At 46.4% G+C, this 56175-nt stretch carries 61 protein-coding genes (2 of these 61 running past the window's edge); 20 read left to right on the top strand and 41 right to left on the bottom strand.

All coding sequences use genetic code 11. The features are described from left to right. On the top strand, positions 1-1350 hold the 3' portion of the coding sequence (gene glnA, locus AC9UGD_RS00885) for a type I glutamate--ammonia ligase (RefSeq protein WP_509568260.1). The gene continues 84 nt to the left of window position 1, outside the view; the window shows 1350 of its 1434 coding nt (coding positions 85-1434); its start codon lies off the left edge, out of view; the stop codon is at positions 1348-1350. Positions 1351-1399: 49 nt separating this feature from the next. On the opposite strand, the gene nhaA is transcribed toward glnA, so the two are convergent. From nhaA to AC9UGD_RS00860, 5 genes are read right to left on the bottom strand one after another with little or no spacing between them, the layout of a single operon-like run. Continuing rightward, positions 1400-2590 carry a Na+/H+ antiporter NhaA gene (gene nhaA, locus AC9UGD_RS00880; RefSeq protein ID WP_509568259.1) on the bottom strand — a complete coding sequence of 397 codons (1191 nt, stop codon included), beginning with the start codon at positions 2588-2590 and terminating at the stop codon, positions 1400-1402. Between the two features lie 9 nt (positions 2591-2599). Next, positions 2600-4027, bottom strand: a complete 1428-nt coding sequence (locus AC9UGD_RS00875; RefSeq protein WP_509568257.1) for a purine-cytosine permease family protein — start codon at positions 4025-4027, stop codon at positions 2600-2602. Positions 4028-4029: 2 nt separating this feature from the next. Next, positions 4030-4539 (bottom strand): copper resistance CopC family protein, encoded by a 510-nt coding sequence (locus tag AC9UGD_RS00870; RefSeq protein ID WP_509568255.1) that lies wholly within the window; start codon positions 4537-4539, stop codon positions 4030-4032. A gap of 9 nt (positions 4540-4548) precedes the next feature. Next, the gene (locus tag AC9UGD_RS00865; protein WP_509568254.1) at positions 4549-5379 is read right to left on the bottom strand and encodes an SDR family oxidoreductase; all 831 of its coding nucleotides are present in this window, start codon (positions 5377-5379) and stop codon (positions 4549-4551) included. Continuing rightward, a complete protein-coding gene (locus AC9UGD_RS00860; RefSeq protein ID WP_509568252.1) occupies positions 5380-6123 on the bottom strand; it encodes an enoyl-CoA hydratase-related protein in 744 nt (247 codons plus the stop codon). Positions 6124-6196: 73 nt separating this feature from the next. Between AC9UGD_RS00860 and AC9UGD_RS00855 the strand changes: the two genes are divergently transcribed. Together AC9UGD_RS00855 and AC9UGD_RS00850 are read left to right on the top strand one after the other, a co-directional pair. Beyond that, positions 6197-6517 carry a LuxR C-terminal-related transcriptional regulator gene (locus tag AC9UGD_RS00855; RefSeq protein ID WP_509568250.1) on the top strand — a complete coding sequence of 107 codons (321 nt, stop codon included), beginning with the start codon at positions 6197-6199 and terminating at the stop codon, positions 6515-6517. 129 nt (positions 6518-6646) lie between these two features. Beyond that, on the top strand, positions 6647-7225 hold the full coding sequence (locus AC9UGD_RS00850) for a hypothetical protein (RefSeq protein ID WP_509568248.1): 579 nt from the start codon (positions 6647-6649) through the stop codon (positions 7223-7225). 79 nt (positions 7226-7304) lie between these two features. Here AC9UGD_RS00850 and AC9UGD_RS00845 read toward each other — a convergent pair whose 3' ends face one another. Both AC9UGD_RS00845 and AC9UGD_RS00840 read right to left on the bottom strand, forming a co-directional pair. Beyond that, positions 7305-8402 carry an inositol-3-phosphate synthase gene (locus AC9UGD_RS00845; protein WP_509568246.1) on the bottom strand — a complete coding sequence of 366 codons (1098 nt, stop codon included), beginning with the start codon at positions 8400-8402 and terminating at the stop codon, positions 7305-7307. Between the two features lies 1 nt (position 8403). Further along, on the bottom strand, positions 8404-8934 hold the full coding sequence (locus AC9UGD_RS00840) for a PadR family transcriptional regulator (protein ID WP_509568244.1): 531 nt from the start codon (positions 8932-8934) through the stop codon (positions 8404-8406). Positions 8935-9148: 214 nt separating this feature from the next. On the opposite strand from AC9UGD_RS00840, the gene AC9UGD_RS00835 reads away from it, so the two are divergent. From AC9UGD_RS00835 to AC9UGD_RS00825, 3 genes are read left to right on the top strand one after another with little or no spacing between them, the layout of a single operon-like run. Continuing rightward, the gene (locus AC9UGD_RS00835; RefSeq protein ID WP_509568242.1) at positions 9149-10408 is read left to right on the top strand and encodes a uracil-xanthine permease family protein; all 1260 of its coding nucleotides are present in this window, start codon (positions 9149-9151) and stop codon (positions 10406-10408) included. 9 nt (positions 10409-10417) lie between these two features. After that, positions 10418-11062, top strand: a complete 645-nt coding sequence (locus AC9UGD_RS00830; protein ID WP_509568240.1) for a LysE family translocator — start codon at positions 10418-10420, stop codon at positions 11060-11062. A 15-nt stretch (positions 11063-11077) separates the two neighbouring features. Beyond that, a complete protein-coding gene (locus AC9UGD_RS00825; RefSeq protein ID WP_509568238.1) occupies positions 11078-11755 on the top strand; it encodes a PD-(D/E)XK nuclease family protein in 678 nt (225 codons plus the stop codon). Here AC9UGD_RS00825 and AC9UGD_RS00820 read toward each other — a convergent pair. Then, complete coding sequence (locus AC9UGD_RS00820) at positions 11752-12444, bottom strand: lysophospholipid acyltransferase family protein (protein WP_509568236.1); 693 nt, start codon at positions 12442-12444, stop codon at positions 11752-11754. The two genes, AC9UGD_RS00825 and AC9UGD_RS00820, sit on opposite strands and share 4 nt — an antisense overlap. 44 nt (positions 12445-12488) lie before the next feature. Here AC9UGD_RS00820 and AC9UGD_RS00815 point away from each other — a divergent pair, with 44 nt between their 5' ends. Together AC9UGD_RS00815 and AC9UGD_RS00810 are read left to right on the top strand one after the other, a co-directional pair. Beyond that, positions 12489-12770 (top strand): hypothetical protein, encoded by a 282-nt coding sequence (locus tag AC9UGD_RS00815; RefSeq protein WP_509568234.1) that lies wholly within the window; start codon positions 12489-12491, stop codon positions 12768-12770. Then, a complete protein-coding gene (locus tag AC9UGD_RS00810; RefSeq protein WP_509568232.1) occupies positions 12767-13747 on the top strand; it encodes a Gfo/Idh/MocA family protein in 981 nt (326 codons plus the stop codon). Before AC9UGD_RS00815 ends, AC9UGD_RS00810 begins: the two co-directional genes overlap by 4 nt. Here the strand turns inward: AC9UGD_RS00810 and AC9UGD_RS00805 are convergent. After that, positions 13744-14688 carry an ROK family glucokinase gene (locus tag AC9UGD_RS00805; RefSeq protein ID WP_509568230.1) on the bottom strand — a complete coding sequence of 315 codons (945 nt, stop codon included), beginning with the start codon at positions 14686-14688 and terminating at the stop codon, positions 13744-13746. The genes AC9UGD_RS00810 and AC9UGD_RS00805 overlap by 4 nt on opposite strands. A 4-nt stretch (positions 14689-14692) precedes the next feature. Beyond that, positions 14693-15130, bottom strand: a complete 438-nt coding sequence (locus AC9UGD_RS00800; protein WP_509568228.1) for an SRPBCC family protein — start codon at positions 15128-15130, stop codon at positions 14693-14695. 53 nt (positions 15131-15183) lie between these two features. Between AC9UGD_RS00800 and AC9UGD_RS00795 the strand changes: the two genes are divergently transcribed. From AC9UGD_RS00795 to AC9UGD_RS00785, 3 genes are read left to right on the top strand one after another with little or no spacing between them, the layout of a single operon-like run. Next, positions 15184-16974 (top strand): AMP-dependent synthetase/ligase, encoded by a 1791-nt coding sequence (locus AC9UGD_RS00795; protein WP_509568227.1) that lies wholly within the window; start codon positions 15184-15186, stop codon positions 16972-16974. Beyond that, positions 16971-17444 carry a sensor histidine kinase gene (locus AC9UGD_RS00790; protein WP_509568226.1) on the top strand — a complete coding sequence of 158 codons (474 nt, stop codon included), beginning with the start codon at positions 16971-16973 and terminating at the stop codon, positions 17442-17444. The genes AC9UGD_RS00795 and AC9UGD_RS00790 overlap by 4 nt, the downstream gene beginning before the upstream one ends. A gap of 2 nt (positions 17445-17446) precedes the next feature. Beyond that, complete coding sequence (locus AC9UGD_RS00785) at positions 17447-18043, top strand: response regulator transcription factor (RefSeq protein WP_509568225.1); 597 nt, start codon at positions 17447-17449, stop codon at positions 18041-18043. Here AC9UGD_RS00785 and AC9UGD_RS00780 read toward each other — a convergent pair. Then, the gene (locus AC9UGD_RS00780) at positions 18032-19183 is read right to left on the bottom strand and encodes a glycosyltransferase family 4 protein (RefSeq protein WP_509568223.1); all 1152 of its coding nucleotides are present in this window, start codon (positions 19181-19183) and stop codon (positions 18032-18034) included. The genes AC9UGD_RS00785 and AC9UGD_RS00780 overlap by 12 nt on opposite strands. Continuing rightward, positions 19164-20168: a C40 family peptidase gene (locus AC9UGD_RS00775; protein WP_509568222.1), complete on the bottom strand. Its 1005-nt coding sequence runs from the start codon at positions 20166-20168 to the stop codon at positions 19164-19166. The genes AC9UGD_RS00780 and AC9UGD_RS00775 overlap by 20 nt, the downstream gene beginning before the upstream one ends. Positions 20169-20490: 322 nt before the next feature. Here AC9UGD_RS00775 and AC9UGD_RS00770 point away from each other — a divergent pair, with 322 nt between their 5' ends. Beyond that, positions 20491-20982, top strand: a complete 492-nt coding sequence (locus AC9UGD_RS00770; protein ID WP_509568221.1) for a dihydrofolate reductase family protein — start codon at positions 20491-20493, stop codon at positions 20980-20982. Here AC9UGD_RS00770 and AC9UGD_RS00765 read toward each other — a convergent pair. Then, on the bottom strand, positions 20979-21818 hold the full coding sequence (locus AC9UGD_RS00765; protein ID WP_509568219.1) for an EamA family transporter: 840 nt from the start codon (positions 21816-21818) through the stop codon (positions 20979-20981). The two genes, AC9UGD_RS00770 and AC9UGD_RS00765, sit on opposite strands and share 4 nt — an antisense overlap. 66 nt (positions 21819-21884) lie before the next feature. On the opposite strand from AC9UGD_RS00765, the gene AC9UGD_RS00760 reads away from it, so the two are divergent. From AC9UGD_RS00760 to AC9UGD_RS00740, 5 genes are all read left to right on the top strand, one after another. Beyond that, positions 21885-22457 (top strand): DUF3000 domain-containing protein, encoded by a 573-nt coding sequence (locus tag AC9UGD_RS00760; RefSeq protein WP_509568217.1) that lies wholly within the window; start codon positions 21885-21887, stop codon positions 22455-22457. Positions 22458-22459: 2 nt separating this feature from the next. Beyond that, the gene (locus AC9UGD_RS00755) at positions 22460-23761 is read left to right on the top strand and encodes an HRDC domain-containing protein (RefSeq protein ID WP_509568215.1); all 1302 of its coding nucleotides are present in this window, start codon (positions 22460-22462) and stop codon (positions 23759-23761) included. Positions 23762-23814: 53 nt separating this feature from the next. Further along, positions 23815-24633 (top strand): iron uptake transporter permease EfeU, encoded by an 819-nt coding sequence (gene efeU, locus AC9UGD_RS00750; RefSeq protein WP_509568213.1) that lies wholly within the window; start codon positions 23815-23817, stop codon positions 24631-24633. Positions 24634-24700: 67 nt separating this feature from the next. Continuing rightward, the gene (locus tag AC9UGD_RS00745) at positions 24701-25888 is read left to right on the top strand and encodes a thiolase family protein (protein WP_509568211.1); all 1188 of its coding nucleotides are present in this window, start codon (positions 24701-24703) and stop codon (positions 25886-25888) included. A gap of 2 nt (positions 25889-25890) precedes the next feature. Continuing rightward, positions 25891-27999, top strand: a complete 2109-nt coding sequence (locus AC9UGD_RS00740) for a 3-hydroxyacyl-CoA dehydrogenase NAD-binding domain-containing protein (RefSeq protein WP_509568209.1) — start codon at positions 25891-25893, stop codon at positions 27997-27999. Positions 28000-28001: 2 nt separating this feature from the next. Here the strand turns inward: AC9UGD_RS00740 and dxs are convergent, their stop codons facing one another. The 3 genes from dxs to AC9UGD_RS00725 are packed head-to-tail and all read right to left on the bottom strand — an operon-like array spanning position 28002 to position 33771. Continuing rightward, positions 28002-29861, bottom strand: coding sequence for a 1-deoxy-D-xylulose-5-phosphate synthase (gene dxs, locus AC9UGD_RS00735; protein WP_509568207.1), 1860 nt, complete (start codon positions 29859-29861; stop codon positions 28002-28004). 15 nt (positions 29862-29876) lie between these two features. Next, on the bottom strand, positions 29877-32525 hold the full coding sequence (gene acnA, locus AC9UGD_RS00730) for an aconitate hydratase AcnA (RefSeq protein WP_509568205.1): 2649 nt from the start codon (positions 32523-32525) through the stop codon (positions 29877-29879). Positions 32526-32547: 22 nt separating this feature from the next. Then, entirely contained in the window at positions 32548-33771 is a 1224-nt protein-coding gene (locus tag AC9UGD_RS00725; protein WP_509568203.1) for a class I SAM-dependent RNA methyltransferase, read from the bottom strand. 32 nt (positions 33772-33803) lie between these two features. Here AC9UGD_RS00725 and AC9UGD_RS00720 point away from each other — a divergent pair, with 32 nt between their 5' ends. Together AC9UGD_RS00720 and AC9UGD_RS00715 are read left to right on the top strand one after the other, a co-directional pair. Beyond that, positions 33804-34472 carry a potassium channel family protein gene (locus AC9UGD_RS00720; RefSeq protein ID WP_509568201.1) on the top strand — a complete coding sequence of 223 codons (669 nt, stop codon included), beginning with the start codon at positions 33804-33806 and terminating at the stop codon, positions 34470-34472. Next, a complete protein-coding gene (locus AC9UGD_RS00715; protein WP_509568200.1) occupies positions 34469-35125 on the top strand; it encodes a potassium channel family protein in 657 nt (218 codons plus the stop codon). Before AC9UGD_RS00720 ends, AC9UGD_RS00715 begins: the two co-directional genes overlap by 4 nt. On the opposite strand, the gene AC9UGD_RS00710 is transcribed toward AC9UGD_RS00715, so the two are convergent. Genes AC9UGD_RS00710 through AC9UGD_RS00700 form a run of 3 tightly spaced genes read right to left on the bottom strand, consistent with a single transcriptional unit; the run spans position 35122 to position 36763 of the window. Then, the gene (locus tag AC9UGD_RS00710) at positions 35122-35742 is read right to left on the bottom strand and encodes a DUF3159 domain-containing protein (protein WP_509568198.1); all 621 of its coding nucleotides are present in this window, start codon (positions 35740-35742) and stop codon (positions 35122-35124) included. The genes AC9UGD_RS00715 and AC9UGD_RS00710 overlap by 4 nt on opposite strands. Further along, positions 35739-36176: a dUTP diphosphatase gene (gene dut, locus AC9UGD_RS00705; protein WP_509568196.1), complete on the bottom strand. Its 438-nt coding sequence runs from the start codon at positions 36174-36176 to the stop codon at positions 35739-35741. Before dut ends, AC9UGD_RS00710 begins: the two co-directional genes overlap by 4 nt. A 2-nt stretch (positions 36177-36178) precedes the next feature. Continuing rightward, entirely contained in the window at positions 36179-36763 is a 585-nt protein-coding gene (locus tag AC9UGD_RS00700) for a PaaI family thioesterase (protein WP_509568194.1), read from the bottom strand. On the opposite strand from AC9UGD_RS00700, the gene AC9UGD_RS00695 reads away from it, so the two are divergent. Then, on the top strand, positions 36748-37236 hold the full coding sequence (locus tag AC9UGD_RS00695; protein ID WP_509568192.1) for a DUF3093 domain-containing protein: 489 nt from the start codon (positions 36748-36750) through the stop codon (positions 37234-37236). The two genes, AC9UGD_RS00700 and AC9UGD_RS00695, sit on opposite strands and share 16 nt — an antisense overlap. A gap of 4 nt (positions 37237-37240) precedes the next feature. On the opposite strand, the gene AC9UGD_RS00690 is transcribed toward AC9UGD_RS00695, so the two are convergent. From AC9UGD_RS00690 to recG, 22 genes are all read right to left on the bottom strand, one after another. After that, positions 37241-37537: a DUF4193 domain-containing protein gene (locus AC9UGD_RS00690; protein WP_029018944.1), complete on the bottom strand. Its 297-nt coding sequence runs from the start codon at positions 37535-37537 to the stop codon at positions 37241-37243. A 99-nt stretch (positions 37538-37636) separates the two neighbouring features. Continuing rightward, on the bottom strand, positions 37637-39100 hold the full coding sequence (gene hflX / locus AC9UGD_RS00685) for a GTPase HflX (protein ID WP_509568190.1): 1464 nt from the start codon (positions 39098-39100) through the stop codon (positions 37637-37639). After that, on the bottom strand, positions 39093-39890 hold the full coding sequence (dapF, locus tag AC9UGD_RS00680) for a diaminopimelate epimerase (protein ID WP_509568188.1): 798 nt from the start codon (positions 39888-39890) through the stop codon (positions 39093-39095). Before dapF ends, hflX begins: the two co-directional genes overlap by 8 nt. A gap of 5 nt (positions 39891-39895) precedes the next feature. Further along, on the bottom strand, positions 39896-40792 hold the full coding sequence (miaA, locus tag AC9UGD_RS00675) for a tRNA (adenosine(37)-N6)-dimethylallyltransferase MiaA (protein WP_509568186.1): 897 nt from the start codon (positions 40790-40792) through the stop codon (positions 39896-39898). Continuing rightward, on the bottom strand, positions 40789-42210 hold the full coding sequence (miaB, locus tag AC9UGD_RS00670) for a tRNA (N6-isopentenyl adenosine(37)-C2)-methylthiotransferase MiaB (protein ID WP_509568184.1): 1422 nt from the start codon (positions 42208-42210) through the stop codon (positions 40789-40791). Before miaB ends, miaA begins: the two co-directional genes overlap by 4 nt. Continuing rightward, positions 42207-42929 carry a class II glutamine amidotransferase gene (locus tag AC9UGD_RS00665; protein WP_509568183.1) on the bottom strand — a complete coding sequence of 241 codons (723 nt, stop codon included), beginning with the start codon at positions 42927-42929 and terminating at the stop codon, positions 42207-42209. The genes miaB and AC9UGD_RS00665 overlap by 4 nt, the downstream gene beginning before the upstream one ends. 21 nt (positions 42930-42950) lie before the next feature. Next, positions 42951-43619 (bottom strand): tRNA (guanosine(37)-N1)-methyltransferase TrmD, encoded by a 669-nt coding sequence (trmD, locus tag AC9UGD_RS00660; protein ID WP_509568181.1) that lies wholly within the window; start codon positions 43617-43619, stop codon positions 42951-42953. Then, positions 43616-44119, bottom strand: coding sequence for a ribosome maturation factor RimM (gene rimM, locus AC9UGD_RS00655; protein ID WP_509568179.1), 504 nt, complete (start codon positions 44117-44119; stop codon positions 43616-43618). The genes trmD and rimM overlap by 4 nt, the downstream gene beginning before the upstream one ends. A gap of 2 nt (positions 44120-44121) precedes the next feature. Then, positions 44122-44361, bottom strand: coding sequence for an RNA-binding protein (locus tag AC9UGD_RS00650; protein ID WP_029018952.1), 240 nt, complete (start codon positions 44359-44361; stop codon positions 44122-44124). 2 nt (positions 44362-44363) lie between these two features. Continuing rightward, positions 44364-44975, bottom strand: a complete 612-nt coding sequence (gene rpsP, locus AC9UGD_RS00645) for a 30S ribosomal protein S16 (protein WP_509568178.1) — start codon at positions 44973-44975, stop codon at positions 44364-44366. 163 nt (positions 44976-45138) lie between these two features. Next, entirely contained in the window at positions 45139-46593 is a 1455-nt protein-coding gene (gene ffh, locus AC9UGD_RS00640; protein WP_509568176.1) for a signal recognition particle protein, read from the bottom strand. 27 nt (positions 46594-46620) lie between these two features. Next, positions 46621-46959: a P-II family nitrogen regulator gene (locus tag AC9UGD_RS00635; RefSeq protein ID WP_029018955.1), complete on the bottom strand. Its 339-nt coding sequence runs from the start codon at positions 46957-46959 to the stop codon at positions 46621-46623. A 2-nt stretch (positions 46960-46961) separates the two neighbouring features. Then, on the bottom strand, positions 46962-48251 hold the full coding sequence (locus AC9UGD_RS00630; RefSeq protein WP_509568584.1) for an ammonium transporter: 1290 nt from the start codon (positions 48249-48251) through the stop codon (positions 46962-46964). 136 nt (positions 48252-48387) lie between these two features. Beyond that, on the bottom strand, positions 48388-49224 hold the full coding sequence (gene ftsY, locus AC9UGD_RS00625; protein ID WP_509568174.1) for a signal recognition particle-docking protein FtsY: 837 nt from the start codon (positions 49222-49224) through the stop codon (positions 48388-48390). A gap of 11 nt (positions 49225-49235) precedes the next feature. Next, entirely contained in the window at positions 49236-52772 is a 3537-nt protein-coding gene (gene smc / locus AC9UGD_RS00620; protein WP_509568172.1) for a chromosome segregation protein SMC, read from the bottom strand. A 40-nt stretch (positions 52773-52812) separates the two neighbouring features. Continuing rightward, positions 52813-53490 carry a ribonuclease III gene (rnc, locus tag AC9UGD_RS00615; protein ID WP_509568170.1) on the bottom strand — a complete coding sequence of 226 codons (678 nt, stop codon included), beginning with the start codon at positions 53488-53490 and terminating at the stop codon, positions 52813-52815. A 10-nt stretch (positions 53491-53500) separates the two neighbouring features. Then, the gene (gene rpmF, locus AC9UGD_RS00610) at positions 53501-53674 is read right to left on the bottom strand and encodes a 50S ribosomal protein L32 (protein WP_509536443.1); all 174 of its coding nucleotides are present in this window, start codon (positions 53672-53674) and stop codon (positions 53501-53503) included. A gap of 66 nt (positions 53675-53740) precedes the next feature. Then, entirely contained in the window at positions 53741-54352 is a 612-nt protein-coding gene (locus tag AC9UGD_RS00605; RefSeq protein WP_509568168.1) for a YceD family protein, read from the bottom strand. A 6-nt stretch (positions 54353-54358) separates the two neighbouring features. Next, positions 54359-54838 (bottom strand): ATP synthase subunit B family protein, encoded by a 480-nt coding sequence (locus AC9UGD_RS00600; RefSeq protein ID WP_509568166.1) that lies wholly within the window; start codon positions 54836-54838, stop codon positions 54359-54361. 3 nt (positions 54839-54841) lie between these two features. Then, positions 54842-55321, bottom strand: a complete 480-nt coding sequence (gene coaD, locus AC9UGD_RS00595) for a pantetheine-phosphate adenylyltransferase (protein ID WP_509568164.1) — start codon at positions 55319-55321, stop codon at positions 54842-54844. A 39-nt stretch (positions 55322-55360) separates the two neighbouring features. Beyond that, positions 55361-55930: a 16S rRNA (guanine(966)-N(2))-methyltransferase RsmD gene (gene rsmD / locus AC9UGD_RS00590; protein WP_509568162.1), complete on the bottom strand. Its 570-nt coding sequence runs from the start codon at positions 55928-55930 to the stop codon at positions 55361-55363. Positions 55931-55934: 4 nt separating this feature from the next. Continuing rightward, a protein-coding gene (recG, locus tag AC9UGD_RS00585) for an ATP-dependent DNA helicase RecG (protein ID WP_509568160.1) crosses the window boundary here: on the bottom strand, positions 55935-56175 show its 3' end. It continues 1931 nt past the right edge of the window; the window shows 241 of its 2172 coding nt (coding positions 1932-2172); its start codon lies beyond the right edge, outside the window; its stop codon occupies positions 55935-55937.

Here is a 56175-nt window from a genome sequence, read left to right as displayed (position 1 = left end):
GGAATTCAGCACCACTTCAACGTACCTGTTGAATCATTTGATGAAGCGGTTTTTACAGATGGCCTGATGTTTGACGGTTCATCTATCCGTGGATTCCAAACAATTAACGAATCAGATATGAAACTTTTACCGGTTCCAGAATCTGCATACTTGGATCCGTACCGTAAAGAGAAAACTCTGATCATTATTTTCTCTGTTCACAATCCAGTAGATAACACACCATACAGCCGTGATCCGCGTGGTGTTGTTGCAAAGGCTGTTGAGTACATGCGCTCACTTGGATTTGCTGACACAGCATTCTTCGCACCAGAAGCAGAATTTTATGTTTTCGATAGCGTGCGCTTCAAGACAACAATTAACTCAGCTGTTCACGAGATCGAATCGTATGAAGGCGCTTGGAACACTGGTGTTGAATACGATGCTGATGGAACACCTAACCGCGGATACCGCACTCGTGTAAAGGGCGGATACTTCCCAGTGTCTCCAACAGATCAATTCGCAGATCTTCGCGATGAAATGGTTATGCAACTTGGCAAGGTTGGACTACTCGTTGAGCGCTCACACCACGAAGTTGGTACTGCTGGTCAGATGGAAATTAACTACCGCTTCACAGACATCCTGAGCGCAGGCGATGACGTCATGAAGTTCAAGTACGTCATTCGTAACACTGCATGGCAGGGTGGCAAGACTGCAACGTTTATGCCTAAGCCACTCTTTGGAGATAACGGTTCAGGTATGCACGTACACCAATCACTATGGAAAGATGGCAAGCCACTGTTCTTCGAAGAAGGCACATACGGCGATCTTTCAGACATGGCACGTTGGTACATCGGTGGTCTGCTTAAGCATGCACCATCTCTTCTAGCATTTACAAACCCAACAGTTAACTCATACCGTCGTTTAGTTCCAGGATATGAAGCACCTGTAAACCTTGTGTACTCAGCACGTAACCGTTCAGCTTGTATCCGTATCCCAATTACAGGATCCAATCCAAAGGCAAAGCGCATTGAGTTCCGTTGCCCAGATCCATCATCAAACCCGTACTTAGCGTTCGCAGCAATGCTGATGGCTGGCCTTGATGGAATCTTGAACAAGATCGAACCACCTGCCCCAGTTGATAAGGATCTCTACGAGCTAGAAGGAGCAGAGGCAGCAGCTATTCCTCAAGTCCCTGGTTCATTAGATGAAGTTCTTAACAACCTAGAAAAGGACAATGAGTTCTTAACAAAGGGCGGAGTATTTGCCAAGGATCTTATTGACACATGGATCGCATTTAAGCGTAAGGAAGAAGTTGACTACGTTCGACTACGTCCACACCCAGCAGAGTTTGAGCTGTATTTCGACATCTAAGAAATCCGTTAGTACAAAGCCCGCCCCTAAAAAAGGCGGGTTTTGTTTTTTACTTCTTTGCGATTGTCTTAAAGAGAAGAACAGAAATTAGCGCACTCACAACCGATGCAACAATTACTGCAAGAACAGCAATATCCTGTGTTGCAGCATCATCAAAGGCTAAATTGGCAATAAATATTGCGACGGTAAATCCAATTCCAGCGGCACTGCCTGTGGCCAATAGCGATGAGTTATTGACTCCATCTGGAAGGTCGGCAACCTTAACGCGCTTTGCAACAAGGGATGCGAAGAGAACTCCAAGAGGCTTGCCCACAACTAGTCCGGCGAAAATTCCCCAAGCAACAAGAGACTCGGATGCTCCTCTAATCATCTCGGATGTGATCACAACACCTGTGTTGGCAAAAGCAAATATTGGTACGACACAAAATGTGCTGACGGGGTGGAATTTGTGCTCTAACCACTCTATGACAGATACCGAACCGTCCTCTGCATCTTCGATCTGTGTACTTTTGTGGGGAATATTGGGAGTCATCAATCCCAGAATTACACCAGCCAGCGTTGGGTGAACTCCGGTCTTGTATAGGCAAAACCACAGAGTAAACCCAAAAAGTGAATACACAAGAACAGATGTAACTCCGGTTCTTTTCAGGACCGCGACGAAAAGAATGCTCAGCAAGCCGGCTGCAAGCCAAGAAAAATTGATCCCAGTTGAATACACAAATGCAATAACCAAGATTGCGCCAATGTCATCAATGACAGCTAGTGCAAGCAAAAATGATCGTAAAGAGGCAGCAACACTGGGTCCAAGCATTGTTAGCAGACCAACTGCTAATGCAATATCAGTTGCGACAGGCACTCCCCAACCAGCTGGTGCTACTCCTCCAGCGATTGCTAAATAAATCAGAGCCGGAAAAGCCATTCCACCTAAAGCAGCCACGAAGGGCAACATTGCTTTTTTAAATGACGCTAGATGTCCAGATGTTAACTCGCGCTTGATTTCAAGACCCACAACAAAGAAGAAAATACTCATCAACAAATAGTTAATGATTTTTAGAAGCGAAAAATCAATTAATGACCATCCTGATCCCACTTCGATGTGAAAATCAAGAACAGAAAAATACTTATCGGACAAGGGTGAGTTAGCTGTGATCAAGCCCAACACAGCTGCTACTAGAACCAGCAATCCACTTGTGGATTCACGGCCCAAGAAATCTCGAAGAGGTGAAATGCGAGGAGTCATTCCCCTACTTTAACTGAGTGCATTCTCTTGCGCTCGGATTTTGCGGAACGACAGCAGGACATGACCTACAAATCCAATAATCAGGGCAAATATCACGCCCACATTGGCGAATGCCCACGCTCCCTCTTTGCCGCCAATAGCGCCAAGAAAATATCCCTGCCACGATAACCATGAAGCAAAGGTGTTTGTCACAAACCCCCAGCCAACAATTGTTCCAAGTAGCATTAAAGTAATAGATCCCTTATTGATTGATCCATACATTCCTTTGGCGTTATACAAATCCTCTTCGACATATGCCTTCTTTCGCATAATGACATCAGCAACAAAGATCGCAGACCAGACCGCAACTGGCACACCAAGCGTGATCAGAAAACCTTGGAATGGATAGAAGAAATTGTCAGCAACCCACACGATGTAGATGCATCCTGCAAGCATTATGAAGGCATCAATAATTGCTGCTTGATGGCGCTTGATTGGTACACCAATTGAAACAAGAGCCAAACCTGAAGAGTACAGATCAAGAATTGCTCCACCTACTAACCCCAATATTGCAATTAGTGCGAATGGGATTAGAAACCATGTAGGAAGTAGCGATGTCAAGGCACCGATTGGATCCATAGCGATCGCTTCACTTAGCTCTTTGCTGCTGGCTGATAAGGCAGCGCCGTAAATCACTAAAAGGATTGGAACAACTGATGCACCAAAGACAGTCCATCCCACGACAGCCTTACTGGAAACTGTTCTTGGCAGATAACGCGAGTAATCAGCTGCACAATTAACCCATCCAAGTCCGATGCCGGTGATACCGAAGATCAATGCGCCAATGAATGCTTGGGTCGTACCATCCTTGATTGCAGTGACTGCGCTCCAGTTAACTGAGTCAATAGTTAGGGCGATGTAAACAACTGTCATTGCCACAGTTATGACTGTCAACAATTTTTGTAGTTTCATAATCACGCCAAAACCAAGAACACCACCAAAAACAGTAAGTGAGACCGCAATTACAAATCCAAGGATCAGAGCAAGATTCTGATCTACTCCCCCGATTCGGGAGAAAACTGTTCCCGTGGCAAGAGTGGCAAGTGAGACTAGGACTGTTTCCCAACCAACAAAAATAAAATAAGACAGCATTCCTGGAAGGATGCTTCCCTTTACTCCAAATGATGCCCGCGCCAAAACCATGGTTGGTGCATTTGAACGCTTGCCTGCCAGAGAGCTAATGCCCACAAGAAGAAATGAAGCAATCGTTCCGATTATCGCTGCGAAGGTTGCCTGTCTAAAGGAGATTGCGAATCCTAAAAAGAACGATCCATAGGAAAGTGCCAGTAGCGAAACATTGGCTCCCGCCCACGGCCAAAACAGGGAGCGTGCAGCTCCTTTTCGTTCAGCTTCTTGAATCGTATTGGGGCCATTTATCTCAAGATCAAATGCCGACATTCCTACTTTTTCTCACTCTTACGGTGCATGAAATATCCAACTGCACCGAGCATCAGAAGAAGTACAAACACAGCTATTCCTATCGGAGGCGATGAGGTTTTCTCGAGTTCGGCAGTAGTTGTGGGCACGGCTTCGGCATATTCAGGTGAAGCATTGAAGGTGTATTCACCTTCAATTACATGACCATCTTGGCCAACGACGCGATATTTCACAATAAAGACTCCTGCAGCACTTTGCTCAGAAATCTTGGTCGTAATTCTTCCCGCTTCAACGACAGAGTCATCTGAGCTCATAACGTATCCTGTTGAGTCGGTGACTTCTAACGAGTTAACTATTTCGCCACCCAAATTCTGCAAATCACCACTAAATTCAATCCATACCTCAGTAGGGATCGGATTTACGTTGGCAAACTGTTCGGGAAATGAAGAAACAATTTCAACATGAGCCGAGGACGTTGGGATCGAAAGGAATGTTAAACATCCAACGATCAAGGTGATAATTACTTTGCGCATGCGTCTAGTTTAGTCTAGAAAGAAATCGAGAAGGAAATCTTTAGTGCCTGGAGTTACTGAGTACTTCTCTAGATCTGTGATTCCTTCACTTGCTAGCAATAGGTCATCGACAAAGAAATTACCTGTGCACTCCTTGGCGTCACGATTGAAGATGATGTATGCAGCATCTGCCAAGATCTCGGGTGTGCGACCAGCTAATGCATCGATGCCGGGAATCATTTGAAGAGCAGCTGTGTCAATAACCGTTCGTGGCCATAAAGCATTTACGCCAATACCATCCCGCTTGAACTCTTCAGCCATACCCAAAACACACATGCTCATTCCGTACTTTGCCATTGTGTATGCAACGTGATTCTTGAACCAAACAGGTTTCATCGAAAGCGGTGGGGAAAGATTTAATATGTGAGGGTTTCTTCCCTCGGCCGCTGACTTACGCAGATGCGGCAATGCTGCTTGGGAAGTCAAAAAGGTTCCGCGCACATTTACATCAAACATCAAATCAAAACGCTTTGCTGGGGTTTGATCAGTACGGGTCAAATTAATTGCACTTGCGTTATTGATGAGAATATCTATTCCACCAAAGGCCTCAGCTGCTTGATTAACTGCCGCTTCTATCTGCAACTCATCACGCAAATCGCATTGAATGGCAAGAGCTTTTCCACCAGCAGCTTCAATTTCAGCAGCAGCTGTATGAATAGTGCCTGGCAATTTTGGGTTGGGATCAGATGTCTTAGCAGCTATTGCTATAGATGCCCCATCTCGCGCAGCACGTAGTGCGATCGCTAATCCAATTCCACGTGATCCGCCAGTAATAAAGATGCGCTTTCCTTCAAGTGACATTTACTTACCCTTCTTAGACATGAACTTCATGAATGCTTCCATTGCTTCATCTGATTGCAACGCCATTGCAAAAATCTCGAACTCAGCCTTCATGATCGCGGCAATCGCATCATGATTTTTGGCCTTCAGCAATGCCTTTGTATTGATGATCGCCTGAGGCGGCTGTTCGGCGATATGGTGAGCGATCTTCATTACATGAGCCAAGGGATCTGAATCCTTAGCTGCAGCTAACCCCATCTCAATTGCCGAATCTGCATCAAAGCTTTCACCTGTCATAAAGATTCGGGCGGCTCGCTGATAACCAACTAATTGTGGAAATAGGAAACTAGATCCTGCTTCAGGCACCAGGCCTAAGGAGGCAAATGGCATTGAAAAATTGGCTGTAGTGCCAGCGATTACTACATCGCAGTGAAGCAACATAGTTGTTCCAACTCCGACAGCATTTCCTTTCACTGCAGCAAGTAATGGCTTTGGAAAGTTAAGTAGAGATGCCAAAAACTTAGCAACCTCTGAATCATCCGATGTAGGTGGATTGTTCATAAAATCCATGATGTCGTTGCCGGCGGTGAAGTGATCACCCTCTGCTGTCAGCACCACTGCCCTGATCCCAAAATCTCCCGCTGCATCATTGAGACCCTTTGCTAGATCTGCATACATAGCTCGTGTTAGGGCATTCATCTTTTCGGGACGATTGAAGCTGAGGGTTAGCACTCCCGCGTCTTGTGTGGCCAAAATTTCGCTCATTTGGGCATCCTATGGGGTGACTCGCGTAAATAAAAAGAGCACAATTAAGACACGCGGAGAGGCGGCAAATTTCATGGCAAGAGATATAACAATTTCAACACGAGAATTAACTCCTTTTGAACAACTGGTCCTGGAGTTGGTCTGCGAAGGAAAATCAAATGGTGCTATTGCACTTCAGACATCTCATAGTGAAAAAGTAGTAGAAAATACTGTTAGTCGCAGTGCACAAGTTTTCGGAATCAAATCAGATAGTGAAACAAATCTGCGTGTATTACTAGCACTTGCTTATCGTGCACACTATGGCGACAAAGCTTTTGATAAGTTGAATGTTCCTTGCTCGCATCTGGAAATAGGACCAGATGGAAAGTCGATGTGTAATCGCCACATTGACTGAGGGCAACCACTCTGTAACTTTCATCGAGTGCTGACCCTCGCACTTTCTTATCTCAACCTTCTACGCACGGAGTAGACATGGCACTGTATTGATTTTCTAATCGATGCCTAAGAGGGAGAGAGAAAAAAAATGAAACGTAGAACTTTTGACAAGCTAGTCTCATTCGTCGGTCTGGGATTCGCAGCACTACTTTTGATATTTGGTGGACTTCTGAACTTTGGTGCTGGTTTTGCTAATGATTCAGTGCAAAGCCAATTAGAAAACCAAAACATCGCATTTCCAATTGAAGCGGGCCTTCCAGCTGAAACTAAAGATCAACTTCTCAAGTGGGCTGGTAAGCAAGTGGTTAATGGTGAAATGGCACGTGATTACTCAGACCTATACATCTGGGAACACATGAAGGCTTCTGCAACGGCGGTTATGGGAAAGCCGGCAACTTATTCAGAAGTGTCTGCTGAATACATGTCTGCCGTTCGTGGTGGAAGTGCGGACGCAGAAAGAACCCAAAAGTTAGCTGAACTTCGTGACACATTGTTTATGGGAAACACACTTCGCGGAATGCTCCTTGAGGCATACGCTTTCGGAACCATGGGAGTAATCGCGGGCTACGCAGCAATCGCGAGCTTTGTTGGTGGTCTTTTATTCCTGTTGCTAGGAATAGCTGGGTTGATGCATATTCGTCGTACTCCTGAGGATGCGACGATTTAACCCCCAACTCTCCGTGAGGGGCTAAAAAAGCGCCCCTGGGTTTATCCCAGGGGCGCTCTTCTTTGCACACTAATTCCTGTTAGCGATCTAACTTTCCTGAAATAAAATCTTCAGTCTTCTGATGAGCCGCCTCATCTGTGTACTGAGTTGGTGGAGTCTTCATGAAATAGCTTGATGGTGAAAGTAATGCTCCACCAATCTTGCGATCAAGACCGATCTTTGCACAGCGAAGTGCATCGATGATTACACCAGCTGAGTTAGGTGAATCCCAAACTTCCAACTTGTACTCAAGATTTAGTGGAACATCGCCAAATGCGCGGCCTTCGAGGCGAACGTAGGCCCACTTGCGATCATCTAACCATGGAATGTAATCAGAAGGTCCGATGTGAACATTCTTTTCTCCAAGATCATGGTTTAACTGTGATGTCACAGAGTTTGTCTTTGAGATTTTCTTTGATTCAAGACGATCACGCTCGAGCATGTTCTTGAAGTCCATGTTTCCACCAACATTTAGCTGATAGGTGCGATCTAAATGAACGCCACGATCTTGGAATAACTTAGCCATGATGCGGTGAGTGATGGTCGCACCAACTTGGCTCTTAATATCATCTCCAACGATTGGAAGCCCTGCATCAGCAAACTTCTTTTCCCAGACGGGATCTGATGCGATAAATACTGGCAGCGCATTAACAAATGCACATCCCGCATCAATTGCACATTGTGCGTAGTACTTAGCAGCTGTTTCAGAACCAACAGGTAGGTAGCAGATCAAGACATCGATCGCTTCATCCTTTAGCACCTGTACAACATCTACAGCTGGAGCATCTGATTCCTTGATTGTCTCGCGGTAGTACTTACCGAGACCATCATTTGTAACACCACGAAGAACTGGAACACCAGTCTTTGCAACATCACTAAATTTAATTGTGTTGTTTTCACTTGCCCAGATTGCATCAGCAAGATCGAGACCGACCTTCTTGGCATCCACATCAAAGGCTGCAACAAACTTGATGCTAGAGATGTGGTATCCCCCAACAACAGCGTGCATAAGACCTGGGATCTCTTGATCTAGGGCAGCATCTTTGTAGTATTCAACGCCTTGGACTAATGAGTTAGCGCAGTTTCCCACTCCAACGATTGCAACACGGATGTCGCCTTTACCGGTTGTGATATTCACTCTATTTCCTCTCGGTTTTGATCATGTCTTCCAGCCAAGCAATCTCTCGATCAGCTGTTTCTAGTGAGTGACGTCGCCACTCCTCCAGATATTTGTCGATACCAACAGGTGACTTCTCGAGTTCACCACGAAGGATTTCGGCTTTCTCCTTGAGGCGACGATGGCGCCCCTCAAGAATTCTTACTCTGTTATTTGCAGATGTCGGACTGAAGAATGCAAAACGAATTTCGAATCCTTCATCTTCCCAAGTTTCTGGTGTTACTGATTCGGTAAGAGATTCAAATCTGCGAGCGCCCTTGTCGGTAATTGCATACACAATGCGAGAACGACGAGAGGTTGCTTCGACAACAGTTTCCTCAATGACGCCTGCTTCAACCATTCGACGAAGTTGCGGATACAGAACAGAAAAAGACAGTGCGCGGAATGGCCCGAAGATGGTGCCTATGCGCTTGCGGAGCTCGTAGCCATGCAATGGGGCTTGCGAGAGCAGGCCAAGGAGGGCGAATTCAAGCGACTCTGAGCGTGAGCGCACCTGAGGCCTCCTTTCCACATACTCCGCGACATGTATCCATTCGATATATAGAACCGTAATCTAATGGGATATACCTGAGCATGCAACTCGGACTCGCCAGTCAGTCCTATCTTTCCCCCTGCGCTCGCGTGGCGTACACACAGGTAACGCCCAGCACAGTTCTACCCTTTTACCAGTGTCCTACTCCGGACACTCAAAAGAAGGGAAGTTTCAAGTGTCTCTACTCTCGTGGAAACTCCATGGAAACGGAAAATCAATAAGCCATGGCGAGGTTGTTTTAACAGATGAGCGCCTCACCTGGCCCCGCACTATCGGTGTAGGTCTGCAACACATCGCCGCCATGTTCGGCGCAACTTTTCTGGTCCCAATCATTACGGGCTTCCCCCCAACAACAACTCTGTTCTTCTCAGGAATCGGAACCCTCCTTTTCTTAGCTCTGACCAAAAACAAAGTTCCTAGCTACTTAGGTTCATCCTTTGCCTTTTTGGCACCAATCGCAGCTGCAAAAACAAGCGGCGGAATGGGTGCTGCTCTCGGTGGTGTTGTAGTAACTGGTTTAATCCTTGCAGCCGTTGGTCTGATCGTTCAGCAATGGGGAATTGGTTGGATCAACTGGATGTTGCCACCTGTTGTAACAGGAACAATCGTGATGGTTATTGGTCTTAACTTGGCAGGTGCTGCAAAAAATAACTTCGTAGCCGCTCCAATGATTGGTGTCGTTACTTTGGCATCTATCGGTTTGATCTCGGCATTTTCTCGTGGATTCCTTGGACGCATCAGTATCTTCTTAGGACTCATGATCGGATACGGAGTGGCTTACATACAAGGCGATGTGGTTACAGATGGCATCACGGCAGCCAAGTGGTTTGCACTTCCTACATTTACAAACCCAACCTTTGATGGCAAAGCAATTGTTTTGTTCCTACCTGTAGTTCTTGTTTTGATCGCAGAAAATGTTGGTCACGTTAAGGCAGTTGCCTCAATGACTGGCAAAGATCTAGATGATCAAATGGGTACAGCGCTGATGGCCGATGGTGTTGCAACAACACTTGCCGGCTTTGGTGGCGGTTCAGGTACAACAACATATGCAGAAAACATTGGCGTAATGGCGGCAACGCGCGTTTATTCAACAGCTGCATATTGGATCGCAGGTGTTGGCGCGATTGGACTATCGCTTTCACCTAAGTTCGGCGCTGTTCTAAGTGCGACTCCTGTAGGAGCACTCGGTGGGGTCGGCGTTGCCTTGTTTGGAATGATCGGTGTTGTTGGTGCTCGTATTTGGATCGAAGGAAAGGTTGATTTTGCTAACTCAACCAACCTCTTGATTGCAGGTTCAGCATTGATTATCGGTATTGCAGATATGTCATGGACTCGTGGAGATTACACATTCAACGGAATCATCAATGCAACATTAGTTGCAATCCTTGGATACCGAATTCTTCACTCAATTGCAGATGCACGAGGTAATAAGTAACATCCCTGCATGATCATTCCAACGCGGCTTCCTGAATACATCGTTGCCGCGATGGTGATTATTTTGGCGCCTGGCCCGAGCGTATTGTTTGTAATCGCTCGGGCCATTGCGTGGGGTCGAAAGACAGCGGTGTTTTCAGTCGCTGGAAATGTAACGGGAGCTTTTTCGCTCTCGGTCTTTGTTGCACTTGGTCTAGGTCCAATATTGCAACGTTCAGAACTTGCCTACATTGCAGTCCAATGGGGTGGCGGACTTTATCTGATGTACCTTGGCATCGATGCGATTAGAAAACGCAGCGCACATGCTGCCGACATGACTAACCAAGGCGATGTTGCACCAAGTGTCGGCCGTTCAGTCTGGGATGGTTATTGGGTGGGCGCACTCAACCCCAAGGGTGTTGTTTTTTTCGCAGCAGTACTTCCCCAGTTCATAGATCGCGAACGTGGCAGCGTTACTTCTCAGTTAATTCTGCTTGGTGCAATCTTTGCGATTTTGGCATTTTTTTCAGATGGAACCTGGGGCCTACTGGCCGGAACAGCGCGCGAATGGCTTGCCACTGATTCGAAGCGATTAGAAAAGTTACGAGCTACCGGTGGAATCATCATGATTATTTTGGGAATATCAGTTTTGGTCTCAGCAATTGTCAGTGGCTAAGTACACAATTACCTCATGATTAAACCAGCCAAGCCCGCACGTGAAAATATCTCGCCTTCAGATTTAACCTTTGGTCTCTCTACCTGTAAGCGTTGCTTATGGATTAAGTACTGGTTCAAGGTCACCATGCCTGGGCAGTTCCCACTTGTAGGAACTATGGCAGCGTTACAAGAGGAACATTTTCAAGGTGCTGACATGCCCACGATCGATCCGTCTCTTCGCCCCGGAAAGGTAAGCAAATGGGGCGAATGGGTAAAGAGCAAGCCACTAGTTGTTAACGGTTCAGAAACTCGTTGGCGCATCCTAGGAAAGTATGACTTGGTTGCTACAAATGACGATGGAACTATCGGTTTAATCGATTGCAAGGTTTCCGATAGCCAACGTGACAGTGGACAGTTTTATTCACCTCAGCTGGAAGCATATGCCTATAGCCTTGAAAATCCTGCTGCAGGAAAATCGCAATCTGTTGCATCAATCGGATTATTGGTATGGAAACCAACCACTGCCATTGGAACATCTGTTGATGATTATGGTTTTGGGGTCTTTCAAAAGTACGTCCCGGTAGAAAGAGATCAAGCGAATTTCCTAAAGGTGATTGGTGAGTTCATTGATGTTTTAGAAGGCGAACTTCCTGCTGCCGGTCCTGAATGCCAAACATGTAACTATTTGGTTGCACGCAACGCCTTGGATTAATCCTCTTCTTGGATTTCGCCAAGTTTTGCTTTTTTAGGAGCATAAATGTCAATGTACTCCTGGCCAGACATTGCATGAATCGCATTCATAATCTGATCAGTGACATCTCGCAGATGTTGTAAATCTGTTGAATCGCCATCAAAGTACATCGGCTTACCAAAACTCATCCCAACTCTTTTTACATTAGGAATAACTTTTCCCGTTGGCTGAATTTTGTCGGTGTTAGACATCGCAACTGGAATTACTGGCGCACCGGATTCAATTGCTAAGCGCGCAATACCGGTACGTCCTTTATACAAACGTCCATCAGGAGATCTAGTTCCTTCGGGATAGATTCCGATGCAATCTCCATCAGCCAAAACCTTAAGTCCCGTAATCAAAGCTGCTTCACTGCGACGACCACCTGAACGGTCAACAGGTACTTGCCCTAGGGCTATAAAAGTTAACTTCTTCAGTAATCCCTTTGGGCCAGGTGAAGTGAAGTACTCACTCTTAGCTAGAAATGTAACTTTACGGGGAACAACAAGTGGCATGAAGATCGAATCACTAAAGGACAAGTGATTAGAAGCGATGATTACCGGACCTTTAGCCGGCACATTACGAAGCCCACGAACCTTAGGACGGAAGGCGAGCATCAAAAATGGCGTGAGGAATGCTCGCAGGGTTCCGTAAGGCAGGTTGTTCAGCACGGGGTTAATTTACTGGTTATTGACGACTATGACACTATCTGAGGGTGAGCGAGCCAAAAAATGAGCCAGATGATTTGGATAAGCCAGATGATTTGGATGAAGAGGATTTAATTCGCTCTGAGTTCGAATCCATCGTCTCTGGCATGTCCTTAGATGAATCTGCACCAACTACCTATTTAGATGAATTGGATCGGATTGATCAAGAAGGGTTTGTTCAACCAAATCCCCCGCGACAAACTCCTAAAGGATTTATTTTTTCGGCAAAGCGCGCAATTAATCGTTGGTTAAAACGTGGCTATCACGAAGATGATGGAGCAACGTTGTGAGTAATTTTAATTGGGGAATTTTAGGTCCTGGAGGAATTGCACGCGCATTTGCAGCAGATTTACAAATGCTCGAAGGACATAGGGTGGCAGCGGTTGGTTCACGAACTTTAAGTAACGCACAAGAGTTTACAAAAACTTTCGGAGGAACCGCATACGGAAGTTATGAAGAACTTGTCACAGATCCAACGGTTGACGCGATCTATGTTGCAACGCCGCATCCTGCTCATAAAGACAATGTGATTGCCGCATTGAATGCTGGTAAGCCAGTTCTCTGCGAAAAACCTTTTGCCGTAAATGCCAAAGAGGCACAAGAAATGGTTGCTGCAGCCACTCGAAACAATGTTGCACTTATGGAAGCAATGTGGGCGCGATTTCTACCTCATTATGTACAGGTACGCGAGATTATCGCTTCTGGTGTTTTAGGAAAAATCCTCACAGTACAAGCTGATCACGGTCAACGATTGGCCGACCAGAATATTCCACGACTGGTAGAACCTTCACTTGCCGGTGGTGCTTTGCTGGATCTTGGAATTTATCCAGTTTCATTTGCACATATGATTTTGGGCAACCCAACCAAAATTACTGCAAGTGGTGTTCTCACCGACAAAGGTGTTGATGCGCAAACTTCTATGATCTTTGATTATGCAGATGGAGCACAAGCGGTCTTGAACACGACGATGATCGAGCAAACTCCGTGCCGCGCAGTTGTGGCAGGCGTGAATGGCTGGTTAGAAATCGATCGTGTCTTCTATAGCCCAACAAGCATGCGGGTAACCCTTTTTAATGGTGCGGTTACTGAGTATCCACACACCTACCCTGGTCATGGTTTGCGCGAGCAAGCAGAAGTATTTAAAGGATTAGTTCTGTCAGGAAAAAACCAATCAGAGATTTTGAATTGGAAAGATACTGTCGACATCATGCAGACCTTAGACACCGTACGTGCCCACATTGGATTGCGCTACCCCTTCGAAAATTAAACTCTAGCCAAATCTGCTACACCAACAAGACCTGCCTCATTACCTAATTCAGCGGCAATCAAAGTCGGATAAGGATGCTTGCCAGCAAATGGCATTGTCCGTTCTAACGATTCGCGGGTTGGCTTTAACAAAATTTCCCCAGCATCGATTACTCCCCCACCAATAACAACACATGATGGATCTAACACAACCGATAAAGAAGCAATACCTGCCCCAAGCCATTGGCCCGTTGTATTAAAAGCTGCAAGTGCAACAGGATCACCTTCACGAGCTGCATCTGTTATTGCTTGTCCCGTTAATCCAGCGATTGTTCCATCACCACGAGATAAAAGATTGCGTGCGATTTCTGGGCTTGCGCTAATTGCCTCACGCGCATGGCGCAACAGTGCATTTCCAGATGCGTATTGTTCAAAGCAACCACGTGCGCCACAACCACACAGATGTCCATCTGGAACAACGCGTAGATGACCGAATTCTGCAGCTATTCCAAAGGCACCTCGGTATAAATCTCCATTAACAACAATTCCTCCGCCAATACCAGTGCCAACAGTCAACATCATCATGTGATTCTGATTGCGACCTGCACCAAATTTTGCTTCACCCCATGCTGCTGCGTTTGCATCATTTTCAATCACTACTGGTAAGCCAATTAATGCGGTCAACTCAGCGTCTAAATTAACGCCATTCCAGTCGGCAATATTTGGTGTCGCCAGCATTGTTTTACGATCAGATGAAACAAATCCTGCTGCAGATACACCGATTGCTGTGACATTAAATTGAGCCATCAGCTCTAGGGCTGTGTCAGCAATTGTCTGAGTTAGTGCAGCGCCACCTTGTCGAGGAGTGTCTTTGCGTGCACTGGCAAGTATCTTTCCGCCCTCATCAACAACACCACCAAGAACTTTGGTTCCGCCAACATCGATACCAATTGTATGCGACATGAAACTATCCTTCTAAATGAGTTTTGAGTTGTGACAACGCTGCATCAATCGTTGCCTTCTCTGCTTTCTGTCGCATCATTGCGGGAATCGGCATCGATAATGAAACTTCGAGTTCGTAGGTAACTTCCGTTGTGTCTTCATCAATGCTCTTAAATGAATAGATTCCATCCATGCCTGTGAGAAGATCTGCATCATCTAATGAGAAGCTCAGCTTGTTAGGCGCACCGCTCCAGTCGTAATCTAAAGTGGGGCCATCTTTCATCATTCCGGCATCAATACTCATCTTTACCTTGGTAATTCGCCCCTGATCATCGCGAGCTAACGCTTCGGCAGATTTAATCTGGCTCGACCATTCTGGGTACTTGTCCAAGGCGAAAAGCGCCTCTTGTACAGCGGCGATTGGGGCATCAATGATTATTGTGGATTTGCTGAATTCGGCCATGTCGCAAGGTTACCCTCTTTACCTTTGCGCATCTCTCACGCTAGCGTTCTGCCATGAATGAAATCACAATCCCTCCTCTTGTTCCTGCTGCTACAGCTGGAAATCTCACCAATTTGATCGCTGAACGCGCCTGGTTTGAACCAGAGCGCATCACCATGTCGCGCCCATTGGGCGAAGGCTGGCAACCCGTAACCGCGCGCGAAGTTGATGAAGAAGTTCGCGCTACCGCAAAAGGATTGATAGCGGCCGGAGTTCAAATTGGAGATCGTGTCGCCATTATGGCGCGCACGCGCTATGAGTGGACGATTTTAGATTTTGCTACCTGGTACGCAGGGGCCGTTGTTGTTCCAATCTATGACACATCATCTGCAGAACAAATCGATTGGATTCTCAACGACTCTCATTCTGTCGGGATCATTGTGGAGACACCTGCACTTCGTGATCTAGTGCAAACAGTTTTGCCATCCCATACCCGTCATGTGTGGACGATGACAGATGATGTATTGGCAATCTTGCGCGAAGCAGGCAAGCACATCGGTGATGATGAAATCGATCGTCGCCGAAATGCAGTTACTCCTTCATCACTTGCGACATTGATCTACACATCAGGAACAACCGGTAAGCCAAAAGGTGTTCAGTTAACACATGCCAATTTCCTTTCCGAAACTGGAAACGTTTCACAGGGTGCAAGTGAGCTCTTTCTAAAGCCTGGTGGCTCAACACTGCTCTTCCTTCCAGTCGCACATGTTTTTGGTCGCATGGTTCAGATTGGTGCAATTGCATCTGGCCTACATTTGGCACATTGCAGCGACCCAGTAACGAGATTGCCTATGGATTTGGCATCATTCAAGCCAACATTTGTTTTGGCCGTACCTCGTATTTTTGAAAAGATTTACAACGGAGCAGAAGCTCGCGCAGAAGCAGCAGGTAAGGGAAAGATCTTCAAGAAAGCAGTTGATGTTGCTATTGCATACTCAGAAGCACTTGATAAGAAGGGCATGTCTCCAGTTCTTAAGTTTAAGCACGCAATCTTTGACAAGCTGGTCTACAGCAAACTTCGCGCAGGTATGGGTGGAAATGTAGAAGCGGCGATTTCGGGTGGAGCGCCTCTTGGTGTCCGACTTGGACATTTCTATCGCGGCGCCGGAGTAGCAATTCTGGAAGGTTATGGATTAACTGAAACAACTGCTGGTGCAACTCTTAACCTGTATGGCGCGCACCGCGTCGGATCTGTCGGCAAGCCAATCCCAGGTACTTCAATAAAAATTGCCGATGATGGCGAAGTCCTTATTCGCGGTCCAATTGTTATGCAGGGATACTGGCAAAACGAGGCCGCTAATACTGAAGTTTTTGATGGTGAGCGTTGGTTCAAGTCTGGTGACCTTGGAAAACTTGATGACGAAGGATTCCTTTATATCGTTGGACGCAAAAAGGAAATTATCGTGACAGCTGGTGGAAAAAATGTTGCACCGGCGGTTCTGGAAGATCGTTTGCGTTCACATCCATTAGTTAGCCAGTGCATGGTGGTTGGAGATAACCAACCATTCATCGCAGCGCTTGTGACCATTGATCCAGACGCTCTTAAGGCATGGGTTGTTAGCCACAAGAAGGATGGCGCTTCAATCAACGACCTGATCAACGATCCCGATTTAATTGCTGTTGTTCAAACAGCTGTTGATGAAGCAAACAAGGCGGTCAGTAAAGCGGAATCAATCCGAAAGTTCACAATTCTTCCGGTGGACTTCACAATTGCAGGTGGACATCTGACTGCAAAACTTTCTGTTAAGCGTCACGTAGTTGCAAAGGAGTTTGCTCAAGAGATCGAGGCATTATTTACTAAATGAGTGATCGGCGGGTAATACTCGCTCAGGAACTTCATGATGGAATCGCCCAGGACCTAGTAGGCCTGGGCTTTTCCATTGATGCTTTGATCGCAACAAGTCATGAATTGCCTGTTAAAGAGTCACTTCGCGAATTGCGATTTGCGATAACTGATTTGATTAACAAAGTCAGGCTAGAAATTCATGAACTCCGCTCTGCCTCTGATTTGATTTCAGGTACGCAGGAGAGAAATTACAACTACGAAGTACTTCGTGTACTTTCAGAAATCCTCCGAAACGTTTCTGAGCACTCACACGCTTCCCACCTATCCATCCAAATCACTGACAATGGGATAGGAGGTGCACACAGCAAAGAAGGCAGCTTCGGGTTGATTGGCGTACAAGAACGAATCACACAGCTCAATGGGGATATCCGTATTGACTCGAGTCAGAAAGGGACGACAATAAATATTGAGCTGCCTTTAGAGAGGTAACAATGAAGGTATTGATTGTTGATGACCACGCAGTGGTGCGTTATGGGTTGAAATCTGCGATTGAGTCTCATGGTTATGCAGTTGTATCAGTCACAGGATCCATAAAAGAAGCTCAAGCATTCATGGCACTTACAAATCCAGATGTAATTATTGTCGATATTAATTTGCCAGATGGCTCTGGATTTGATTTGGTGTCCTGGGCTCGCAAAGTTTCACCATTAGTTGCAATTGTGGTGCTGACATTAAACGATGGTGCAGATTATGTACGTGCCGCAAAGAACGCTGGTGCGAATGCCTTCATTGTAAAGAGTGCTCCCCTCTCTGATTTACTTGCAGCAGTTGATTTTTCAATTTCTAGTCCTACCTCTTTTAGTAGCAATCAAACTTTTGCAATCGGTATAGAGTCTGGGCTTACAGCCAGAGAGTTAGACATCCTGCACTCCATAAACCTTGGTTTAAGCAACTTCGCAATAGCTGCAAATCTGTACATCTCAGTTTCAACCGTGAAGTCTCATGTTTCTTCAATTTTGCGAAAACTTGATGCAGACAATCGAGTTCAGGCATTAACTATTGCCCGCGAGCGTGGACTACTTGTTTAAAAGATCCTCAAAATCTTTAGACCAGATCTCCCAACGCCACTTTTGAACAATCCATTGACGCCCAACTACGCTCATCTTTTGCGACAAAGAAACATTTGTTAGTAACTCAATAGCAGCTTGTGCGATCTGTTTATGATTCGTACCGTCGACGACCAATCCTGTTTCGTTCTGCACAACGGCATCAGGTGCTCCCCCAGAATTTCCGGCTAAAACTGGTAACCCGCAAGCGCTGGCTTCTAGATACACAATCCCGAGTCCTTCAACTTCAAGACCCATTAAGCGTGAACGGCTTGGCATCGCGAAAATATTGCCAGCGCACAGATACATCGGCAAATCTTTGTACTGAATTCTTCCTATAAATGTTACAGATTCTTCCAAATTGTATTTCTGTACCAGTTTCTCAAGGTATTCGCGGTATGGCCCTTCTCCAATCAACAAAAGATGCGCATCTGTAACGGTCTTTAGAATTTCGGGCATGGCCTCAATTAGTTGATCTTGTCCTTTACGATGAACTAAGCGGCCAACTGAGACGATTACTTTTTTATTTTTGATTCCTAGTGACTCTCGCAGAGCCGATGCATCGGTTGGAATAAAGTGATCAACATCGATACCTGGGGCAATCTTCACCATTGATCGATGTGCTTTCCCGCTAATCCCCTTGGAGATAGCGTTTCGAGTGAATTCACCTAAATACGTCAACACATCAACTGTTGAACCAATTCTGCGCAATAAAACATTGAATGGAAAAACCTTGGCCCACCAGACTTCATGTCCATGTGTTAACGCCACTGTTCGAGTTATCCCTGCACGCTTCATACTCGCAGATAAAAGTCCCAGTGGAGCCGCCGCCCCGAAGGCCGCAATCGTGATGCCTTCTCTCTTAATTATTGAGCGCAGGTGAAAGCCAACTCTTGGGGTTGGCAACAGTATTTTCGCCCGATCTCTAATGACGCGGACTCCATAATTGCTTAACCAATCAGCGTCATATGATTCTGAATCTTCTTGAAATGATGTGTAGACAATTGTTTGACCGTATGGGCGACGTTGTATCAATCCAATGATGAAAGTTTCTATGCCACCTGCTCGTGGACCAAAATCATTAGTTACAAATAAAACTGGATTAGAAACGGCGAGCTCCAACCAATGGTTTTCTTCCTAGTGAGCCACTTGCTGCAACTTTTACTCGAGAACCCGAACGTGGTGCGTGAACCATTTTGCCGCCGCCGAGATAGATACCCACGTGCGAGACAGGTCGACCGAAGAACAAGAGATCTCCAGGCTTTAATGAACTGAAAGAAACCTTTTTGCCCATTCGAGATTGCGCCGCCGATGAATGAGGTAAGGACACACCGGCTGCTTGATACGCACGCATGGTAAGTCCTGAACAATCCCACGTCACCATTCCAGCAGATCCAAAGACGTAACGATCGCCTATTTGTTTCAATGCGTACTTGAGAGCAACACCTGCACGCCCCGAAACCCCACTTGCAGTTTTTGCAGCCTTCAATGATGAGGCTTGATCTGCATTTTCTTCTTCCTCTGCCAGCTTTGCTAATCGTTCACGTTCAGCTTTTGTCAGCTTAGACAATAATTTTTCAGCCTCTGCCAATTTGCTGAGTGCAATCGCAGACTGCGCCGCCAATTTTTTTTGTGCTGCCGCAACAAGTGCGATCTTGTCATTGACCGTCAGCGTGGTTGCATTTAAACGCTGCTGGGCGGCTTCAAACTTTCGCAGTTGTGCAGATTTTCTGCGAGTTAATGCATCTAGCGATCCTGCCGATGAAAGGTACAAGGTTGGATCACTCGAAAAGAGAAGTTCAAGGCTTTGCCCAAATCCTCCAGATTTATACTGCTCAATAGCAATAGTTCCCAATGACCTCTGAAGGGTAGAAACGGTTTGACCCTGCACTTCAGCTTTTGCCTTAATTCCATTCAGGGTTTTTGTTAGCCCCGCCAATTTAACCTTTGCTTCTTGAGCGCCTTCAGCCGCCGCTGTTGCATCCTCTTCCAGTTGGCGCACCTTAGCTTTAACTTGAGCCAAACTAGGGGCTGCATTAGCTGTGACAGGGGCAATGAGCCCGGCAACCATCACCAGAGCCACACCAACCCGCAGAGAAAATGACATGGGCATAAGGCTAACCGCGCTTATGCCCCTATCTCAACCTCATATCGCTCAAATCGGCTGTGAATTGGGTTTGAATCAAGCCCCACGAGCGTCATATTGAAGTGGCGGGGTTAATCCACTGTCGGCCAGAACACTAAGGGCGGTCGCGGTTGCCTGACTGATTTCGCGTGTGGGTTCGAGGAAAAAGGCCACGACACATGTGTTGCAGGCGATCGTAGCCATGGTGCAGGTATTGCAATCGATGATCATGGAGCCAAATATAAAGACTGCCACTGACAGATTCCTTAAGAAATCTGATCTCCCTTGAGCAATAATTGCCGCTGTGAGCATCGTTGCAACACTTGTCGTTGATAGGGATGGCTCTACCTCAAAGGAAAGCCGATCTGCTGGGGTCAGTTCGGCAGCTGATCGCCAAGTTTTTTTGCAGCGTCGTCGCGAAGTAGATTGCATCATTATTGGCGGCAATACCGCCCGCCACGAACCATATAACCGAACCCCGGTACCGCTGGTAGTAATTTCTCGTTCGCTCGTTAATCCAGTCCAGGGAAATCACCTGGCCTTGTTGTGGAATTGCTCCCCTGCGCAAGCTATCGAAAAAGCGCGCGCGCAGTTTGGCGACAAGATTTTGATTGAAGGCGGGATTTCATTAATCAACGAATTGATAGAGAAGAAGATCTTGGACGGAATCGAACTGAGCGTTACAACGGCGACAGGCGGAGACCACAGAATTGATTGGGAAGAGTTGTTGACGAACTTTAAACATTGTAAATCTCGAGAAGTTGATGGGACAACCTTCTATTCAGCATGGAATTAAAAGGCTGAAATTATCGACACTCCAGTTACGGCAAGTGCAATTCCGATGTACTGAACTTTATGTAGTCGCTCATTTAAGAACTTAAAGGCTAGAACCGCTGTTGCGATCGGATACAAGGATCCAAACACCATTGCGACAGATACAAGTCCCTTCGTACAAGCAATTCCAAGAAGTAAGTTAGCCAGGAAATCTGCAGCACCAATAAAAATAAGCATCGGCATATCTTTCTTGCTGAAATTTCCGGTTGTCCGAAACTTAAGTGCCAAAGAAATGGTGACGAAGAATGTTGCGCCTCTCATTGAAACCATTGTTAACAAGGCGCTGCTTTGCGATCCAATTGCAATAAAGGTCAGGGCTAAACCAAAGCCAGCTGCAGCTCCTAAGGCAAGAAGAATCGGCTTGATTGGAAAACCTTGTGATAATTCGGGCCCACTCGCACAAAACACACCAATCAATGCAATTACTACACCAACTAAAGTAATTGTCGAAAGAACATCACCGGTAATTAGTGCATAGGCTAAAGGAATCACGGTGCTTAAAGAACTAATGGGAGAAACAACGCCCATACGACCAGTTGATAATCCTTCGTAAAGGCAAGCAAGTCCGATGTAGCCAAAGATTCCGGCAAGAGCACCGGGAATCAAAAATCCATCAAGACCTAAAACTTTTCCTTGCCAACTTCCGGACACAACCACAATTAGTATTCCGACAAATAGACCAATAACCTGAGAGAAACCCAAAACCGCAAATGGGTTGTGCTTCTTGCTAAGACGCCCAGCGAAATAATCAGCAGTTCCCCACATTGCACTTGATAGAAGAGCTAGGAGCGAGGCCATTGGGCAAGGTTACAGCCCCGCCTCCCTGAAAAGACTGTATTAATTCTTTATCCTAAGGCAGTGGATGTGAATGCTTTCGAGCGCTTGATAGATCAGCTTCGCACCTTTACTCCGCGCGCAGAAGTTTCACTTATCGAAGTTCCGGCACCTCAGAAACTTGCCACATTTTCTTTTGCCTTCTCTGCTGATGTTTCGAATGGACTTTTAGGCGACGAAGAAAATGAAGTTGCAAATGGGCGTTTCGTTTTGCTGCACGAACCAGGAGGACAAGCTACGTGGGATGGCGAATTTCGATGCGTCACCTTTGTAAGCGCTGATGTAGATCCAGTCATGCAAGAAGATCCCATGTTGCCTGAAGTTGGCTGGAGCTGGTTCTTGGAATCACTGGAAAGAAATGACTGTTCCTACAACGCTCCTAGTGGAACCGTAACCCGTGTATCCAGCGCATCCTTTGGCAAACTTTCTCCGCGCAATGACGATACAGAAATTGAAATTCGCGCTTCGTGGACACCTATCATTACCGAACCTTTAGAATTGATGAAACATATTGAGAGCTGGTGCAATTTAATTTCAGAGGTTGCAGGATTGCCACCCGTGCCCGAGGGCGTATCAGCAATTTCTTCTGCGCGTCGCCAATAATCATGAGTGAAGAAATCGCTGCGATACCTCTACTTCAACCTGCTGAAGGAACACCACCTGTAATCGACACCGAATCCAGATTCAAAGAAGCATTGGTGCAATTGGCACAGGGTCACGGTCCATTCGCTGTAGATGCAGAGCGTGCTTCAGGTTTCAGGTACAGCGCACGTGCTTATTTGATCCAAATCAAGCGAAACAACGGCGGACTCCATCTGATAGATCCGATTCCTTTTGGGCCCGGCCACGACCTGTTCGCTCAACTTAATACTGTGTTGAACACCGATGAAGTTATCTTGCACGCAAGCACCCAAGACTTGCCCTGCCTTCGTGAATTAGGCATCAATCCAGTCAGCCTCTTTGATACTGAATTAGCAGGCAGAATCGCTGGCTTGCCGCGAGTTGGTTTAGGTCCTCTATTAGAAACACTGATGGGAGTTTCATTAGCGAAAGAACATAGCGCTGCTGATTGGTCTGCTCGCCCATTGCCAAAAGATTGGCTTACTTACGCTGCATTGGATGTAGAACTACTTGTTGAACTTCGAGACCGAATGTATGAAATTTTAAAGAAGTCAAACAAATTATCATGGGCGCTAGAAGAGTTTGTTTCAATACTTAAAGCACCGCCTGCTCCCCCACGTGTTGATCCATGGAGACGCACTTCAGGAATGCACAAAATTAAACGTCGTGATCAATTAGCAATCATCAGAGAGCTGTGGACTGCCCGCGATCGTGTCGCAGCTTCACAAGATATCGCCGCTGGAAAATTGCTCAATGATTCGGCGATAGTTGAACTTGCAATGACAGCAGCAGTAACCAAGAAGGAATTTGAAAAAGCCCTGCGCCCGCTTGGGTTGCGAGCTCGATGGTTAGAAAATTTACCCTTGTGGCTGAGCAGTATCTCTTCGGCTATTGCACTACCTGAAGAACAGTGGCCAGCAATGCGGACAAACGCGGATACCTTGCCACCGATTAAATTATGGCGCGATAAGTTTCCAGAAAAATATGCACCACTTTCTCATGCACGTGCTGCAATTGAATTGATTGCACACGACAATGAAATACCTGTGGAAAATTTAATCACACCCGACCACGTTCGAAGAGTTTGCTGGAAACCTCCTGCCGGTGCCACAGAAACTCTGTCGATCCCTGCCGTCGAATTCGCCTTAACTGAGTTAGGCGCCCGCCAATGGCAGATTTCCCTTGTGGCCCCGGCACTTGCTGCGGCCTTGCTAGAAAAAGAACCGGTGCCAGTTCCCGAGCCGCCTTCAGGGGAAGTGACGGAAACCACGCCTGAGGAGGCCTGATTTACGCAACATAAGAGTTGCGTAAATACCCTTTTCCCCTTAGATTTTGCCTCATGCTCAGTACATTCATTATTGCTCTTCGCGAAGGCCTAGAAGCCGCGCTCATTGTTGGAATTCTGGTCGCCTATATCGTCAAGACCAATCGACAGGGTTACTTAAAGCCTTTGTGGACTGGTGTGATTACCGCCGTTGTAGCCAGCATCGGACTTGGGGCATTTCTAACAATGACCTCTGTTTCCTTGAGCGATCGTGGACAAGAGCTTTTTGCAGGAGTTACTTCATTTATTGCTGTTGCTCTTGTTACCTGGATGGTTTTCTGGATGAAGCGCACTGCGCGAAATCTTCGTAATGAACTACAAGGAAAAGTAGAAAACGCAGTGGGTGCAGGTCCGCTAGCCCTTGCCGGGGTGGCTTTTATTGCTGTTATTCGCGAAGGCCTTGAGACATCATTATTTGTGTATACAAACTTTCAAACAGTTGCAGATGTAACCAGCTCTACAGTTGGATTAATTCTGGGATTTGCCGTCTCAATTACTCTTGGATATTTGATCTACAAGAGCGCAATCAAATTAAACCTTGCAAAGTTCTTCACTTATTCAGGCGTTGCCCTGATCATTGTTGCAGCAGGCGTTTTGTCCTACGGAATCCATGAGTTCCAAGAGCTTGGGTACCTTCCTGGCCCCGATGCTTTTGTCTGGGATGTAACCTCATTTATCGCCAAGGATTCAATCTTGGGTGCCTCCCTTTCTGGCACCATCGGCTTTGATACAACCACCTCCTGGCTCCAGTTAGGTGTTTATGTTCTGTACTTAGGCGCTGTTTTGGTCCCATACCTATCTAAGCCACGCGTAAAGACATCAGTTAGCGCCTAATTCGCTACTGTCCTAAACCCTTACTGGCGAGTAACCTTTGGGCTACGCCCTAGGTAAAGGAAGTTTCATGTCCCGCACAGTTGTCCTTGTTGATGCCGTCCGCACCCCTTTTGGAAAAGCCGGAGGAATGTATGCCGGTACTCGTGCAGATGATCTGTTGGTTCGCGCAATTCGTGGATTGCTAGAGCGAAACCCAAAGATTAATCCCGCAGCAATTGAAGATGTTGCAATCGCTGCAGCTTCACAAACTGGTGACCAAGGTATGAACATTGGTAGAAGCGCGGCTTTGCTTTCAGGATTACCAAACACTGTTCCCGGATACTCAGTTGACCGTTGGTGTGCAGGTGCGTTGACCGCGGTTACAACAATCGCCGGAGCAATCGCAATGGGAACAAATGAAATTGCAATTGCTGGCGGTGTAGAGCACATGGGTAATCACCCAATGGGAGAAGGCATGGATCCAAATCCACGCTACCTTGCAGAAAGAATTGTTGAACAAGATGCCCTTGCGATGGGTGCAACAGCTGAAAGATTGCATGATCGTTTTCCACATATTACTAAGGAGCGCGCCGATCGCTATGCGATGAATTCGCAGCTTAAAACTGCTCAAGCATATGCAGATGGAAAGATTCAGCGCGATTTAATTCCAACAGCTGCGCGCAGCGCTGAACTTGGTTGGACTGTTGCAACCGTTGATGAAGCACCTCGTCCGCAAACAACTATGGAAGGTCTTGCAGGATTAAAGACGCCATTTCGCCCAGCAGGACGCGTAACACCGGGTAATTCATCGGGTTTAAATGACGGAGCAACAGCAGCGATACTTGCTAGCGAAGAAAAAGCATTAGAACTTGGCTTAACAATCAAAGCGAAGATGGTTACCTATGCATTTGCCGGAGTCGAACCAGAAATTATGGGCTATGGGCCAGTTCCATCAACACTTAAAGCGCTTAAGCAAGCAGGATTAACAATTGAAGATATTGGTGCATTTGAAGTAAACGAGGCTTTTGCAGTGCAGGTCATTGCCTTCCTAGATCACTTTGGAATCGCAGATGATGATTCTCGAGTCAATCCATACGGAGGAGCAATTGCAGTGGGCCACCCATTGGCATCATCGGGTGTTCGTTTGATGCTTAATTTGGCTCGGACCTTTGAAGCCAAGCCCGATGTTCGTTATGGCATTACAACAATGTGTATTGGACTAGGCATGGGCGGCACTGTTATCTGGGAAAACCCAAACTTTAAGGGAGCAAAGTAATTATGAGCGCAGAGATCACACTTCCAGCAGGAGCACCCGAAGAGGTTGTAACTAACGCACTTGTGCGCGACATTGATCTGTCTGCCTTTGGTGGCAAAGGAACGATGGCACTTATTACTTTGGACAACGGACATGATCACAACCGTCCAAATACTTTTGGTCCTCAATCTGTTGATGCACTAAATAATGCAATCACAGATGCAATCGGACGTAATCCAGCTGCCATTGCAATTACAGGCAAGCCCTTTATTTTCGCAGCTGGTGCTGATCTTTCGGCACTTTCTTTCCTGACTGACCGCAGTCAAGCGCTAGCTATTGGAAAACTTGGACACGATGTATTCCGCCGATTAGGTGAATCAAAGATTCCAACTTTTGCATTCATCAATGGCTTGGCCTTGGGTGGCGGCTTGGAAGTTGGATTACATTGTCATTACCGAACAGTTGCTTCTACCGCCTTTACCGCCCTTCCAGAAGTGTTTCTAGGACTTGTGCCTGGGTGGGGTGGCGCAACGATCTTGCCTAAACTAATCGGACCAGAGCGTGCGGTTCAGGTAATCATGCTTAATGCACTCAATAACAACACCATGATGAAAGCTAAAGATGCGCTAAAGCTTGGCGTCGTCGATGCCATGTTTGATCCAGCTGATTTCTTGGAGCGTTCTATCGGTTTTGCAGTTGGTGTTCTTAACGGCACAACAAAAATCGAACGCGCTGATTACAGCAATGATCCGGCCTGGGAATCCGCTCTTGCCACTGGCAAAGCTGCCGCATTGAAAAAGTATGGCGGCGCAACTATTGCATCACCTATGAAGGCACTTGAGCTGATTGCTGCTGCACGAACCAACACTTTGGGTGAAGGTTTTGATGCTGAAGATCAGGTGCTTTCAGATTTAACAATGTCCGATACTTTGCGATCATCACTGTATGCCTTTAATGTGATTCAAAAGAAGCGCAAAAAAGTAGAAGGTGCTCCAAAACCTGCATTGGCCCGCAAGGTCACCAAGGTCGGAGTTGTCGGTGCAGGATTGATGGCTTCACAGTTAGCCCTATTGCTGCTTCGCAACCTTAAGTGTCCAGTTGTGATGACGGATATTGATCAAGAACGCGCCGACAAGGGCGTTGCCTGGGTTAAGAATGAATTGGCGAAGTTAGTTGAGAAAAAGCGCATGAGCGCAGAATCTGCCGGTCGACTTTCACTGCTTATCTCAGGGTCGGCAGATCAAACTGTATTTGCCGGTTGTGATTTCATCATTGAGGCGATTTTTGAAGAGCTTTCACTTAAGCAGGAGCTGTTTAAGAAGCTTGAAACAATCGTTTCACCTGAATGTGTTCTAGCAACTAACACCTCTTCCCTATCAGTCGAACGAATGACTGAAGGATTAAAAAATCCAGAGCGCGTTGTTGGTTTCCACTTCTTCAATCCAGTTGCAGTGATGCCACTACTTGAGGTTGCGCGCACATCTACAACAGATGATGCAACAACTGCCACTGCAATTGCAGTTGGCAAGGAACTCAAGAAGACAATGATTATTTGTAAGGATGCTCCGGGTTTTGTAGTCAATCGCTTACTGACCCGCTTTATGGGTGAGGTAACAGATGCGGTCGATGAAGGCACACCACCAGCGGTAGCAGATTCTGCGATGATGGAAATTGGATTCCCAATGTCTCCATTCCAGCTACTTGATCTTGTAGGTCCAGGTGTGGCGTTGCACGTATCCGAAACGTTGCACAACAACCTTGGGCCTCGCTATCGAATTTCTCCGACTATGCAGCGTATGGTCAAAGAAGGCGTTCGCCACTTCTACATAAAGAATGAAGATGGATCTGTTGGTGCAAACCCTGCAGCAATGGCATTGGTGGAACAGGGAACAGCACCATCTACGGCAGAACAAGTTCGCTCGCGTGCATTGAAAGCATTGGCTGAAGAAGCTCGTGCAATGCTTGATGAAGGTGTCGTATCAACACCAGCAGAGATTGATCTATGCATGTTGATGGGTGCTGGCTGGCCAATGCATCTTGGTGGAATCCTGCCGTACTTAGATCGCGAAGGAATTAGCGAATCAGTAACAGGTAAGCGATTCCATGAAAAGGGTGTCGCTTCTCTTCCTTAGATCTAGGAAATCCAGCCTGCAATCTGCTGCACAATTGCAGCAGGTGTTATCGCTAAGTCTTCTAGGATTTCAGCACGCTTTGAGTGCTCAATGAATTCCAGTGGAACGCCGATTGAATGCAGCGTGCATGTGCTGCCAGTTTCACGCAGGGCTTCAGAAATCGAACTAGCAATACCTGCATGTTTGATTCCATCTTCCATTACAACGACTAAGGAATATTCGGCACACATTGCAACTACAGCTGGAGAAATTGGCTTAACCCACAACGGATCAACCACCGTTACCTCAATTGATTGTGTTTGTGCCAATTGCGCGACTTCAATTGCCATACCAGCCATAGATCCAACGCTAATAACAAGCACCTGTGGTGCTGATCCACGATGAAGGATGTCTATCCCATTGATGTGCGCAACCGCTGGAATATCTGCCGGAACGGCACCCTTAGGAAATCTGATCATGGATGGTGCATCTGAAATCGCTACACACTGTCGCAAAATTTGTTGTAACCGGGCTCCATCGCGCGGTGCACCCACCTGCATATTTGGAACAATTCCAGTTAGCGCTAGATCCCAAATTCCATGGTGAGACGGACCGTCATCACCTGTAATTCCAGCACGGTCCAAAACAAAGGTAACTCCAGCCTTGTGCAGTGCAACATCTAATAACAACTGATCAAAAGCTCGATTCAAGAAGGTCGAATAGACTGCAATAACCGGATGCATCCCTGCATAGGCTAATCCGGCGGCGCTAGTAACTGCGTGTTGTTCAGCGATACCAACATCAATTGTTCTTTCTGGAAAATTCTGCGCGAACTTGTCTAACCCTGTTGGGCCAAGCATTGCCGCTGTTATTGCCACGATCTTTGAATTCTCTTTGCCCATCGCAGTAATTTCTTCTGAAAAAATATTGGTCCACGAGGGCGCTGACGCCTTGAGTGGTTTTCCTGTTACTGGATCAACAATTCCAACCGCATGGAATTTTTCAGCCATATCCTCGATGGCCGGTGTGTAGCCTCGACCTTTTTCGGTAATCGCATGAACTATTACAGGTGCACCAAACTCTTTCGCCATCTGTAAAGTTTTCTCCATAGCTGCAATGTCATGGCCATCGATGGGACCGAGATATTTAAATCCCAAGTCCTCAAACATGCCTTGAGGTGCGACCATGTCCTTGATTCCCTTTTTCAATCCGTGCAGGGTTCCGTAGATGTATTTTCCAACGACCGGTGTGTTGTGGAGCATTCTCTTGCCACGGCCCAAAATCCGTTCATACTCTCTGCTTGCACGCAATGTCGTTAAATAGGTCGCCAGCCCACCAATTGTTGGTGAGTAAGACCGTTCGTTGTCGTTGACAACAATTACCAAGTTTCGCTCTGACTCAGGCGACAAATTATTCAAAGCTTCCCAAGACATACCGCCAGTTAGAGCACCGTCACCAACTACTGCGACAACGTGTCGATTCAATTGCCCGGACAGTGAAAACCCTCGAGAAATTCCATCAGCCCAAGAAAGGGCTGTTGATGCATGCGAATTTTCAATTACATCGTGTTCACTTTCGCGACGATTTGGATAACCAGAAATTCCATTGCGCTGTCTTAATAGATCAAATTGATCCGCGCGACCTGTAAGAATTTTGTGAACGTAGGACTGGTGACCGGTGTCAAAGAGAACTATGTCTTTCGGTGATTCAAAAACTCTATGGATAGCGATTGTTAGTTCGACAACTCCAAGATTAGGACCAAGGTGGCCACCAGTTTTCGAAACCTTATCGATCAAAAATTCTCGAATTTCGGAGGCAAGATCCTTTAATTGAGCAGGGCTCATGTCATGAAGCTTGCCTACCGAAAAAGTATTCAGATCCATGATGTGAAAGTGTATTTACTCGGCCAATAAAGAACGTAGGACGTACTGCATGATTCCACCATGGCGATAATAATCTGCTTCTCCCGGAGTATCGATACGTACCTTGGCCGTAAATGTAATTGACCCTGCAGTTACGGTTAGCTCCTTTGGAACTCCCCCGCTATTAAGTGCAGTGATTCCCGTAATCGCAAATGTTTCTGTTCCGGTCAGACCAAGTGATACGGCGGTTTCGCCATCCTTGAACTGCAAAGGCAGTACTCCCATACCAATCAAGTTTGAACGGTGAATTCGCTCGAAACTTTCAGCAATTACAGCGCGAACACCCAATAGCGCGGTGCCTTTTGCAGCCCAGTCGCGTGAAGATCCCGATCCATATTCTTTGCCAGCAAGAATCACAAGTGGTGTCCCAGCTGCTTGGTATGCAACAGATGCATCATAAATAGTTGTTTGCTCTCCGCCAGCTTGGAAGTTGCGAGTAAATCCACCCTCAACGCCATCAAGCAGCAGATTCTTTAAGCGAATATTTGCAAATGTTCCACGAATCATAATCTCATGATTTCCGCGACGTGATCCATATGAATTGAAATCTGCGCGGTCAATCCCGTGTTCTGTCAGGTACTTGCCTGCTGGTGAGTCAGCTTTAATGTTTCCGGCAGGTGAAATGTGATCTGTAGTTACAGAATCACCCAGAACTGCCAATACACGTGCTCCAGAAATATCTGTTACCGGCGTTGGCTGCTTAGGCATGCCTTCAAAGTATGGAGGCTTCCGAACATACGTTGATTTTGGATCCCACTCGAACACCTTGCCAGTAGGTGTGGCAAGTGACTTCCAACGGTGATCGCCTTCAAAGACGGTTGCATAATCCTTTTTAAACATTTCTGATGAAATTGAAGAGTCAATAACTGTTTGGATTTCTTGCGGTGAGGGCCAGATATCCTTGAGGAATACATCGTTTCCTGCTGTGTCCTTGCCTAGGGAATCATTTTCAAAATCATGATCCATCGTTCCGGCAATTGCATAAGCAACTACTAACGGAGGCGATGCAAGGTAGTTCATCTTCACATCTGGACTAATTCTTCCTTCAAAATTTCGGTTTCCGGAAAGCACGGCGGTCACGGCCAAATCAGATTCATTAATCGCCTTGCTGATATCCATCGGTAGCGGGCCTGAGTTTCCGATACAAGTAACGCAGCCATAACCGACAAGATTGAAACCAAGTGCTTCCATGTACTGAGTTAAATCAGCGCGATCGTAATAATCAGTTACAACCTTGGATCCCGGCGCAAGGGTCGTCTTAACCCATGGTTTTGATTTAAGACCTTTTTCTACAGCTTTCTTTGCAAGAAGTGCCGCGCCGATCATGACAGATGGGTTAGAAGTATTGGTGCATGAAGTAATTGAGGCAATAACAACATCACCATTTTTAACACGAGTTGATCCCGCAGCTACTTCACCCTTTGCCGTCTTGTCGCTGAAATAAGTTGGAACTATTGATGAAAAGGCGCTCTTTGAATCGCTCAACGAAATACGATCCTGCGGCCGCTTTGGACCTGAAATAGATGGCACTACTGTTGAAAGATCTAGTTCAACGACCTGTGAAAAACGTGGCTCAATTGATGGGTCATGCCACATCCCTTGTTTCTTTGCATACTGTTCAACTAATGCAACCTGGTCATCACTGCGACCCGTAAGGCGCAGGTACCGAAGGGTTTCTTCATCAATTGGGAATATTGCACATGTTGATCCGTACTCAGGGCTCATGTTTCCAATAGTTGTTCGATTAGCCATAGGAACAGTTGTAACCCCAGGACCAAAGAACTCTACAAACTTTCCAACTACGCCTACCTTGCGCAAAATTTCGGTGATGGTCAAGGCCATGTCAGTTGCGGTCGTTCCCAGTGGCAGAGCACCAGTTAATTTGAAGCCCACTACACGAGGGATTAACATCGAAACCGGCTGACCTAACAACGCTGCTTCTGCTTCAATTCCACCCACGCCCCAGCCAAGCACGCCAAGTCCATTAACCATGGTCGTGTGTGAATCTGTTCCGACAACGGTGTCAGGGTATGCGCGAAGAACTCCTTCAACGGTTCTCGTCATAACAACGCGGGCCAAATATTCAATGTTTACTTGATGAACAATTCCCGTTCCGGGTGGAACTACCTTGAACTCATCAAAGGCGGTCTGGCCCCAACGCAAGAAACGGTAACGTTCTTGGTTTCGTTCATATTCAATATCTGTGTTTTGTTCAAACGAGTCCTTGGTTCCGAATTTATCGGCAATAACAGAGTGATCGATTACGAGCTCGGCTGGTGCAAGAGGGTTGACCTTTGAGGCATCTCCCCCAAGTTCAACGATCGCTTCACGCATCGTTGCCAGATCTACAACGCACGGTACGCCGGTGAAGTCCTGCATAACTACACGGGCAGGTGTGAACTGAATTTCTGTATCTGGCTCCACAGATGGATCCCACGTGGCAAGCGCCGTGATGTGATCAGCGGTGATGTTCGCTCCATCTTCGGTGCGAAGCAAGTTTTCTAATAAGACCTTAAGGCTGAAGGGAAGGTTTGCAGCACCTTCAATTGAGGAGATATCGAAAATCTCAAAACTCTTGCCCGCAACTTCCACATTCTTTTTTGCGTTGAAAGAGTTTTTACTCATTATCTGCCTTTCGTAGAAGCTTTCAGAGTGCTGAAGATACCTCAGCGCGCTCATACAGGGCAACACATTCGATGTGATGTGTCATTGGAAAGAGATCAAAAGCACGTACTTTTACGAGTGAATATCTGTGATCTGCAAGATAGGCGGTATCTCTGGCCAATGCTGCAGGATCGCAGGCGACATACACAATTGCACGAGGTGCCAATCCTGCTATCTGAGCGACTGCATCCTTGCCGGCTCCATCTCGAGGCGGATCCAAAACAACCACATCTGCCGAAGTAATTCGTGGTAATAATTTAGCTACATCTCCAGTTGCAATAGTCACATTTGAATTCGAAGAAAAATTTCGTGATGCATCTGCAGTGGCAACTTTGCTACCTTCGATCAAATCAACATGTCCTGTTTCACCGACCGCGCCCAAAATTGCTGCGGTAAATAATCCAACACCTCCATACAAATCTAAAACATGTTCGCCAACCTTGAATTGAGCAAAATCAAGTACAGCTTGCGTTAAAACTTCTGGCGCCCGCTGGTGACTTTGCCAAAATGATTCTTGGCTAACTTCTAGTGTTCTACCAATTACATTTTCATGCAGTACCGCCGGGCCTTCTGTCAGTCTGGCTTTTTCTTCACCACGGGTCGGTGCCAAGGCAATCGCACGTTCCCCTGTGTTTGATGCACTTACCTCAACTCGAACGTCGCCTTTTAGATCTCGACTTGCTAACTCCTTAAAGTTGATTCCCTCAACACAAATAAGGCAATCCGTTACGGGTGCAATTGAATGGGACCTGGACTTAAAAAATCCCAATTTTCCATTACGGTCAGTAGTTGCGATTGCCCGTGTTCGCCAATGTGTGCTTTCGCCAACTTCTTCTACATCTACCTGCACATCCAGCTTTGCAATACGTGAAAATTGCTCTGCAATGACATCGGACTTCAGTTCTCGCTGATGAGCCACAGAAATATGTTGAAAATCGCATCCTCCGCAGCCATTGCGATGAGCAAAGCTGCACGGAGCGACTACGCGGAATTCGGATGGAGTTTGGACTGACACGACATCGGCGCGATTAAAGGATTTTCCAACACTCGTTATTTGAATCGTGCAATTTTCACCCGGAATCGCATGCCTAACAAAAATGACCGCCCCATCATGGCGCGCAATAAAATGTCCCCCATGGGCCACTTTTTCAATGGTGACCTGAACCAGGTCGCCAGTTTTCAGGGTCGAACTCTTGTTTGATGCCATGGATGTAAGCCTATGGGTGTAAGTTACCTCCTGTGCACGTAGTCATCATGGGTTGCGGTCGAGTTGGTTCATCACTCGCTACCGAACTCGAAGCAGCCGGTCATACAGTTGCAGTCATCGACCAGGCTCGTGAAGCTTTTCGTCGCCTAGGTCCTAACTTTAAGGGACGCACAGTTACTGGCGTTGGCTTTGACCGAGAAGTGTTATTAGAAGCAGGCATTCAAGATGCAGATGCTTTTGCAGCTGTTAGCAATGGTGATAATTCAAACATTCTTGCTGCACGTGTAGCCCGCGAAACATATGGCGTTCAAAATGTAGTCGCACGTATTTATGATCCAGGACGAGCCGAAATTTACCAGCGCTTAGGCATACCTACTGTTGCAACCGTTTTGTGGGCAACCGATCAAATTCTTCGCCGTCTTGCCCCCGAAGGTTCACGCTCTGAATGGCGCGATGCAACTGGAATGGTTCAATTGTGCGAAATGCATCCTCACGCCGATTGGTATGGGCGTCCTATTCTCTTAATCGATGCCCTAACGCCTGCACGTGTTGCCTTTATTACACGCTTAGGCGAAGGCTTAATTCCTAACGAACACACAGTTTTGCAACAAGGCGATCTAATCCACGTGATGGTTTCCGATACTGATGTTGCACGCACCGAAGAAATCCTTGCAAGTAGCCCAGAAGGTGAACGTCAATGAGAATAGCAATCGCGGGAGCTGGAAATGTAGGACGAGCAATCGCTCGCGAACTTTTGGATAATGGTCACCAGGTGCTTTTGATCGATAAGGATCCTAAGGCTCTGAAATTGGAGAGCGTCCCTGATGCTGAATGGCTAATGGCCGATGCATGTGAAATTACATCTCTTGATAACGCGCATCTAAATAATTGTCAGGTGCTAGTCGCAGCAACAGGCGATGACAAGGCAAACCTTGTGACATCTCTACTGGGTAAGACTGAATATGGTGTCCCACGCGTGGTCGCAAGAATCAACCACCCAAAGAATGAATGGTTGTTTGATTCTTCATGGGGTGTTGATGTTGCTGTATCTACTCCACGCATTATCTCTGCCCTCGTTGAAGAAGCAGTAAGTGTTGGCGATGTTGTTCGCTTATTCTCATTTAGAAAAGGCCAAGCAAACCTTGTCGAACTTACATTGCCAGATGGTTCTGCGTGCATCGGAAAGACTGTAGAAGAAATTGAGCTTCCAGAAAATGCTGCAATTGCAGCGATCGTTCGTGACGGACGAGTAATTACCGCTAAAGCGCACGATGTTTTTGCTGCTGGTGATGAGCTGCTCTTTGTTGCCTCCGCTGATGCTGAAGCTCAGATTAAAGCCTGCTTTATCTCTTAATCGGCTACCTTTTGTGCAGGCGGTCCAGCCTTAATCACCAACCAAGTTGCATAGGCCGTAATAAAAAATAACGGGTATCCCATTGCAAGATTTACGGTACCCAAAAGATTGACGTTTCCGCTCTTATAAATTGGATACTGCACCGCAATCCTTACAAAGAACATCGCAACCCAAAGCCAACTTGCTTTGATGTACATTTTCTTTCGGGCAGGATTGTTACGCCAGGTCAGGTTTTCACCCAAAAGTGGACCAAGTACAAGACCCAATATCGGCCAGCCAGCAAGATTTGCAATTAAATACACGCTTCCATACCCAAGGTTTGTTAGTAATTTCGGAATATAAAAATCTGTTGCATTGCCGCTGCGATTTGCAAAGTAAGCACAAATCAAGACTCCGATTACTCCCGAGATAGAGTGCTGGATCGTATCTTTCATGATTAATCTAATGATTGCTAATGTAATTGCGAGAGTAAGTGCCGCCCAAATTGCAGTATTTACCTCTTTCGTAAAATTAAAAACTACTAAGAAAACTACAGCTGGCACGCCTGAATCAATTAGACCTTTTTTTCCGCCTAAAGCGTTAACAACTTTGTCACGATCTTCATCATGTTGACTCATCCTGTAGATCCAAATCCGCCAGCACCTCGGCCAGAACCAGGCAATTCTGTAACTTCAACAAACTCTGCGCGTTCCACCTTTTGAATAACAAGTTGCGCAATGCGATCACCCTTGTGAAAAGTTATTGCTACTTTTGGATCATGGTTTATCATGATGCATTGCAACTCCCCCCGATATCCAGCATCAACTGTTCCGGGAGCATTAACCATGGTTACGCCGTGTTTAATCGCTAATCCTGATCGTGGGTGCACTAAGGCAACATAGCCATCAGGCAATGCAATTGAGATTCCGGTAGGAACAAGTGCTCGCTCCCCCGGTTGCAAAGTCACATCAACCCGGGTGGCAATATCTGCGCCAGCATCGCCACCTTTTGCATATGACGGTAGCGGTACTGAAGGATCCAAGCGTGTGATTAAAACCTGAACGTTGCCCATGTTTATGGGTTGATCTCAAAGGTTGGATCGACGAAAGCCATTACTTCAGGTGTTTTGGCCAGATGTTCTAAATACTCTTTTGGAGCGTTGTTCATGAAGTGATCCATAGGGACAATTATATAAAGAGCTGCAGCTCGAACAGCGATCTCTCCATCTGCAGAATTAAGTCGCCCAACTGCAGATGTATAGACTTTTCGATTCACTTGTCCAGTGATTTCTGCGGTGATGTGCAGAGTAGTGCCCATTGGAACTGGCTTTATAAAATCTGTCTCTAAGCGTCCAGTAACTGCCGGTGCGCGAAGCAACCACATCAATTTTCCGAGTGCTTCATCAAATGCTAAAGATAAAAGTCCACCATGAGCTAATCCCGGAGCACCTTGATGATTTTCATTAACTGTAAATTCGGCGGTGATATCTAAGCCAGCACCTGCGTATGCAACAAGATGCAAGCCAGTTGGATGTAATTCACCGCATCCAAAGCAATGGCCGAAATGCGATGGAATTTTTGATCCGACAACAGGCGCTAATGGGTGACGCTCTGGAATGGGTGAATCTTCAGGAGCCGTTGTACTTGGAATCCGAGCCATATGGCAAGGTTACCGCCTCGATATCCGATACGGTAACTCCCATGCGTTACCGCGAAGTGATACGTGCACCACTATGGCTCTTGTCCCTCATCTACTTCTTCATGCTTTCTTTAGTAGTTTCGATCTGGGCTGCCCTGGGAAATAATGCGGCACTGATTGCTCTCGTCGCGGTCACTGTGGCGCTTATTTGGATTTATATTTCAACTGCTTTGCATATTGAAGTTGATAGCCAAGAACTTAGAGTAGGAAAGGCTCACATCGATCTAGGATTTATTGCCGACTGTGTTGATTTAGATAACACAGCAATACGTCTAGTCAGGACCCGTGATGCAGACCCAAAGGCTTTTCTTGCTATACGTTTTTGGGCTCAATCAGGAGTTCAAATTTTTGTTAAGGACGCAAGAGATTCAACGCCATATTGGCTGATAAGTAGCAACCGTGGATCTGAATTATTGAAAGCTATCCAAAACTAAAGAGTTAGTTGCACTCTTTACAAACAGCTTTTGCGCCTTCACCTTTAGCAAGTTGGGTCATGTGGTGCACCAAGAAACAGCGTGAGCAAGTGAACTCATCAACTTGCTTCGGTACAACTCGCACAGCTAACTCTTCACCAGATAAATCTGCCCCTGGTAATTCAAGATTTTCTGCTGCCTCTGCTTCATCGACATCGATCTGGCCGGATTGAGCATCAACACGCTTCGCCTTGAGTTCTTCTAGAGACTCCTCATGAAGTTCCTCATCAGTTTTTCTGGGTGTGTCGTAATCTGTTGCCATTGCTCTCACCGCCATTCAATAATCGCTCTTAAGTGCTTTCGGGCGCATCATGGCGCATTTAACTGGGTTCTGCTGGATATAACCCGCGGCGTGTCGGTGTTATTCCCCACTTATGTGGGAATTCTCGATTCTTTGAGCCAATCCCCCATTAACACGGGCATGAATCGAGGTTCCTTCAGGTAAATACTGCTCAGAAAAGATTTCTCCGCTTTCGTGAATCGCATGTACTAAATCTCCTCGATCATACGGAATCACAACATTTATCTCGATTGAAGGCTTTGGCAAAGAACTTTCAATTGCATGTAAAAGTCCTTCAATACCAAAACCGGTACGGACTGAAAAGGCATAACTATTGGGTTCTTTGCGCAATATTTCCATGACTATTTCAGGATCTGCGACATCTACCTTATTAATGGCGATGATTTCGGGGATATCTTTGCCGCCGATTTCATCAATAACTAATCTGACTGCTCTAATTTGTTCAAATGGATCAGGGTGAGAACCATCGACCACATGCACAATCAGATCTGCCTCTGATACTTCTTCAAGTGTTGATTTGAATGCATCAATTAATTGATGTGGCAGATGCCGCACAAAACCAACAGTGTCACTTAATGTGTAAACACGGCCATCAGTTGTTTCAGATTTACGAACTGTTGGATCTAACGTTGCGAACAGGGCATTTTCTACCAACACACCCGCATTGGTTAACTTGTTCAATAGTGATGACTTACCGGCATTTGTATAGCCAGCAATTGCAACGGATGGAATGTTAAATCGGCGACGCTCCTGTCGCTTGGTATCTCTAGATACCTTCATTTCTGCTATTTCACGACGAAGTTTTGCCATCTTGTCGCGGATGCGACGTCGATCTGTTTCGATCTTGGTTTCTCCAGGACCGCGACCACCGATACCCGCACCACCCGCCGCGCGACCACCAACTTGACGCGAGAGCGAGTCTCCCCAACCACGCAGGCGCGGCAATAAATAAGCAATCTGCGCAAGTTCAACCTGCGCCTTACCCTCTTTACTCTTTGCATGCTGTGCAAAAATATCCAAAATCAAAGCGGTGCGATCTACCACTTTAACTTTCAATTTGTCTTCTAATTGTCGAAGTTGTGAAGGTGAAAGTTCTCCATCGCAAACAACGGTGTCGGCACCCGTTGACTGCACCACTTGCTTTAGCTCTATAACCTTTCCTGAACCAATGTAAGTTGCAGGATCTGGCTTATCGCGTCTTTGAATCAGCCCTTCTAAAACTTCTGAACCAGCAGTTTCTGCTAAGGCTTTTAGCTCTGCGAGTGAGTTTTCTGCATCTTTTATTGTTCCTTCAGTCCAAACACCAACTAAGACAACTCGCTCAAGTTGTAACTGGCGGTACTCGGCCTCTGAGATATCTTGAAGTTCGGTTGAAAAACCTTTTACTCGGCGTAACGCGTTACGTTCGTCGAGCTCCAGAGATTGATCGCTGTAATCATCTTCTTCGCTGGCATCATATTCAGCAGCAACTCGGGCGCTTTCGCGTAACAATGACTCGAATTCGTCATCGAAATCCTTACTCAACCAGAAACCTCGAGATATCTACATCGCGGATTAGCACCGCAGGTCCTGTGAGCGTTGCATTGGAATGACCATCAATCGAAACTTCTAACCGTCCACCAGGTGGAGTAATGATCCAGGTTGCTGGAAGCTTTGTTTTTGTGTGCAAGGTGGCAGCAAGTGCGACAGCGCAGGTACCGGTCCCGCATGATCTGGTTTCACCAGATCCACGTTCAAACACTCGCATGGCAATTGTGTTTCCCTCAATTATTTTTACGAATTCCACATTCACGCCTTCAGGATATAAATCACGAGGGCGCACGACTGGAGCGACATCCAGTGGGCCGATGTCAGACATTTCGTCGACAAACACAACAGCGTGAGGATTGCCAACACTTATGTTGTACCCATTCCAAATGTGCCCATTAGTTGCCGCGGTTATCTCTTCGCCCTCATCAGTAACCTGGCCCATGTTTACGGAAATGTCATCTGTTAGCGGCACACGTAAGTGCTTTATTCCATCACGAGTATTGATCGCGAAAATGCCTTCAGGCTGATGACCTCTTTCAACCAAGTACCGTGCCATTACGCGTATTCCGTTACCGCACATTTCAGCCAAGGAACCATCGGCGTTGCGATAATCCATGAACCATTTCTCATCACGCTTGATGATGCGAATTAATCCATCTGCACCAATTCCCGTTTCGCGATTACATATAGCGGCAGTTTGGGCGGTTGTTATCGAATTTTCATCCTTCGGATCAAAAATGAGAACAAAATCATTTTCAGTACCGTGGCCATATGTAGCAATCATTAGCGTTAGTTTATCGATTCAAGTATGCGCTGTAGTGCATTTTGTGTCGGAGATATCCAGGTGATGCGCTCATCACGTGAAAACCAGGTCTCTTGTCGACGTGCATATTGTCGGGTCGCTCGCTTAGTCTCTTCTTTCGCCTCTTCCTCAGTGACCTTTCCTTCAATCTGAGCAATTACTTGGGCATAACCAAGTGCACGTTGGGCAGTTATTCCCTGTGTGATGCCTGCAGCCATCAATCTCTCTACTTCTGCTACCAGACCTTGTTCCCACATACGTTCTACTCGGATTGAGATCCGCTCTGACAGTGCATCTCGATCCATTACTAATCCAAATTGTCGTGCATGCGGATAGCGAGAGCTCTCTTCTCGTGGCAAGTTAGCAGTAAAAGGTTTTCCTGTAATTTTGATTACCTCTAATGCGCGTATAACTCGGCGGGAGTTCGCTTTATCAATCGCTAGGGCTGCGGCTGGATCTAATTTTTCTAATCTCTCAAAAAGTGGAGCTATACCTTTGGTGGCGTACTCAAGCTCTAATTCCGCTCTAACGACTGGGTCAGTGTCTGGAAAATTGAGTTCATCCAAAATTGCTTTTATATACAAGCCTGTTCCGCCAACAACAATGACATTCTTTCCGCGACCCTGAATCTCTGCAATAGCCGCACGCGCATTCTCTTGATACCACGCAACATTTGCATCCTGGGTAACATCTAACATATCCATTAAATGATGAGCTATCTCTTTTCGCTCTTCAACAGTGATTTTGGCAGTTCCTATGTCCATACCCTTGTACAACTGCATCGAATCAGCATTAATGATTTCGGCATCAATTTCTTGAGCAAGTGTTACAGCGAGATCACTCTTACCTGTGGCGGTTGCACCACAAATGACGATCAATTTCATCGTTTAACCGTTGGGATTCCAAGCATGGTTGAAGCAGGACCTGGTTGTGCGATGCGTGCCGCATGAGCATCAGCGCCTCTAGTCTGTCGAACTGAGAGTGGATCGCCAATCAAATAATGTGCGGATGCATCTGTAATTGTGACCGTAACTTCATCGCCGGGACGTGCAACGAATGTGTTATCAAAGTGCACAAGGCGGAAATCTTCACTTCGTCCAGTTAATCGTGCTTGAGCTTCATCACGACGACCTTCGTAATCCCCCACCAAAATCTTGTGCTTTGTGCCAATTGCTTCTTGATTTACTGACAATGAAATCCCTTGTTGGTGATTGTGCAGTCTGGTGTAGCGATCAGCTACGACCTCAGCACTAATTTGATCCGGCATAGTTGCCGCTGGGGTTCCTGGACGCTTTGAATATTGATAGGTGTATGCAGCGGTAAAGCGCGCTGTTGAACAAACATCAAGAGTTGCCTGGAAGTCTTCTTCTGTCTCACCCGGGAATCCAACAATGATGTCGGTGGTGATAGCTGCATGTGGCATCGCCGTGCGAACTCGATCCAAAATTCCTAAGTAGCGATCTGAACGGTACGAACGGCGCATTTGCTGCAGAACGCGATCTGATCCTGATTGCAATGGCATGTGTAGATGTGGCATCACATTTGCAGTCTGTGCCATGGCCTCAATTACATCATCGGTGAAATCACGAGGATGAGGAGACATAAAACGAACACGCTCTAACCCATCAATTTTTCCGCATTCACGCAACAAATTGGCAAAAGCTTGGCGATCTCCAAAATCTACCCCGTAAGCATTCACATTTTGACCAAGCAATGTTATTTCAATAACCCCTTGATCCACCAAGGTCTTCACTTCATTCAAGATATCGGCAGCCGTGCGATCCTTTTCGATGCCACGCAATGCTGGAACAATGCAAAAAGTACAGGTGTTATTACAACCCACTGATACTGAAACCCACGATGAAAATGCAGATAGCCGACGGGCCGGCAGTGTTGATGGGAAGTGTTCAAGAGCTTCCAGAATTTCTATTTGAGACTCTTCTTCGATGCGTGCACGCTCTAGTAAAACTGGCAGTGAGCCCACATTGTGGGTACCGAAGACCACATCAACATATGGTGCCTTCTTGATGATTGTTGCTTGATCTTTTTGTGCCAGACATCCACCAACAGCAATCTGCATATTGGGATTCAATTTCTTGATTGGTGCTAAGAAACTTAGATTTCCATACAATTTGTTATCAGCGTTTTCACGCACAGCACATGTGTTGAAAACTACCAAGTCTGCTTGTCCGCCAACTGTTACCGGAATATAACCAGCCTCATCCAACAACCCCGCAATTCTTTCGGAGTCATGGACATTCATCTGACAGCCGTAGGTTTCGACCGTGTAAGTACGGGTCATAGAGACGAAATTGAATACTCTAAAGTCGAACGATCTACCACGAGCATCTGATGGTTATCTAAATGATTCCAGTCGGTATTTCCCCAACCAGTTGAAGCAACGATCATGTCATTACCACGCTTAGTAAAGCGCAGTTCATAATGATCTTCCGCGCTCCATTCAGATTTATTTGCTTCATTAAACTCGCACACTGCAATCAAGGTATCCGGTGTTTGGACCATAATGTTGAGAGCGGTGTAATCAGCATTTGTGCGGAGTAGATTGACAATTGATCGAACGCCTTCGATTAAACCAAGCTCATCAACTTGAGATAACAATGCATAAAAGAAACGCTCGCTATCGGTTGTGCCTTGCATTAATTCCTTGTACTTACCGGCAATAAATTGCTCAGCAGAATTTCCTGGCCTGATAGTTCCGTTGTGCATAAATGTTGTAGTGCCATGAGTGAATGGATGGTTGTTATCAATATTTACCGTGATGCCTTTGGATGCAAGGCGTAGGTGAAGTAACGCTCCATCGGTTAAAACCTCGGAACTAGCAATTGAAAGGGAGTCTGATTCACGCGCGGGTTTCAGATCTTTTAGAATCTGACCGTCATGAGCGTAACCCCAACCATCTTTGTGCTCTTCTGACATGGCAACAAATTTGTCGAACTCGTTGCCTACAACGTCATAGAAACTCTTACGTTCTAGGGATGAAAAGGCTAGCAATCTACACATGGTCGCAACTCTACTTGAAGCCTAGAGATTCTTCTTGGCGCGCTCTTGTGCTTGTGCCGCACGCCATTTAGCGATTTCCCCATGATTACCGCTGAGCAGAATTGCCGGAACTTCAAGATCTCGCCACGTTGCAGGTTTTGTGAAGTTTGGATACTCCAAGTACCCCTCTTCGTTGTGTGACTCTTCAGCCAAAGATTCTGGATTCCCGAGCACACCCGGAATCAAACGGGTAATTGCTTCGATCATCACTAGGGATGCAACTTCGCCGCCACCTAAAACGTAATCTCCAATAGACACTTCATGTACGCGATATCCCTTGGCTTCATAATGTTGACGAACTCGATCATCGATGCCTTCATAACGGCCACATGCAAAAACTAAATGCGTTGACTGTGAAAACTTTGCTGCCATTGGCTGATCAAAGCGCTTGCCAGCTGGGGTCAAAATAATGAGATCTGTTTCAGGTGACATCAATGGATCTAGTGCTTTGCCCCAGACCTCAGGCAACATAACCATTCCTGCTCCGCCGCCATAAGGTGTGTCATCAACTGTGTTGTGATTATCTGTTGAAAAAGCTCGTAGATCGTGAATTCCAACCTCGACTAGACCTTGCTCTTGTGCTTTACCCAATAAAGAAAGCTGCAAGGGTGCAAAGTGATCAGGAAAAATTGTTACAGCATCGATCTTCATGCCATCTCTCCCGTGATTGTTGGCGGAATGACTATAACTTTCTTGTTTGCAATATCTACCGTTGGAACAAGTTGATGTACAAAAGGAATCAACTGCTCGCCTTGTGCTGTTTTGATTGCAAGCAAATCCTGACCAGGCAGATTAACGACATCGGTGATTTCACCAAATACTTCACCTGATTCAAGAACTGCCGCACAGCCAATTAGCTGCATGACGTGGTACTCATCTTCATCTTCATTGGATTCGTTGATATCTACATCAGCGTAAAGCAATGTATTGCGTAGTTTTTCGATGCTATTGCGATCAGTAATTCCTTCAAAGCCCAACAATAAAATGCCATTGTGAACACGGCCAGAGATGACTTTTAAGTCACCGTTGGAATCTGTTTGAACTATTGCACCAATGGCAAAGCGACGATCAGGTTCATCTGTACGAACCTCTATCGTCGCTTCACCAAGAATTCCGTGAGCGCGACCAATTCGCCCCACGAGTAAGCGCATTGTTATCGAGCTTCGTCGGTCTCGATGAGATCGACGCGCACTGTACGTCCTGCGAGCGCACTTACAACGGTACGAAGAGCTTTTGCTGTACGACCATTACGACCAATGACCTTGCCGATATCTTCAGGGTTAACTCGAACCTCTAAAGTTGTTCCGCGACGTCCACTCTTTTCAGAGACAACTACATCATCGGGATTATCGACGATTCCCTTGACCAAATGCTCTAGGGCTTCATCCATCATGTTTACTCTGCAGCCGCTTCTGCTGCTGGAGTTTCAGCAACAGCTTCAACAGTCTCTTCAACTACAGCCTCAACTGTAGGAGCTTCTTCAACTACTGGAGTTTCAACAACGGCTTCAGCTGGAGTTTCAACCACTGCATCTGTAGTCACAACTTCAGCTGGAACCTCTGCCACAGCATCGTTTGATTCTGGCTCGGTCACTGGATTTGCCTTAGCTGCAAGCTTCTCCTGTGCCTTCTTCTTCAATGTTGTTGCACCTTCTGCAGGTTCGTTAGCAGCAGCCTTCATCGCTGCTTCGTAAGCAACAACCTTTGATGGCTTTGGTGCTGCAACGCGAAGAGTTCCTTCAGTTCCTGGAAGACCCTTGAACTTCTGCCAATCGCCAGTCACCTTAAGCAAAGCCTCTACAGCTTCAGATGGTTGTGCACCAACGCCGAGCCAGTACAGAGCACGCTCTGAGTTGATCTCGATTAGTGATGGCTCTTGTCCTGGTACGTAGCGACCAATTTCTTCAATTGATAGACCATTACGTGCCTTACGCGCATCTGTTACAACAACGCGGAAAAATGGTGTGCGGATTTTGCCCATGCGCATTAAACGAATTTTTGTAGCCAAGAAAGTTGTACTCCTGTACATGTGTGCCATGCGTATCAATCGCAGCGGGGTGCGCGATCAATTCAGATGACTATCGAATTGTGGATGTTGCTGGGGGTAGAGGGCCCCTTCAACAGGTTGCTAATTCTGCCATTCAAGCCGCCAGATGCGAAATCGGGGGTTATTACCCCTGTTCTAGCGCTCGCTTAGCTGGATTGCCTGATTTGGACTTCTTCTTGTTTATTGGCTTATTCGCCTTCGGAAGAGGCGGCATGCCCATCCCCATACCTGGAGGCATTCCGGCCGGCATTCCACCATTTCTAACCTGCTTCATCATCTTTTGTGCCGCTGAGAATCGGTCCACCAGATTGTTTACATCTGAAACCTTTCGACCTGAACCCAATGCGATTCGTGCCCGACGGGAGCCATTGAGAAGTTTTGGTTCGCGGCGCTCTGCCGGTGTCATTGATTGAACAATTGCCTTTGTGCGAACTATCTCGCCCTCGTCGAAGTTCTCAATCTGCTTTTTCATCTGACCAGCACCCGGCAACATCCCAAGGATCTTGGACATGTTTCCCATTTTGGACATCGCCTGCAACTGCTCTAGAAAATCTTCTAGAGTGAAATCTTCACCGCTGACAAATTTTGCTTCCAACTTCGCTGATGTGTCAGTATCAAAAGCTTTCTTGGCCTGCTCTGCAAGTGTTGCAACATCTCCAAGACCCAAGATTCGTGAGGCCATGCGATCTGGATAGAAGATATCGAACTCGTGCAATTTTTCACCAGTTGATGCAAACATGATCGGACGCTTTGTTAACGATGCAATAGAAAGTGCCGCACCACCCCGAGCATCACCATCAAGCTTCGTTAGTACTACCCCATCAAAACCAACACCATCTAAGAATGCTTGAGATGTTCTAACAGCATCCTGTCCCATCATGGCATCGACTACAAATAAAATTTCATCAGGCTTAACGGCATCTCGAATATCTGATGCTTGCTTCATTAAATCTGCATCAACGCCAAGTCGACCTGCGGTGTCAACGATGACCATGTTGTATTGCTTAGATTTTGCGAACTCAATACCAGCTTTTGCAACCTTCACGGGATCGCCGCCATACATTCCTGAAGTCTCGGCATTCCCTGCCTCAGGAGCAAAGACCGGAACATTGACTGACTCACCAACTACCTGCAGCTGTGTGACAGCGTTAGGTCTTTGTAAATCTGAGGCAACCAACAGCGGTGTATTACCTTGATCTGCATAAAATTTTGCCAGCTTTCCAGCCAAGGTAGTTTTACCCGCACCTTGCAAACCAGCGAGCATGATCACTGTTGGTGGATTTTTAGCAAAGCGAACTCTGCGGGCTTGTCCCCCAAGAATTTCAATCAGGCTTGCGTTAACAATTTCAAAGATGGCATTTGCTTGATTGGAACCCGACTGCATTGCTGGCAAAGCATCCAAAGACTTTTGTCGAATATCTGCGATGAAATCTTCCACGACAGATAATGCAACATCAGATTCCAGCAACGCCTGTCGGATTTCAGCACAGGTTGTTTCGATATCAGAGGTAGAGATCTTGCCCTTCGAGCGAAGGGAGGAGAATGCTCCACTAAAACGAGATGTCAGGGACTCAAACATAAGAGCTGAAGAGTACTTCAACCCCTGTTAAATTGCCTCAGAGCCTCGTTCTCCGGTGCGAACGCGAATCACTTGGTCAACTGGTGAAGTCCAAACCTTTCCATCACCAATGGAGCCAGTTGAAGCCACCTTAACAATCACATCAACTATCGCCTCTGCATCGTTGTCATTGACTAGTACCTCAATGCGTACCTTTGGAATTAGATCGACGGTGTATTCAGCACCCCGATACACCTCAGTGTGACCGCCTTGACGACCAAATCCGCTTGCTTCTGAAACTGTCATTCCCGTTATCCCAGCGCCTTGCAGTGCATTTTTAATATCTTCTAACTTGAATGGCTTGATGATTGCGGTAATCAGTTTCATTTTTATGACCCTCTCGAGAATTCATAGATACTGCCCTGGCTATTGTCTGATAACTCATACGCAGGCTCGGCATGAATTGCGATATCGATACCCGTAAGTTCTTGGTTTTCTGTGATTCTAAAGCCAATGGTCAGATCTACAATCTTTCCGATTATCAACGTTGCCACAAATGAATAGGCCAACACTGCTACTGCACCAATAGTTTGTTTCACAAGTTGTTCTGTTCCGCCACCATTGAATAAGCCAACGTCAACACCGACGAAGCCAATCATGATTGTTCCAACGATTCCACCAACAAGGTGCACCGCAACAACATCGAGTGAATCGTCATATCCCAACATAAATTTGAGCCCTACTGAAAGTGCGCAAAGCCCGCCCGCGATTGCACCAATTAACAGTGCGCCACTTGCACCAACAAAAGCACATGCCGGGGTAATAGCTACAAGTCCTGCAACTACACCTGATGCCGCGCCAAGACTTGTTGCATGGCCATCACGAAGTTTTTCAACCAGAAGCCAAGCAAGTACCGCCGCTGTTGTTGCACCAATCGTATTTAGTAGAGCAAGACCAGCAGTTCCATTTGATGCGATTGCTGATCCAGCATTGAAACCAAACCAACCGAACCATAGAAGGGCTGCGCCAAGCATCACCAAAGGCAAGCTGTGTGGACGCATCGGAACTTTTCCAAAACCAACACGCTTTCCAAGAATGAAAGCAAGTGCTAATCCGGCAGCACCTGCATTGATATGAACAGCAGTTCCGCCAGCAAAGTCGAGTGCGCCTAAATCATTGGCGATCCATCCACCTGTTGTAGCAACAAAGTCATCGAAGGCGAAAACCCAATGTGCAACTGGGAAATAAACAAGGGTTGCCCAGATACCAGCAAACACCATCCATGCACCAAATTTTGCGCGATCTGCAATTGAACCCGAAATCAGTGCAACGGTAATCGCGGCAAATATTCCCTGGAAAGCAATAAAGACAGCTGCCGGGATAGTTCCAATCAGCGCAGTTGAGTTATCTAAACCTTTCAAAAATGTAAATTGACCGAGATCACCGATCAGGCCCATACCCCCAACAGAGTCTCCAAACACCATTGAAAAACCAAATGCAATCCACAAAACAAAAACAATCGCTAGTGCACCAAATGACATCATCATCATATTAAGTACGCTCTTGACACGAACCATGCCACCGTAAAACAGTGCAAGGCCCGGGATCATTAGAACAACTAAACCGGTACTTATTAACATCCAGGCTGTGTCGCCAGTATTTAAAACAGTCTCTTCCATAGTTGCATCTGCTTTCATAAAGCCAAACAAAAGTTCTCGCCTTTGAGATGGCCAAACCATCTAGCAGCGCAGTTACGAAACATCGCTGATGGGGTTTCGGCAGCATGACAAAAACCGCCGTTTTGTTAATTCTGGGTTACGTCAGCAGGTCCTTTATATAGGACTTAGCATCAAAGAGGGCAAAATCAGACTCAGATTCGCCGGTTCCTACCCACTTAATCGGAATTCCCAATTCTGCCTCGATGGCAAGGGCTACCCCACCCTTGGCGCTTCCATCCAACTTAGTTAAAACAATCCCAGTGACTTCAACGCATTCAGTAAAAATTTTCGCTTGTTGTAAACCGTTTTGACCTGTTGTCGCATCGATAACCAAAAGAACTTCATTGATTGGTGAGACTTTTTCAACTACGCGTTTTACTTTACTGAGCTCAGCCATCAAATCATTCTTGTTGTGTAAACGCCCTGCTGTATCAATTATAAAAATATCACTAGCAGATTCGTGCGCACTCTTTGCCCCATCAAATGCAACAGATGCTGGATCGCCATTTTCTTTTCCAGAAACAACAAGTACTCCAATACGGCTCCCCCAAGTTTTTAACTGATCAACTGCCGCAGCTCTAAATGTATCCCCCGCAGCAAGCACGACGCTTTTGCCATTCTTTTTGTAATACGAAGCAAGCTTTGCAACAGATGTTGTTTTTCCTGTGCCATTGACACCTACGACCATAATTGTTGTCGTTCCGGCAACAATTGCGGGAGCATGAGATTTACTCGAAAGTTTCGAAGTCAAGATTTCGATCAATGCTAATTCTGCGTTATCGCTCTTAACTTTTTTTGCGGCTTCAAGAAAATTCTTAGTAAGTGTTGGGCCAAGATCTGATGCTAATAGCTCATTTTCTAGATCGGCCCAGTCTGCAGGGGAAAAATCATTTGTGCCTTTTATTGTGGCGATGAACTTACTAAAAAGACCCATCGAGCTAAACCTTAGCTAGCGTCAGATTCGCGCAGGCGCTGTGAAATAACTTCGGTGACGCCATCGCCACGCATTGTTACGCCATAGAGCGCATCAGCAATTTCCATAGTCCGCTTTTGGTGAGTAATGATGATCAACTGTGAACTTTCGCGAAGTTCTTCAAGGACAACCAGCAATCGACCGAGGTTGACATCATCCAGGGCTGCTTCAACTTCATCTAGAACATAGAACGGGCTAGGACGTGCCTTAAAGATTGCAACTAACATCGCAACAGCTGTTAATGATTTTTCTCCACCTGACAGTAAGGAAAGACGCTTAATTCGCTTTCCTGGCGGACGTGCTTCAACATCGACACCAGTTGTTAATGGGTTATCTGGGTCTGTCAGAATCAGACGACCATCTCCACCTGGGAACAAGCGTGCGAAAATATCCTCGAAGTGTTTTGCAGTCTCTGTATATGCTTCCATGAAGATTGACTGAACACGATCGTCAACTTCCTTAATAATGTCCAACAAATCCTTTTTAGTGTTCTTTAGATCCTCAAGTTGTTCGGCAAGGAATTTCAGGCGCTCTTCCAATGAAGTGAACTCTTCGAGTGCAAGTGGGTTGATCTTGCCTAGTAAATTCAGTGATCGTTCTGCAGATGCTAGACGCTTTTCTTGTTGATCGCGACGGTATGGAACAAGTTCGGTTGCAACAATTTCGCCTTCATCGGTTTCGTGGAATGTTGGTACATCCTTGTCTGGACCGTATTCATTAACCAAAGTTGTTGTATCGATTCCAAACTCTTCGACTGTCTTTGCTTCGAGTGTTTCAATACGAAGTCTCTGCTCTGCTCGAGCAATTTCATCTTTATGAACGCTAGTTGTTAACTGTTCAAGTTCGGATGTTAATTCGCGTCCACGCGTACGAACAGTCAAAGTTTCACCTTCGCGTGCTGCACGCGACTCTTCAAGTCGACCACGTTCTACAGCTGCTTTAGCGATTGAGCGTTCGATATGGATCAATGCTTCATATGCAGCCTCTGCTACCGCTTGTGAAATAACGGCAGCTCGAGCACGTGCGCTTCGGCGAATGATTGCGCGCTCTGATGCATCACGTTCTGCTTGCGCAGATTGCTCAAGTGCCAAAGCTCGCGCACCAACTGAATCAACACGCTCTTCAATGGTGCGAACAGCCAAGCGCGCTTCGACCTCCGAAGTACGAGCCACAGAAACTTGATTGCGTAAATCTTCTGTATGCGAGTGATCCGGCTCTGCTACTTCACCACGCTGTTGCAATTGATTTTGGGCGATGACGATTTCGCCTTCATCCCGAGATTTAGCAGCAGTAGCTTCACTTATCGATGTATTTAAACGTTCGACTTCGGCCATTGCGGACTTCATGTTCTGGCCAGAAACAGCCAACTGCTCAGTCAGGGCAGCAATGCGCGCATCTGATTCATTAAGCTTTGATAGAGCAACATCAAAATCACTTTGACGTGAAGCAAGTTCTGTCGAAGCGGTCGAGATTTCAAACTTTAAGCGATCGCAATTATGCGTAATTTCCTGCAATTTGCTTTCGAGGCCTTCTATTAGCGCCTTGATTTCAATCAATGACGATGATGATTTTGAACCACCACGAGCACGACCACGAGAAATTACATCTCCGTCACGGGTAACCACTGTGACGCCTGGATGAGATCGCAAGATTGCTTCTGCCGCATTGGCATTTTCAGCAACCACAGTTGAAGCAAGTAATGATGAAAGTAAATCACCTATTGTGCTTGAGCGAATGTGCGCGGACAGAGGCGTAAGGCCTGCCGGAATATTGCTGTTGCCGCTCTGTCCTGGTTCATAGACCAAAACATCTGCCTGTCCAAGGTTCTCGTTGCGCAATGTTGTCAATGCGGTAACTGCAGAAGAAAGATCTTGTACAACGACTGCATCTGCCAATGTTCCAAGTGCGGCCGCTGCTGCAGATTCCCAACCATTATCAATCTCAATCAAGCCGGCAATGCTGCCGAGAATCGAAACTCCTCGTGAATCGCGAAGTAGGGCTGATGCTCCATCGCGATTCTGTGAGGTTAACTTCATTGCTTCAAGTTTTGCCTCAACTGCGTTGCGTTCACGATCTGTTGCGCGCTCGGCATCTACTAAATCAGTGACTTTTGATTTCGCACTTTCCAACTGGGTTTTAGCGCCTTCATATTGTGAGTCAAGTCCTAATTCACCAGAATCTGCGCTAGCAATTTCTAACTCATATGATGAATATTCTCGTTGTGCCGTATCAACACGCGCCTGGGCGTCATCGCGAGATTTTGTAAGACGCTCGATTTCCTCTGCAATTGCCTCGAGGCGCGCGTGTAATGACTTGATGTGCCCTTCCTGGCGCGCTGTTCCTTCGCGTGCATCTGCGATAGCTCGCATTGCAGCAGCGATTGTGTCTTCATCGCTTTTCAGTGCAGCTTCAGCGGCGATTAGTTGTGCAGTCGCTTGAGTTAATGCTTGCTGGGATGAAAGAACATTTGCTCGAAGTTCACTTTCTTCAAGGCGTAATGAAGCAGCCTCTTTATCTAAACTTTCTGGGTCGCGACCGGAGGTGCGAGCTTCTCCCGCTTCTTCATTGAGAAAACGTGAACGCTCTTGCGCAAGACTTTGGGTACCGCGGAATTTTTCACGCAATGAGTTGAGGTTGTAATAAGTTTCTTGTGCTGCAACCAAAAGAGGTCCTTCGTGTGCAGCTTGGGCATCAAGTGCCTCTTCGCGACGACGGACAGAATCAACTTCAGCCTCAACTGCAGAACGCTTATCGCGTAAAGCGGTTTCATCTGCGACTTCAAGTTCGAGAGTTTTTGACATTGAAATAAAATCATCAGCTAATAATCGAAGTTTCGCGTCACGCAGATCAGCTTGAATCGTTGCTGCCTTCTTAGCGACTTCTGCTTGCTTTCCAAGCGGACGTAACTGACGACGAAGTTCAACTGTTAAATCTTGAATACGTGCCAGGTTTGCTTGCATCGAATCTAATTTACGAAGCGCTTTTTCTTTTCGCTTGCGGTGCTTAAGTACACCAGCAGCTTCTTCGATAAACCCGCGACGCTCCTCAGGCGTTGCCATTAAGATCGCATCAAGTTGACCTTGACCAACGATCACGTGCATCTCGCGACCAATACCTGAATCGCTTAATAGTTCTTGAATATCTAATAAACGAGATGCTTCACCGTTGATTTGATATTCACTTTGTCCATTGCGGAAAAGTATTCTAGATATAGTTACTTCGGTGTAATCAATCGGAAGTGCGCCATCAGAATTATCGATTGTTAATGAAACTTCGGCACGACCAAGAGGAGCACGTCCGCTTGTTCCCGCGAAAATTACATCTTCCATCTTTCCGCCACGAAGCGACTTTGCGCCTTGCTCACCCATAACCCAGGTAAGAGCGTCAACAACATTTGATTTACCAGAACCATTAGGGCCAACCACGCAGGTGATGCCGGGTTCGAGACGAAGAGTCGTCGCAGAAGCAAAGGACTTAAAGCCCTTGAGCGTCATACTCTTCAAATACACGCGGTAAACCTATCGTCTCAGGAGCGTGTTTTTAGTGAAATTAGGCTTGTGGAAAGGCGGTTTTTAGCGCTTCGTAGGCTGCGCGCGCCGCTACCTGTTCAGCCTCACGTTTACTCTTTCCAGTTCCTTCACTCATAACTTGACCGCTTAGCATTGCAACAGCGGTGAAACTTTTATCGTGGTCTGGACCATCTTCGCTAACAACATATTCAGGTGCACCTTTACCAAGTGATGCCGCTAATTCTTGAAGCGCGGTTTTTCCATCAAGACCGGCACCACGCGCAACAGCAGAATCCATAGTTGGGGTAATGAGCTTTCGAACAATTTCAGTGCACTGGGCGAAACCAAATTGCATATAAATAGCGCCAATCAATGCTTCGAGCGCATCAGCCAACAAAGAATTTTTGTCGCGCCCGTTAGTTACCTCTTCGCCTTTTCCAAGGCGGATGTATTGACCAAGTTGTAATCCGCGTGCGATATCTGCGAGCGCGCGCATATTGACAACGCCAGAACGCAAAGGAGATAGACGACTTTCATCAAAATCTGGATAACGTTTGTACAGTTCTTCAGTAACAATTAAACCGAGAACAGAATCACCAAGAAATTCAAGGCGCTCATTTGTCTCTTTACTTCCAGATTCATAAGCATATGAACGATGGGTAAAAGCCAACTCGAGCAAAGCTGGATCGAGTGTTACTCCCAGCTGCTCACTGAGCATTGAACTCAGATCAGACCTCTAATACCTGGCGACGGTTGTAAGTACCGCACGTTGGGCATGCTGTGTGCTGCAACTTAGGCTGCTGGCATTGTCCGCATGTTGATAGAGAGGCTGCAGTAGTTTTCCACTGGCTACGACGTGAGCGCGTCTTTGAACGCGACATTTTTCGCTTTGGTACTGGCACTGTTCGAACCTCATCTTTCGCATGAGCAGCCACTGGGCTGCAGAGGGTAAGTATCCCTTAAAAAGGCTAAATCTTGAAATCGGGGTCGTCCAGGGACAGCTCCCCTAATTTGAGGCCATCCAAGGTGGCCCATCGGGCATCGATCACTTCGTGTGCGTGATCTTCAGGCAGATCTGCCCACTTGCCGCCACAGTCAGGGCACAGACCCAGACAATCCTGGCTGCACAGCGGATTACTCGGCAAGGAAAGGACAATTGCATCTCGAATGGGGGTCTCTAAATCAAGAATGTCCCCCTCCATCATGAACTCATCTGCCTCATCTAGATCTTCAGTCGTTAAATCCTCAGTCGAGCTCTTTCTCTTTTTCTTCCCACGTTCATTTGTTGGCTCATAGTTATACAACTCTTGAATTTTGCGCTCGATCACAATCTCAACGGGATCTAGGCAACGAATGCATTCTCCTTGCGCCACGGCATAGACATCAGCGCTAAGCAATACCCCTTCGGTAACAGATTCCAAGCGGGCATCAACTTCAATAACTTCACCGGATGGAACGGAAATTAATTCAACGCCAAACTTTTCCTTAACGACAATATCTAATTCATATTCCTTCATCTCACCTGCACGACGAGGTAACTCGTAGGTATTGAGCTTGAAAGAATCTGGGGCTTTGCTCATTAGTCTTTACTCGTCAGCTAATTGCGACAAGACATCCTTGTCATTTGCGCCAGCAAGTCGATCACGTCCGCGAGAAACTGCATCCATCGTTTTGTTAAGTATGACTTCAAGGGTTGCAAGGCGGCCGTCGATGTACTCCTCAACCTCCTGCTTTTCTAGCTCAGCGGTTTCACGAGCATCATCTAAAATCTTGCGTGCTTCATCACGTGCAATTTGAACAATAGATGTCTGCTCAACCATTTGTGCTACATCTTCACGAGCAATAGTGATTAATTGTTCGGCACTGACTCGAGCTTCTTCAATGATTGCATCCCGAGTTTCAATTATCTTTCGTGCGGATTCAAAATCTGTTGGAAGGGCTTCACGCGCATCATCTAGAATTTCCAGCATTTCGGCGCGGTGTACAACACAACTTGCAGAAAGTGGAACTCCCCGAGCCTCTTCAACCAATGTGATCGCTGCGGTTAACTTCTCTACTGAATCCATTATTTATTTCCCCGCTACTCGTGCTTTAAGTGCTTCATTAATTGATGGTGGAACCATTGTAGAAACATCGCCGTTGTAATGAGCAAGCTCTTTTACAAGAGATGACGATAAAAATGAATGCGTAGGCGAAGTGGCCATAAACATTGTTTCAACCCCTGAGCCCTGCAGATTGACCTGAGCCATCTGTAATTCGTAGTCAAAGTCGGTAACCGCTCTTAAACCCTTAACTATTGCTTGAATTGAATTACTTTTGCAGTAATCAACTAATAGGCCGCTCCAGGAATCAACTGAGACATTAGGAAACTGTGTTGTCACTTCTTGAATCATGGCGATTCGTTCGGCAACTGTAAAAAGACTTGATTTGGTGCGATTTTCTAGAACAGCCACAACCACGTGATCAAACTGCTGGGCGGCACGCTCGATGATGTCTAGGTGTCCATATGTGATGGGATCAAAGGACCCTGGACATACCGCGCGCTTCATGTGCCAAACGCTAGCAATACTGAGCCCAGTTATCCATTCTTACGGCTGATAATTGGCGTAATAAATGGTCGCCTGTCCATATTTTCGCTCGCGCGCAGGTGAGAAAGCATCTGGCCAGATGAATTGCGCCCCACGCGTAGTGCGCTCTACTGCAATGAATGCATCGCTATTAAGGAATTCATAATCATGCAGAGCGCTCAGTACATCTTCAACAGCCTGATTTGAAAAATCATATGGCGGATCGATATACACGAGGTGATACTTAGCCTTCGGTGCATCTTTCAAAAAACGTTCTGCGCTCATTCCATACAAATGGAAACTACCCGCTGGATTAGATTTCTTCACTATTTCAAAGTTAGTTTCGATTGTTTTTTGTGCTTCGTCATCTTTTTCTACGATGTGTACAGATGTTGCTCCTCGGGACAAGGATTCCAATCCAATTGCACCGGATCCACCAAAAAGATCTAGAACATGCAAACCCTCAAATGTTCCAAACTCTGATGCAAGTGACGAGAACAAACCCTCACGAGCTCGATCAGATGTCGGCCTGGTTGCACCTGCTACGGCACCAAGAATGCGACCCTTTGCAACACCGGCAATGATTCTCAATTGATTAACCCTTATCCAAATAGTCAACGGCTTGGTCGCGCTGTAGTTGTGCTAACTCCGCCTTAAGCGCAGGATAGTCTGATAAATCATTATCAGTTGCAATCAGTGATTCTGCATCTTCACGAGCCTGCTCGATCAATGCTTCATCACGTAAAACTCGGAGCAGGCGCAGATGAGATTGTGTTCCAGATTGACTAGCTCCCAGAACATCTCCTTCGCGGCGTTGCTCAAGATCTATTCGGGAT

It is taken from the genome of Candidatus Planktophila sp. (assembly GCF_044232745.1).
GTDB lineage: Bacteria > Actinomycetota > Actinomycetes > Nanopelagicales > Nanopelagicaceae > Planktophila.
The sequence above is the reverse complement of the archived record's forward strand: the minus strand, read 5'-3'. Positions and strand labels throughout refer to the sequence as shown.

What these genes read in the sequence shown, in the direction of transcription:
- nhaA (WP_509568259.1), bottom strand. Translation starts at nt 2,590, where the DNA reads ATGACTCCTCGCATTTCACCTCTTCGAGATTTCTTGGGCCGTGAATCC.
- AC9UGD_RS00875 (WP_509568257.1), bottom strand. Translation starts at nt 4,027, where the DNA reads ATGTCGGCATTTGATCTTGAGATAAATGGCCCCAATACGATTCAAGAA.
- AC9UGD_RS00870 (WP_509568255.1), bottom strand. Translation starts at nt 4,539, where the DNA reads ATGCGCAAAGTAATTATCACCTTGATCGTTGGATGTTTAACATTCCTT.
- AC9UGD_RS00865 (WP_509568254.1), bottom strand. Translation starts at nt 5,379, where the DNA reads ATGTCACTTGAAGGAAAGCGCATCTTTATTACTGGCGGATCACGTGGA.
- AC9UGD_RS00860 (WP_509568252.1), bottom strand. Translation starts at nt 6,123, where the DNA reads ATGAGCGAAATTTTGGCCACACAAGACGCGGGAGTGCTAACCCTCAGC.
- AC9UGD_RS00855 (WP_509568250.1), top strand. Translation starts at nt 6,197, where the DNA reads ATGGCAAGAGATATAACAATTTCAACACGAGAATTAACTCCTTTTGAA.
- AC9UGD_RS00850 (WP_509568248.1), top strand. Translation starts at nt 6,647, where the DNA reads ATGAAACGTAGAACTTTTGACAAGCTAGTCTCATTCGTCGGTCTGGGA.
- AC9UGD_RS00830 (WP_509568240.1), top strand. Translation starts at nt 10,418, where the DNA reads ATGATCATTCCAACGCGGCTTCCTGAATACATCGTTGCCGCGATGGTG.
- AC9UGD_RS00825 (WP_509568238.1), top strand. Translation starts at nt 11,078, where the DNA reads ATGATTAAACCAGCCAAGCCCGCACGTGAAAATATCTCGCCTTCAGAT.
- AC9UGD_RS00805 (WP_509568230.1), bottom strand. Translation starts at nt 14,688, where the DNA reads ATGTCGCATACAATTGGTATCGATGTTGGCGGAACCAAAGTTCTTGGT.
- AC9UGD_RS00800 (WP_509568228.1), bottom strand. Translation starts at nt 15,130, where the DNA reads ATGGCCGAATTCAGCAAATCCACAATAATCATTGATGCCCCAATCGCC.
- AC9UGD_RS00795 (WP_509568227.1), top strand. Translation starts at nt 15,184, where the DNA reads ATGAATGAAATCACAATCCCTCCTCTTGTTCCTGCTGCTACAGCTGGA.
- AC9UGD_RS00790 (WP_509568226.1), top strand. Translation starts at nt 16,971, where the DNA reads ATGAGTGATCGGCGGGTAATACTCGCTCAGGAACTTCATGATGGAATC.
- AC9UGD_RS00785 (WP_509568225.1), top strand. Translation starts at nt 17,447, where the DNA reads ATGAAGGTATTGATTGTTGATGACCACGCAGTGGTGCGTTATGGGTTG.
- AC9UGD_RS00775 (WP_509568222.1), bottom strand. Translation starts at nt 20,168, where the DNA reads ATGTCATTTTCTCTGCGGGTTGGTGTGGCTCTGGTGATGGTTGCCGGG.
- AC9UGD_RS00765 (WP_509568219.1), bottom strand. Translation starts at nt 21,818, where the DNA reads ATGGCCTCGCTCCTAGCTCTTCTATCAAGTGCAATGTGGGGAACTGCT.
- AC9UGD_RS00755 (WP_509568215.1), top strand. Translation starts at nt 22,460, where the DNA reads ATGAGTGAAGAAATCGCTGCGATACCTCTACTTCAACCTGCTGAAGGA.
- efeU (WP_509568213.1), top strand. Translation starts at nt 23,815, where the DNA reads ATGCTCAGTACATTCATTATTGCTCTTCGCGAAGGCCTAGAAGCCGCG.
- AC9UGD_RS00745 (WP_509568211.1), top strand. Translation starts at nt 24,701, where the DNA reads ATGTCCCGCACAGTTGTCCTTGTTGATGCCGTCCGCACCCCTTTTGGA.
- AC9UGD_RS00740 (WP_509568209.1), top strand. Translation starts at nt 25,891, where the DNA reads ATGAGCGCAGAGATCACACTTCCAGCAGGAGCACCCGAAGAGGTTGTA.
- dxs (WP_509568207.1), bottom strand. Translation starts at nt 29,861, where the DNA reads ATGGATCTGAATACTTTTTCGGTAGGCAAGCTTCATGACATGAGCCCT.
- acnA (WP_509568205.1), bottom strand. Translation starts at nt 32,525, where the DNA reads ATGAGTAAAAACTCTTTCAACGCAAAAAAGAATGTGGAAGTTGCGGGC.
- AC9UGD_RS00725 (WP_509568203.1), bottom strand. Translation starts at nt 33,771, where the DNA reads ATGGCATCAAACAAGAGTTCGACCCTGAAAACTGGCGACCTGGTTCAG.
- AC9UGD_RS00715 (WP_509568200.1), top strand. Translation starts at nt 34,469, where the DNA reads ATGAGAATAGCAATCGCGGGAGCTGGAAATGTAGGACGAGCAATCGCT.
- AC9UGD_RS00710 (WP_509568198.1), bottom strand. Translation starts at nt 35,742, where the DNA reads ATGAGTCAACATGATGAAGATCGTGACAAAGTTGTTAACGCTTTAGGC.
- dut (WP_509568196.1), bottom strand. Translation starts at nt 36,176, where the DNA reads ATGGGCAACGTTCAGGTTTTAATCACACGCTTGGATCCTTCAGTACCG.
- AC9UGD_RS00700 (WP_509568194.1), bottom strand. Translation starts at nt 36,763, where the DNA reads ATGGCTCGGATTCCAAGTACAACGGCTCCTGAAGATTCACCCATTCCA.
- AC9UGD_RS00690 (WP_029018944.1), bottom strand. Translation starts at nt 37,537, where the DNA reads ATGGCAACAGATTACGACACACCCAGAAAAACTGATGAGGAACTTCAT.
- dapF (WP_509568188.1), bottom strand. Translation starts at nt 39,890, where the DNA reads ATGATTGCTACATATGGCCACGGTACTGAAAATGATTTTGTTCTCATT.
- miaA (WP_509568186.1), bottom strand. Translation starts at nt 40,792, where the DNA reads ATGAAATTGATCGTCATTTGTGGTGCAACCGCCACAGGTAAGAGTGAT.
- miaB (WP_509568184.1), bottom strand. Translation starts at nt 42,210, where the DNA reads ATGACCCGTACTTACACGGTCGAAACCTACGGCTGTCAGATGAATGTC.
- AC9UGD_RS00665 (WP_509568183.1), bottom strand. Translation starts at nt 42,929, where the DNA reads ATGTGTAGATTGCTAGCCTTTTCATCCCTAGAACGTAAGAGTTTCTAT.
- trmD (WP_509568181.1), bottom strand. Translation starts at nt 43,619, where the DNA reads ATGAAGATCGATGCTGTAACAATTTTTCCTGATCACTTTGCACCCTTG.
- rimM (WP_509568179.1), bottom strand. Translation starts at nt 44,119, where the DNA reads ATGCGCTTACTCGTGGGGCGAATTGGTCGCGCTCACGGAATTCTTGGT.
- AC9UGD_RS00650 (WP_029018952.1), bottom strand. Translation starts at nt 44,361, where the DNA reads ATGATGGATGAAGCCCTAGAGCATTTGGTCAAGGGAATCGTCGATAAT.
- ffh (WP_509568176.1), bottom strand. Translation starts at nt 46,593, where the DNA reads ATGTTTGAGTCCCTGACATCTCGTTTTAGTGGAGCATTCTCCTCCCTT.
- AC9UGD_RS00635 (WP_029018955.1), bottom strand. Translation starts at nt 46,959, where the DNA reads ATGAAACTGATTACCGCAATCATCAAGCCATTCAAGTTAGAAGATATT.
- AC9UGD_RS00630 (WP_509568584.1), bottom strand. Translation starts at nt 48,251, where the DNA reads ATGGAAGAGACTGTTTTAAATACTGGCGACACAGCCTGGATGTTAATA.
- ftsY (WP_509568174.1), bottom strand. Translation starts at nt 49,224, where the DNA reads ATGGGTCTTTTTAGTAAGTTCATCGCCACAATAAAAGGCACAAATGAT.
- rnc (WP_509568170.1), bottom strand. Translation starts at nt 53,490, where the DNA reads ATGCTCAGTGAGCAGCTGGGAGTAACACTCGATCCAGCTTTGCTCGAG.
- AC9UGD_RS00605 (WP_509568168.1), bottom strand. Translation starts at nt 54,352, where the DNA reads ATGAGCAAAGCCCCAGATTCTTTCAAGCTCAATACCTACGAGTTACCT.
- AC9UGD_RS00600 (WP_509568166.1), bottom strand. Translation starts at nt 54,838, where the DNA reads ATGGATTCAGTAGAGAAGTTAACCGCAGCGATCACATTGGTTGAAGAG.
- coaD (WP_509568164.1), bottom strand. Translation starts at nt 55,321, where the DNA reads ATGAAGCGCGCGGTATGTCCAGGGTCCTTTGATCCCATCACATATGGA.